Genomic DNA, 56,529 nt, shown 5'->3' on the forward strand with positions numbered 1-56,529 from the left:
CAGCCCGCCGGAGCCGTCGGTTCTCCGCCTCCAGTTCCTTGAGCCGCTTCAGTTGATCGCGGCTCATGCCGCCATACTGCCTGCGCCAGCGGTAGTAGCTCTGCTGCGTGATGCCGACCTGGCGCGCTGCATCACCGACCGATAGTCCTTGGCCTTGCAGAACTGCAACCTGCCGCAGCTTCAAGACGATGTCCTCGGGCTTCTCTCGCTTCCCAGCCATTCTCTGGTCCTCTCCATAACGGGATCATTTTATCCCTGGGGGCGGACCACTCCAGCGGGGGCACTCCATTCCCTCAGGCAGCGCCGCTTGAGAATCGAGTTGCGGAACTCGGTCACCGCCAAAAAACAATGCAGGCCGGTCCGGACAAGCGAATGCCGGAACGATCCGGACCAGAGAGAGAAGCCCTGGCCGCCCACGCCAATACTTTCACGAAGGCGGCTATGCATTGGGCGGCCCACTGCCGCCTGAGCGGCTGTCTCCTTGATGAAATCGGATCGGAGGTCCGTTGGCGCCGTGGGCCGGCAGGGTGCGACGTCGTGGTCGGAGCGGGCTTGCCCGCTCCGCCCATCGTTTACTCATGCACTCAATCATCCGGGTCCCCATGCTCTTGCTCGGCCATGCGCTGGCGGAAGAGTTCGGCGATGCTGTGCTCCGCCGGGGAGAGGTGGGAAGGCGCCGCGAGTTGCGACTTTGAGGCGATGGTGCCCATCACGTCCGACCGCGTGCCTTCGGATATCCGGCGAACCGTCAGGGTGTCATTCTCCTCGCGCGCATTCAGCAGCCGAAAGATGTCGCCGCTGCGCCGGCCCGCAGCGTCCAGACCCGCCGAGCGGCCTAGCATCTCGGCCCCGGCCGTGGCAGCGGGAGCGCGGTTGCGGTGCTCGAGGTAGTAGCGCAGTTGGTGGCGGTTATTTCGCTCTTGCGCCTCGCGGATGCGCATGAGCTCATTGCTCGAGTAGACGCCGGGCGGCACGCCGGCTGCCCGGGCGAGTTGGTCGGACTGCGCGGTGGCCGCCGAGGCGAGGCCGGCAGCGAAAGCGGCGGCGGCGGCGATACGGTGCATATGCATGGTGTGCATCCTTTTCTTCAGGGTTCGGTTTCTGCCGCGCCGATCTGCTTCGTCGCGACATGCAGAAAGGAACACCCGTGCCATCAGCGCACCGTGAAACGGTCGTGCGATCCCGCGTCGGAGGAGCGTCAAAAAGCCTGCGATAGCGGAATTCGACCAAGACAAGCCGTTCGCGGGCGGCGCGGCACCGGAAGTGTGTGCCAATGATCATCGGCATTATCCGGCAATTCTAACGCACCTTTGACGCGTATCTGGACGCGGCGCTGACCGCTCCGATCCACCGTCGGCACTGCCCTGCGAAACGGCGGAGGAGTGGAGTAGTGAGTTTTTTCGTAGCCATGCAGAACTGGCGGACGACGGCGAGCTACTGGCAGCCGGAAACGGTCGTCAGCGAGCGGAGCGAGTTCCTGATCGTCGCCCGATCAGGCGAGCGTAACCAGTTCTTAAGCATCGCCAGCGCCGGCACCTGCCTGGGATCGGAGACGGAGGCGCCGCCTCGCTTGTCGCCGGACCTTGCGATCCTTGCGACGCTCGTTTCGCGGGGCGTCAACGGCGGAGAGCTGTTCCTTGTCGAGCGGGAGTTGCCCGGGGGGGCCGCCGTTCAGGGACACCTCGTGAGCGGAGACGGCTATGTTCTCCTTCACGAGGATCGGCTCTGTCTGACCGGAGCGGTGCGACTGAGACCGGGCGCGGGAACGCGCCCGGTCGGCGACTGCGTACTGCTGGCGGCGAACGAGCCGGGTGCGACTGTCCACCTGAAGGCGCGGTACGTGCCGTGGTGCGACGAGCTCCTGCCGCCCGGTTTCATCCCTAGAGTAAACGAGGCGGACCGCCCGCGATGATCCTGCTTGGCCGCATATCGGACGACTTCGCGCTCCGCAGTTCACAGGTGGGGCCGTTTGGGCGTACTCTGGACACCGAAAGCCTCGTCCCCGCGGGGGGTGGCGACGGTTTTGGCGGAGACGGCCCGATGGGCAAGATCACCGGCCGCAGCCCGGACTGGCTGAGCTTGTCGCTGGTCGGAAACTTCCGACTCTGCGACCCCGACGGGCGTGAACTGCGCGTCTCGGAGAAGAAGGCGCGCGTGCTGTTGGCGATGCTGGCCACCGCCCGCGACAGACGCCGGTCTCGCGAATGGCTGAAGTCGCGGCTGTGGGACAGGGCGTTCGAGGTGCAGGCGTCGAACTCGCTCCGGCAGTCGCTGCACGTTCTCAGGAAATCGCTGGCGCCGTGGAGCGATGCGGTGCAGGCCGATTACGAGCACGTCTGGCTCGACCACGTGGACGTCGCGCTTGATCCCGGCGACGACACGCGGGTGGAGTTCTTCGAGGATGCGCCGCGGCTCGGCGAGGCCGGTGAGGACTGGTTGCGCGAGGAACGCCAGGCCTTCGCCGTCCGTCTGGAAGACGCGCGGCGGGCCATGATGGAAGCGGGAAACCGGTCTCCGGCCCCGGTCGTCCCGCCGGACGCGGCGACGCTGCCCTGCGTGCTGATCGGCAACCCCGTGGTCGTGGCCGACGACGTGCGCGCCGAGGTCGTGGCGGAACGGATCACCAACGCCATCGAGAACACGTTTCGCCAGAACGGCTTCGTCGACACCTACGACCTGCGCGACGTGCAGAGCAATCAGCTTGAAGGCAAGGCGCAGGACTCCGTGTCGCGCCCGCCGGTGCTGGTCGAGGTGCGCGTGTCGCTCATCGGGCAGGAACTTCAGGCGACCATCGTCGCGCGGGTTCCGGCCACCGGAAAGGTGATCTGGACGTCCTCCATCGCCAGCGACCGGGATGCCGCCTTCGCCATCGCGTCCGAGACGATGATGGAGTTCGTCATGGGCGCCGTCGACTCGATCGAGGCGCTGATCTCGCGGCAGGCGGGGCCCGAGATCCGGCCGACGCTCTACACCGCCGTCCACCAGCTCTTCGGCCTCTCGCGCGAGGGGATCCTGGACGCGCAAGACCTCCTGCGGCAGTTCACCGGCCAAGCCGCCTCGCCCAATGCCGAGGCCTGGTTGGCGTTCGGAGCCATGCTCCTGCGCAACGAGATCCGCGAGACGCGGGACGAGGCGGTCGGGCAGGCGGGCGAGCATCTGGCGCGCGCGCTCGAGTCCGACCCGTCGAACGCGGTCGTGCGGGCGATCGCCGGGCACTACGAAGGGTTCCTGCGCGGTGACCTCGCCACCGCGGCGCGGCACTTGTACGAGAGCCGCCGAGTCCTGCCGAACCTGGCGTTCGCATGGGATGCAACCGCGATGAATCACATCTATTCCGGCGACATCGAGCGGGGGGCGCAGGCGGCGGACGTCGCGCGCAACCTGGGCCGATACAGCCCCTACCGGTATTACTACGATGCCTCGGCCGTCATCGCGGCCACGTTGCAGGGCCGGCACTCCGACGCCATCCGGATCGGACGCCGTGTGCTCGCCAAGCGCCCGCGCTTCCTGCCGGTGCTGCGCCACATGTTCGTCTCGCACGCGCTGTTGGATGAGCGCGAGGCGGCGCTGGACTGCTACCGGCAGATCCGCGAACTCGACCCGCATTTCGGGACCGAGCGGATGGACCACGAGGATTTCGCTCGCGCGTCCAACAACAGTCTGACGATGATTCACGAGGGACTTCGCCACAGCGGTCTTCTGGAGTGACGGCCTGCTGTCTTGCACCCGCACGCCAACAGGGGAGGCTGCGCCATGACCAAGACGAAGACGAAGACCAAAACGAAAACCAAGACCAAGACGAAGACGAAGGCGCAGGGCGGCGCCGGCGACGTTCTCGGCCCGCTCTACCGGGCGTGGACGGTGCGCGACCAGAAGTACGTCCGCCGCTTGTACCAGCGGCTGGACGATATCGTCGCCGCGCTCGGTGACGAGGTTCCGGGGCGGCCACACTATGACGGCGATTTCGTGCGCGCCGAACTGGATGAACTCCTGCGAAAGCAGGAGTCGCGGGAGCGGAAGAAACGCCAGCCCGAGATCGACGCCGAGGTCGACGACATCATTCCGCCGTTCCTCGACATCTTTCAGAACGCGGCCGGCGCTCCCACGAGCCTGATCCGGCTGATGGTGCTGCTGCAGGACGCGGGGCTGGCGCTCGCGGCGCACTACAAGGCCAAGTTCGAGCGTCCGCGCCCGCACCTCCTGGATCACGGGATCGATCCCTCGGTTTCCGTACCCAACCACGCCGCCTATCCCAGTGGCCATGCGCTTCAGGCCGCGCTGACCGCGCATGGGCTGGCCGAGGTGTTCGGCCACGACCCCGGTGTGATGGCCGAGGCCTTCGACGTCGCCGACCGCATCCGCGAAAATCGCGAATGGGCGGGTGTGCACTACGCCTCCGACGGAGAGGCCGGCGCAGAGATCGCACGGGCCGCCTTCACCGATCTGCGCGAGGCGTACGACGAACTGTTCGTCGAGGCGATCGCCGACGTGCAGGGCATCTCTCCGCATCGCTCGCCGTACCTGGGGACCGGCCCGCTTGTCGCGCGCCTGCCCGAGGCGCGGAAACGGCCCGTACCGGTGCAGTGGTCGCTCGCCCGTATGGGCATCAGCGAAAAGCACGGCAACATCGACCGGGGGGGCAAGGGCGTCAGGATCGCGTTGATCGATGCGCCGGTGGACGTCACGCACCCGACCTTCGGCGAAGGCGACGCCCACGCCATCGACGCGCGGCTCGCGGGCTGCGGCGACCAGGAGCTGTGGGCGGAGTCGAGGGCCGCGATCAACGTCGACTATCCGCGCGCCCGGGATGCGCGGCTTGCCTTCTCGTCCAAGGGCGGGGGCCACGGCACCGCGATGGGCGGGCTCATCGTCGGCCGACACACGCCCATTTGCCCGCTCTGGGGCGCGGCGCCCGAAGCGCACCTGCTGCCCGTCCGCGTGACGACGCGGCTGGCCGATACGCACGAGAACCGGCTGGCCGTCGCCGGGTCGATCCTGCAAGTGGTCGAGCTCGGCGCAAAAGTCGTGCTCGTGGGGCCGCCTTTCGTCCGCCCGGAGGAGAGCGTATATCCGGCGGCTTGGAGTGAGCCGGTGGACATGGACGCCTTTGCCGGCCCGTGCGACCCTCTCGCGCTCGCCATCCTCCTGGCAAGCGTCGCCGTGCCGGTGATTATCCCGGCAGGCAACGACGGGACCGCCGCGATTTCCTACCCCGGCGCACCGTCCGACTTCACCGCGGCCATCGAGGCGCTGAGAAACAAAGCAGGGGCTTCTGCCGTGATGCGGATGCTCGACGGGGCCGGGCTATCCGTCCCGGAAGAACGGCTGAAGGCCGTCGCGGCGCTGGACATCGCCGACCGGGGCGACGCTTTCGCCGGGACGGGTATTATCGTCGTCGGCTCGGCCAAGCTGACGGATCCGACGGACGCGAATTCGCCGCTGGTTCCCGCCGCCTACAGCCAGTCCGGTCCCGGCCTGTGCCTCCTGTGCCCGAGCGACCGTGACGAGGACCCGTCCGCCGCACCGCCCGCCGATGGCGTGACCCGCTATAACTACGTTCCCGCCCCGGACATCCTGGGGCACGGCGGCTACGCCGAGGATCCGGCGAGCCTATATTCGGGACACGAGGGCGAGCAGGGCTTCGGCGGAACCTCGGCCGCTTCGGCGCAGGCGGCAGGCATAGTCGCCCGAATGATCGAGACGCGCGCCGGCGATGGCGTGACGGGCCCGGCAATTCGTTCGGCCATCGTCGAGGCGCTTGATGCGGAGTATGACGTGACGCGCGGCTACGGCGTGCTCACCGTCAAGGTCGTTTGACCTCCGGATCGGCCGTCAGGCGACCTCTTGCTCCGCGGCCTCCGGCGCGACGTCTGCGGCCTCGGCCTCCGGCAGGACGAAGAAAAATCGGCTGCCGCGCCCGGTCTCGCTGGTTACCCGCAGGATGCCGCCGTGCAGTTCCACCAAGTGCTTGGCGATGGCCAGGCCCAGGCCCGTGCCGCCGTGGCGGCGGGTGTCCGAGCCGTCGACCTGCTGGAATTGCTCGAAGATGGTTTCGAGATGCTCGCCGTCGATGCCGCAGCCGGTGTCCTCGACCGAGAACTCCACGCCCTCGGGCACGCGCCGCGCGGCGAGTGTCACCGCGCCGTCGTCGGTGAACTTCAGCGCGTTTCCGACGAGGTTGTAGAGCACCTGTTTCAGCCGGACCGGATCGCCCTCGATCTCGTCCACTACGCAGTCGCAGGTCAGGTCGAGGCCGCTGCGACGCGCCTGCTCCTCGAACTCGTCCGCGATCTCGCTCAGCATTCCGGCGGCGCTGAAGCGTTCGGGCCTCAGCTGCACCTTGCCCCGCTCGACATGAGCCCAGTCTAGGATCTCGTTGACCATGGCCAGCAGGTGCTTGGCCGACCCTTCAACCCGCTGCCCGTGCCGTTCGACGGCCCCCAGCATCTTGGAGACCGCGGCGCGCACCTCTGGCGTCATGGCGTCGTCGCGCGCCAGCATTTCGTTGAGCGCCTTCGCCTGCACCAGCGCCGTTGGCTTGGCCAGGAACGGCGCGTAGCCAAGGATCACGGTCAGCGGCGTGCGCAGCTCGTGGCTGATGTTGTTGAGGAATTCCGACTTTTTCCGATCCGCCCGTTCGGCCGCCTGCTGCGCGGCCTTGAGTTCGGACACGTCGACGATCGAGCTGACCGTGTAACCCTGCGGCGTCCGGCTCTCGGCGATCTTGATACAGCGACCGTCGGCCAGCGTCTGCTCGGCCACGCCCGTCGCCGCACGGTGCGCGCGCAGGCGCTCCTGGAACCACGCCTCTGCCGCCTCCGCATCCTCGACCTCGTCGAAGTGCCCGACCCGAAGCTCTTCTCGGATGATGTCCTCGAACGCGGTGCCCGGCGGCATCTCGGCCGCCGTGGGGGCATAGAAGGCCTTCGCGCGCGTGTTGCGCATGACCAGACGGTCCTCCTCGTCGTAAAGCACGAAGCCGTCGTTCATCGCCTCGATCGAGCACAGCAGCAGCTTGCGCGCCGATTCCCGCGCCTGCGCGAGATGCCCCATGAACAGCACCTTGCCGATCAGAAGCAGCGCGGCAAGCGCGGTGGCGCTGACTATCAGGGGGGCGCGGGGCGACCCCGCAGGCCAGCCGCCAGTGGGCAGCACGGCGAGCTCCCACTTGTCGCCCAGCAGCGTCAGTCGCTGGATGATGGGATCGGCATCGAAAACCTGTGCCCGGCCATAGACGACTTCGCCTGGCACGCCCGAGGGCAGCGTCCGGCGCAGCGCGACGTCGTCGAAATCAAGGCCGGTGGCCTCCAGGCCCAGAAGTCCCTCCTGCGACACGACAAGCGAGACGACCCCCCAGAGGTGGCTCCGCCCTTCTCCGGTTTCGGTGAAGACGGGGTATTGCAGGATGTACCCGCTGCCGCCCTGCACCAGGTCCACCGGCCCGTCGAGATAGGGCGCGCGCTGCCGCACCGCCTGTTTCACGGCCGCGTACTGGTCGGGCAGGCTGCGGTAGTCGAGGCCGATGGCCTCCTCGTTGCCTTCGACCGGGTAGACGTATTCCACCCGCAGGTCCGGCGCCCCGGCGACGTTGCGGATGGCGGCGTGGTAGTCCACGAGCTTGCTCACCGTCTCGGCGAATTGTTCCTGCCCGAGGTCGGGATTGCGCCCGGTCGCCTTCGCGAGCGAATCCGCCACCAGGTCCATTTCGAACATCGAGTGTTCCAGCTTCTCGCTCAGGATGCGAGCGTCCTGCATCAGAATGCTGCGCAACTGGCTGACATGGCGCTGATGGTCCTGGTCCAGCAGGACCACCCCCGCGACGACGGCCAGGATGCCGATCAGGCCCGCAAGCAGACCGTATTGCCGATCGAACCGAAAGCGGTTCCTGCCCATTCTGCACCCGTCGCTCTGCCGGTGTCCCCGGTCTTGTCGCACGCGGCCGTCCCCCCTGGAGCGGCCGAAGTCGTCCCCTGATCCGACCCTAGGCGGCGCGCGCGACAGATTTCGCGGCGCGAATGTGGCGGTGAATGGGTTTTCCGCCCTCGGCAGGGCGCTTCAGACCGTTCCCTCGGTCTTGATATTGACGGTCGTGCCGCAGTGCTTGCAGTGGATCGCGTCGGCGTCGTGCAGCAGAAGTCCGCAGGTGGGGCAGGGGTGGCGCACCTTCGTTGGGCGAAAAAGCACCTGCGCGAGGCGCAGGAACAGCGTGACGCCGAAGATCATGATGACGACCGCGATCATCCGCCCTGAAGTGCCCGGCAGGGTGATGTCGCCGAAGCCGGTCGTGGTGAGTGCGGTAACGGTGAAATAGAGCGCGTCGGCGTAATTGCCAATGTCGGGATTTATGCGGTACTGCGTGGCGTACACGATCCCCGTCATCACGAAGAGGAACACGCCGAGGTTCGCCGCGGCGCCGAGCACCTGCTCGTTCTCGCGGAAGAACCGGAAGTCGCCCCTCAGGCGCACCAGAAGCTGGTAGGTGTGCAAAAGCCGCAGCGTCCGCAGCACGCGCAGGAAGCCCAGCCCCTCGCCCGCGAGGGGCAGGACGAACGACACCGTCGCCACGATGTCGGCCCAGGTGGTCGGGTAGCTCAGGAACCGGACCTTCGACCACGCGATGGCGAACCGGGCGGCCAGGTCGGCGCAGATGAATACGCCCAGGAACAGCGCCAGCGCCTGCACCATGGGCCCGTGATCGGTGAACGAGGCTCCGATCACGAACAGGATCGTCGCGACGTCGAAGGCGATCAGCCAGTAGCGAAAGGTGTTCGCCCGGTCGCTGGTGCCTTCATAAAGTTCCCGGACCAGTTCGAGCGTCGTTTTGTCTGCCAAAGCGCCTCCGGCCGCTGCTCCTCCTCCTCGTCCTAAACCGCCACGCGCCGAAGTCCAACGCCCGGCACGTTCAGGAACTTCCGCAGGACGCGGGTTTTGGGCAGGCGATCGCCTGCCGCGAGCCGGCGGGCCGCGAAACGACGTGCAGGAGGACGAGTATGACACAGCCGCGACCCCCCCGCCGCGCAGGCCGCGCGCCCGGATGCGCCGGGGGGCCGCGATGACCCCCTCCGCCCTGCGCTCTGCCGCCGCCGTTGCCGTCGCCGGGTGCATCGCCGCCGTGCTGGCCGACATGATCTCGTGGTTTCTGGCCAACGGATACAATCCCGTCGCGCAGACCATCAGCGACCTCGCCGTGGGGCCCAGCAGTTGGTTGATGGACCTGGGCCTGTGGTGCTTCTCTGTCGCTGCGATTGCCCTTACGCTGGCCTTGTGGCCCGTTGCGGCGCGCGCCCGCTACGGCTGGTTGTCAATGCTGTGCCTTGTGCTCCTGGCGGTCGACGTCGCCGTCATCGCGCAGGTCAACGAGTACGCGGGCGAAGGCAACCCCGGCGCGGACATCCATCAGTGGGGCGTATACGCGCTGGGCGTGCTGTTCCCCGGTGCCGCGCTGGCCGCGATTCCGGCGCTGCGCGACGTGTCCGGCAAGCTCGAGCGGTTCAGCCTGGCGATGGCGGTCGCGTGGATCATCCTCGGCCCGTTCTACATGTTCGTCCCGTCGGACAGCTGGAACGGTGCGGCCGAACGGGTTCTGGCCCTGATCATGTTGGCCTGGGTGTCGCGCACGGCGCGGCACCTGCGTCGCCGCGCCGGCCCGCTCACGGCGGTGGGGTAGGCGCAGATTGCTCCGACCTGCCGCCCGGTCTAGTGTCCGGCCGACCGCAGAAGGGAGAGCGTCATGGGCCGTATCGTCATCCTCGGGGTGTTCGTCGCAGACACCACCTATCGCGCCCCGCGCCAGCCGCGGATGGGAGAGACGATCCTGGGCAGCTCTTTCGCGCTCGGCCCGGGTGGCAAGGGATCGAACCAGTCGATCGCGGCCGCCCGCGCCGGCGGCGACGTCCACTTCGTCAGCAAGCTCGGCCGCGACACCTTCGCCGACATGGCGCTGCGTGTCTGGGAAGACGCCGGCGTGACACCCGCGGTCGCGCAGGTCGAGGATGCGGCGACCGGCGCGGCCTTCATCTTCGTCCAGGAGGACACGGGCGACAACGCCATCATCGTCAGCCCCGGCGCGGCGGGCACGCTGTCGGCCGCCGATGTCGAGGCACGGGCCGATCTGATCGCTGGCGCGTCGGTCTTCATCACGCAGCTCGAACAGCCGATGGAGGCGGCAATCCGGGCGCTTCAGATCGCGCGCGAGGGCAGCGCCCGCACCATCCTGAACCCCGCCCCGGCGGCGGAACTGCCCGACGGCATGCTCGCGCTGTGCGACTACGTCACCCCGAACGAAAGCGAGGCCGAGGCGCTGACGGGCCTGAGCGTCGAGACACTGGAGGACGCGGAGCGTGCAGCCGATGCACTGATGGCGAAGGGCGTGGGCGCGGCCGTCATCACGCTGGGCGAGAACGGAGTGTTCTACAAGGACGCGGAGCGCTCGGCGCACGTGCCCGCTTTCCGCGCCGGGCCGGTGGTCGAGACCACGGGCGCCGGCGACGCCTTCAACGGCGGGTTCGCCGCCGCGCTGGCCGAGGGGCGCGACGCGGTCGAGGCCGTGCGCTTCGGCTGCGCCACCGCCGGCATCTCTGTCACGCGGGCCGGTGCCGGGCCGTCGATGCCGGCCCGCGACGAGATAGAGGCGCTGCTGGACGCCTAATCCGCCTCGGCGACCAGCGCCGCGACGTCGAGAGGGCCGTTGATCATTGCCAGCCGTCCCTCGCCGTCACGCGGCCAGTCAGCCTCTGGACGATCGCAGTAAAGTTCGACGCCGTTGCCGTCGGGGTCCGAGAGGTATACCGCCTCGCTGACCCCGTGATCCGCCGCCCCGACCAGCGCGACACCGGCGTCGAGCACCCGCTTCACCGCGGCCCCCAGGCTCCTGCGGTCAGGAAACAGGAACGCGGTGTGGTAGAGCCCCGTATGCCCGCGCGGCGGCGGCGTTCCGCCCGCGCTATCCCACGTATTCAGGCCGATGTGGTGATGGTAGCCACCGGCCGAAAGGAATGCGGCATTTGGGCCGTAGCGCTGTGTGACCTCGAAGCCGAGGATGCCGGAATAAAAGGCGATGGCGCGCTCGAGGTCGGCGACCTTCAGGTGTACGTGCCCGACGCGGGTCTCGGGCGGGACGGTTGCAGGCATGGTGGCCTCCTTTACTAGGAGAACCACCTAGAGCTTCTGCAGGCTCCGGAAAACTCGGCGCCGGCGCACGGTTGGGGTGCGCCGATGCGCGGCTCAGGCGCCGACCATTCCCACGATCCTGTACGTGTCGCGCAGGATAGGCGCCGCAATCTCTCTCGCGCGCTCGGCGCCGCGGGCGAGGATGGCGTCGATCTCGTCGGGTTGCTCCATCAGGCGCGCCATTTCGGACGAGATGGGCGAAAGCTGCTCGACGGCCAGATCGGCCAGCATCGGCTTGAACTCCGAGAACTGCTTGCCGCCGACATCCGCCAGCACCTCGGCCACCGAGCGATCGGACAGAGCGGCGAAGATGTTGACGAGGTTGCGCGCCTCGGGCCGCTCTTCAAGCGCGGCCTCGTTGTCGGGCAGGGGCTCGGGGTCGGTGCGGGCCTTGCGGATCTTCTGCGCGATGGCGTCGGGGTCGTCGGTCATGTTGATCCGCGCCATGTCCGAGGGATCGGATTTCGACATCTTCTTCGAGCCGTCCCGCAGGCTCATCACGCGCGTCGCCGCGCCTTCGATCACCGGCTCGGTCAGCGGGAAGAAGTTCGTGCCATAGTCGTGGTTGAATTTCGCCGCGATGTCGCGCGTCAGCTCAAGGTGCTGCTTCTGGTCCTCGCCCACCGGCACGTGCGTGGCGTGGTAGACAAGGATGTCCGCCGCCATCAGCGCCGGGTAGCCGAACAGCCCGAGCGAAGCGTTCTCGGCGTTCTTGCCGGCCTTGTCCTTGAACTGCGTCATCCGCTTCATCCAGCCCATTCGGGCCACGCAGTTGAAGATCCAGGCAAGTTGCGTGTGCTCGGGCACCTGGCTCTGATTGAAGAGGATCGACCGCTCGGGGTCGATCCCGGCGGCGATGAATCCGGCGCAGAGCTCGCGGGTGTTGCGGGTCAGCGCGGCGGGGTCCTGCCAGACGGTGATGGCGTGCAGGTCGACCATGCAATACACGCACTCGAACCCGTCGTCGGCGTTCTGCATCTCGACGAAGCGCTTCATCGCGCCCAGGTAGTTGCCCAGCGTCAGCCCGCCCGAGGGCTGGATGCCCGAGAACACGCGCGGGGTAAATCGGCTCTCGGCCATGACGTCGCTCCATCTGGAAATCCGTGCCCGGCTCGCTTACCCATGGGCGGAAGGCCCGTCAAGAAAGGCACGGCATGAGCAGCGACTACCGGGCAGCACCCTTCAACCCGCTTCCGCCGATGGTCACCGCCCTGGCGGCGGCGATGGTGCTGGTGGAGTTGATCTTCCAAGCCGGCGCACGCGGTTTGGCGGGCGGGCCGCAGGCGGTGGGCTGGCGCATCGACGCGCTCAACCGCTTTGCCTTTTCGCCCGACCTGTTCGAGCGGATGGCGATGACGGGGCAATGGCCGCTGGACCAGGTGGCGCGGCTGGTGACGTACCCGTTCGTGCACCTGGATTTCACGCACGTGCTGTTCGTCGTCGTGTTCCTGCTGGCGCTGGGCAAGATGGTGGCCGAGGTGTTTCACCCGGCGGCGTTCCTGGCGGTGTTCTTCGGCTCGGCCATCTCCGGGGCGCTGGTTTATACGTTGGCGCTCGATGATCCGACGGCGCTGATCGGGGGGTTCCCGGCCGTCTATGGCTTGATCGGCGCCTACACCTTCCTGCTTTGGGTGGGCCTTGGCGCGATGGGTGAGAACCGGATGCGTGCATTCACGCTGATCGGGTTCCTGCTGGGCATCCAGCTTCTGTTCGGGCTGCTGTTCGGCGCGTCGAACCAGTGGGTGGCCGAACTCGCCGGCTTCGCGACCGGCTTCGGCCTGTCCTTCGTCGTCAGCCCCGGCGGGTGGAGCCGGGCGGTGGCGAAGCTGCGTCAGCGATAGGCGCGGCGCTCATCGCTTCCTGCGGGCGCTCCTCGCTTGGAGGGACCGCAGGGACCGAGAAGCCTTACCGCCGCACCGCGCTGCGAAAGTCCGACATCGCGAATGCGCCGATGCCGGCCCCGATGCCGAAATAGCTGGCGATCCCCAGGCTCACGAGCAGGGCGAGCGCCAGGATGCGCCATGCCTCGAGCGCGAGGACCGGACCCAGCGCAACCTGCGCCGCGATCAGGCAGACCCCCATGCCGAGCGACGCGATGACGATCCGGGGCAGACGGTGGCGGAAGCGGTCGTCGAGCAGCGCCGCCTCGCCCATCTGCCGGCTGCCGCGCCACAGGAGCCACGTCATCGCCCAGCCCGCCACGGTCGTACCGATGGCTGCGGAGAGGTAGCCGATGACAGGGGCCAGTCCGATGGCGAGAAGCGCGTTCACGACCAGCGCAACCAGCGCGAAGTGGAAGGGCGAGCGCGTGTCCTCGCGGGCGAAGAACAGCGGCTGCAGCACCTTTTGCAGCACGAAGGCCGGCAGGCCGATGGCGTAGACGGCGAGCGCGGCGGCGGTGGCGGCGGTGTCGTCCGCTCCGAAGGCTCCGCGCTGGAACAGCGCCGACACCAGCGGCATCGGGATGGCGACGAAGGCGACGGCAGAGGGCACGGTCAGGGCCAGGCACATCTCGGCGGCGCGGTTGAAGGCGTGTCGCCCGCCTTCGGTGTCCTCGGCGCGCAGGCGGCGGGAGAGGTCGGGCAGAAGCACGACGCCGATCGCGATACCGACGACGCCGAGCGGAAGCTGGTACAGCCGGTCGGCGTAGCTGAGCCAGGCGATCGCGCCGTCGAAGAAGCTGGCGACCTGCCGGCCGACCAGCAGGTTCACCTGCACCACGCCGCCCGCCAGCGCGGCGGGCGCGGCGATGACGGCCAGGCGCTTGAGCTCGGGCGTCCACTTGGGCCGCACGGGCCGCAGCGGGTATCCGGCCCGGTGCGCCGCGATCCAGACCAGCGCAAGCTGCGCGATGCCCGCGATCACCGCCGCCCAGCTGAGCAGAGTGCCGACGCGCGCGCCGTCCGCGTCGCCCGCGCCGGCGAGGAACAGAACGCCGATCAGGATGATGTTCAGCAGCACCGGCGCGGCGGCGGCGGCGGCGAAGCGGCCGATGGCGTTCAGCACGCCCGAAAGCAGCGCCGCGAGCGAGATGAACAGGATGTAGACGAAGACGATCCGCCCGTACCCCACGGCGAGCGGGAAGCGCGCATCCTCGGTGAAGCCGCTGGCCATCGCCAGCACCAGCCACGGCATGAACACCTGCGCGAGCAGGGTGAACAGGATCAGGATCGTGGCGAGCCCGGTGAAGGCGTCGCGGGCGAACGCCTCGGCGTCCTCGCCCGCCTCGACCTTCTTCGAGAAGATGGGCACGAACGCCGTGTTGAACGCGCCCTCGGCGAAGAACCGGCGGAACATGTTGGGCAGGGCGAAGGCGATCAGGAACGCCTCGGCCACCGGCCCGGCGCCGAGGATGGCGGCCAGCATGATGTCGCGGGCGAAGCCGAAGACGCGGCTGGCCAGCGTCCAGACCCCGACGGTCAGGAAGCCCGAGATCAGGCGGGTGGGCTTCATCCGTCCAGCGCCCTCTCGCCACCCTTGGCGATCGCCTCGCGCAGCTTCTTCTCGAGCGCCTCGCGCTTCGGCGCGCTGTGGATTTTCAACCCGAACATGTCCTTGACGTAGAAGGTATCGACCACCTGCGCGCCGTAGGTCGCGATGACGGCGGAGGCGATCGAGACGTTGTTGTTGGCCAGCGTCCGCGTCAGGTCATACAGCAGACCCGGCCGGTCGCGGGTGTCGACCTCGATGATCGTGTAGATCTCGGAGCCCTCGTTGTCGAAGGCGATCGAGGTCGGCACGCGGAAGCCGCGCTCGCGTTTCTTGATCTTGTCCTTCGGCGCCAAGGCGTCTCGCGCCACGACTTCACCCCTGAGCGTGCGCTCGATCATCTGGCGCAGGCGCGGAAGGCGCGACTCCTCGTAGGGCGCGCCCTCGTGGTCCTGGACCCAGAACACGGCGGTCGCGTAGCCGTCCTTGGACGTATAGGTGCGCGCGTCCACCACGTTCGCCCCCACCAGCGCCAGGGCTCCGGCCAGCCGCGAGAAGATGCCGGGGTGATCCGACAGGGCGAAGCAGGCCCGGGTCGCGTCGCGTCCCTCGTCCGGCATCAGGTCGATGCGAATCTCGTCGGCGCTGATGTCGCGCAGCAGGTTGGCGAAGGTCACGTGCTCGGCAGTTCCCAGCCCCTGCCAATAGGGCGGGTAATGGCGGTTGGTCTCGTGCCGGAGGCTGGCGCGGTCCCAGCCCGCCAGCGAGTCGCGCAGCGCGCGCTTGGCCTCGGCCCCGCGGGTTTCGCGGTTGAGGTCCTCGAGCCCCGTCTCGAGCGCCGCCGCCGTCTCGTTATAGAGCGACCGGATCAGCTGCGCCTTCCAGTTGTTCCAGGTGCCCGGGCCGACGCCGCGGATGTCGCAGACGGTCAGCACGGTCAGCAGGTCGAGCCGCTTCTTGGTCTTCACCGCCTTGGCGAAATCTCGCACCGTGCGCGGGTCCGACAGGTCGCGCTTCTGCGCCATGTCGGACATCAGCAGGTGGTAGCGCACCAGCCACTCCACCGTGTCGCAGTCCGACGAACGCAAGCGCAGCCGCGGGCAGACCTTGCGGGCAATGCGGGCGCCGACGACCGAGTGATCCTCGTTCCGGCCCTTGCCGATGTCGTGCAGCAGAAGCGCAACGTAGAGCACCTTGCGGTTCACGCCCTCGGTCAGGATGCGGCTGGCGATCGGCAGTTCCTCGACCAGTTCGCCGCGCTCGATCTCGGCCAAGGTCGAGATGCACTGGATGGTGTGCTCGTCCACCGTGTAGTGGTGGTACATGTTGAACTGCATCATCGCCACGACCGGCTCGAACTCGGGCAGGAAGGCCGCGAGCACGCCGATCTCGTTCATCCGGCGCAGGGCGCGTTCGGGATTGCCGTGGCGCAGCATAAGGTCGAGGAAGATGCGCACCGCCTCGGGGTCGCGCCGCATGCCGTCGTCGATCACGTCGAGGTTCGCCGCGATCAGCCGCATCGCCTCGGGGTGGATGAAGTAGCCGGTGCGCAGCGCTTCCTCAAAGATGCGCAGCAGGTTCAGCTTGTCGTCCAGGAAGGCCTTCGGATCGGCCACGTTCAGGCGGTTCTGATCCACCTTGAAGCCCTTGCGCACGCGGCGGCGGCGCCGGAACAGGCGCTGCAGGCTGGGCGCCTGCTTCACGTGGTCGGCCTCGAGCGCGGTCAGGAAGATGCGCGTCAGCTCGCCCACCCGCGTGGCGTGGCGGAAGTAGGTCTGCATGAAATGCTCGACCCCGCGCCGGCCGCCGCGGTCCTCGAAGCCCATGCGCTCGGCCACCTCGATCTGCATGTCGAAGGTCAGCTGGTCGACGGGTCGCCCGGCGGCGAGGTGCATGTGACAGCGCGTGGCCAGCAGGAAGCTTTCGGCCTTCACGAAGGCGTCGAACTCGTCGCGGGTGAACAGGCCGCGCTCCACCAGCTCGCCCACGTCCTGGACGCGGTTGATGTACTTGGCGATCCAGAACAGCGTCTGCAGGTCGCGCAGGCCGCCCTTGCCCTCCTTCACGTTGGGCTCGACGACATACCGCTGCCCGCCCTGCTTGCGGTGCCGCTCGGCCCGTTCGGCCAGCTTCGCCTCGATGAAGTCCTGCCCGGTGCCGCTGAACAGCTCGTTCCAAAGCCGCTCGCGCAGCTCGTCCTCGAGCGCGGGGTGTCCGGCCAGAAACCGGTGCTCCAGCAGCGCGGTGCGGATCGTGTAGTCCTCGCGCCCCATCCGAAGGCATTCCTTCACCGTACGGCTGGAATGGCCGACCTTCAGGTGCAGGTCCCAGAAGATGTACAGCATCGTCTCGATGACGCTCTCGGCCCAGGGCGTCAGCTTCCAGGGCGTGAGAAACAGCAGGTCGACGTCGGAGAACGGCGCCATCTCGCCCCGGCCGTAGCCGCCGACGGCGAAGACGGCGATCTGCTCGCCCTCGGTCGGGTTCGGGTTCGGGTGCAGGTGCGTCAGCGCGATGTCGAAGACGCAGGTGACGACACTGTCGGTAAGATAGCTGTAGGCCGAGACGGTGGGCCGGGCGTCGAACGGTCGCTCGGCGAACGCCGCGGCGATGCTCTCGCGTCCCGCGGCCAGGGCGGCCTTGAGGTGGCGCACGACTGCCGCCCGTTGCTCGGCCGCGCCCTCGGTCTCGGCGAGGTCGCGTTCGATGTCGCGGCGGACGGCGGTGCGGTCGAAGATCTCGCGGACCGGGCGGATCAGGTCGCCCGGCACGCGGTGGGTGTCGTCGGACGGGGCCGGTTCAGAAACCGGCGCCGCCGAAACTGCGTCGGGCGGGGTCAATCACTACCACCTGGTTGTTCTGGACTTGAGCGACCGCCAGGCCGCGCTGGATGGTGCCGCCGGGCAGCAGCCGGAACACGCCGTTGGCGCCCGCGAAGCCCTGGCCCTGGGTCAGCGCGCTCGAGGTCAGCGCGCCCCGGTCGCCCCGGGCCGCCAGCGCGCCGATGGCGGCGATGCCGTCATAGGCGGGGGCCGACACGATCGGGTGCGGGTCCATGCCGTAGGCGGCGCGGTAGCGCGCGGCGAACCGGTCGCTCATCCCCTGGTCGGGCAGGGCGAACCACGCCCCCTGCAGGCCGCGCAGCGACAGGGCGCTGGTGGGGATGTCGAGCCGCTGAAGCCCGATATACTGCGTCACGTCCGGATCGAGCCCCGCCTCGGGCAGCAGGTCGGCCAGGAACGGCAGCGCACCCGAGGTGCCCGACGTCAGGAACACGGCGTCGGCGCCCGCGGCGTTCGCCTCGCGCGCCAGACGCGGCGCGGCCGAGGTCACGCCCTCCTGGCTCAGCTCGAAGCTGCCCACCCCGGCGAGCGAGGCCGGGCTGCGCGAGATGGCCGAGAGGATGGCGTCGCGCCCCTGCTGCTCGGCCAGGTCGGTGCCGTGGATGACGAAGATGTTCCGCTTGCCCTGGCTGACCGCGTACTCGACGAGCCGCTGCGCCGTGTTCTCGAACGTGTTGCCCAGGACGAAGACGTTTCCCCCGGCGATCGAGGTGTTGTTCGACAGCGACAGCAGGTTCACGTTCTGGCCGGCCACCGCGACACCCGCGGCGTTCGCGGTCTGCGAATAGACGGGGCCGAGGATGATCTTGGCGCCGTCGGCCACGGCCTGCCGGGCTACCTCGGCGGCCTGCCCGGGCTGGCCCGCGGTGTCGTAGACGCGCAGGTCGACCTCGGCCCCCTGGAGATCGGCGATGGCAAGCCGCGCGGCGTTCTCGGCGCTTCGCGCCAGGATTGCGCCACCCTCGGGATCGCTTGTCGGCACCAGCAGCGCCACCGGCACGGCCGCGCCCGGATCGATGCGCTGGCCGACATCGGCCCCAGGGGCGAGCGGGGCGACGGGCGCGCAGGCGGCCGCGGCGATGAGAAGAAGGCCGGCCATCAATCGGGCGATCGGCTTGCGGGCAGCGCGGACGTGGGCGTACATCGTGGGGATCCCTCGTGGTGTCGCTCGGACAAGGCATCGAGACCCTATGCGCAAGACGACAGAGTGTAAATCGCGGGCGGCATGGCGATGAGCGGCATCGCGCGGACCGTCCCGCTGGAGCCGGGGCTCTACCTCCTCGCCACGCCCATCGGGACCGCACGCGACATCACGCTGCGGGCGCTCGACACGCTGGCCTCGGCCGACGTCATCGCGGCCGAGGACACCCGCACGGCGCGCAAGCTGATGGAAATCCACGGCATCCATCTCGGCGACCGGCCGCTGATCGCGTACCACGACCACAACGGCCCGCAGGTGCGCCCCCGCCTCCTGCGGATGATCGAGGAAGGCCGCTCGGTCGCCTACGCCTCCGAGGCCGGCACGCCGCTGGTCGCCGATCCCGGCTTCGTCCTGGCGCGCGAGGCGATCGCGCGCGGGCTGCCGGTCACCGGCGCACCGGGCCCCTCGGCGGTGCTGGCCGCGCTGACGGTGGCGGGGCTTCCGAGCGACCGATTCCTCTTCGCGGGTTTCCTGCCGCCGGCCGGCGCGGCGCGGCGGCGGGCGCTGGCAGAGGTGGCGCAGGTGCCGGCGACGCTGATCTTTTTCGAGTCGCCCAGGCGGCTTTCAGGAAGTCTTAGGGACTTTGTGGAAGTGTTGGGAGCGGACCGGGGGGCGGCGGTGTGCCGGGAGCTGACCAAGCGCTTCGAAGAGGCGCGCAGGGGCACGCTCGCGGAGCTTGCTGACGCCTACGCCGGGACGCCGCCGAAAGGCGAGATCGTGATCGTGGTGGATCGCGACCGCGCCGGCGCTTCGGCGGAAGACATGGAAATGGCGCTGGAGGCGGCGATGGAGACGATGAGCGTGAAGGATGCGGCGGCGCACGTGGCGAAGGCGCTGGGACTGCCGAAGCGTGACGTGTACCAGGCAGCGCTGGCGCGGGGCCGGAAATGAGCGGGGGCACGTCCTACTGGGCCGGTGCGGCCGCCGAGGAACGGGTGGCCGAGCATTACGCCCGCTGCGGTGCCGCCATCGCCGAACGCCGCTGGCGCGGGCGCGGCGGCGAGATCGATGTCATCGCGCGGGACGGCGACCGCCTGATCTTCGTCGAGGTGAAGGCGTCGCGCACCCACGCACGCGCCGCCGAGCGTGTTTCGCCGCGACAGATCGCGCGGCTGCACGCGGCGGCGGGTGAGTTCATGGCGGGCGAGCCCCGCGGTGCTGACACCGAGGCGCGGTTCGACGTGGCACTGGTTGACGGGACGGGGCGCGTCGAGGTCCGGGAGAACGTCTTCCTCTGAGCCGCCCATTGTCAGCACGTGCGGGCTGCGCCATGTAAGGGCGATTCCAGATTTCGGAGAGCCCATGTCGCTTACCGTCGCCTTCCAGATGGACCCGATCGAGAGCGTCGACATCGACGCCGACAGCACCTTCCGCCTAGCGGAGGCGGCGCAGGCGCGGGGGCACCGCCTGTTCGTCTACACACCGGACCGGCTGTGCTGGAGCGACGGCCGCCTGACGGCGCGGGGCTGGCCGGTGGAGGTTCGCCGCGTGCGCGGCGATCACGTGACGAAGGGCGACGAGGTTGAGCTCGACCTCGCCACCATGGACGTCATCTGGCTTCGGCAGGACCCGCCGTTCGACATGGGATACATAACGACGACCCACCTGCTTGAGGCGATCCACCCCTCGACGCTCGTGGTCAACGATCCCTTCTGGGTGCGCAATTCGCCGGAAAAGCTGCTGGTGCTCCAGTTCCCCGAACTGATTCCACCGACGATGATCGCGCGCGACCTCGCCGACCTGCGGGCGTTCAAGAAGGCGCACGGAGACATGATCCTCAAGCCGCTATACGGCAACGGCGGGGCAGGCGTGTTCCGGCTGGGGCACGAGGACCGAAATCTCGCCAGCCTGCACGAGCTGTTCACCGGCTTCAGCCGGGAGCCTCTCATTGCGCAGAAATTCCTGCCGGCGGTGGAGAAGGGCGACAAGCGCGTGATCCTGGTGGACGGTGAGCCGGTCGGCGCGATCAACCGCATCCCGGCCGAGGGCGAGACCCGGTCGAACATGCATGTCGGCGGGCGCGCCGTGAAGGCCGAACTGACGGACCGCGACCGCGAGATCTGCGCCGCCATCGGGCCGGTCCTTCGTGAGAAGGGCCAGGTCTTCGTCGGCATCGATGTGATCGGGGACCGGCTGACCGAAATCAACGTTACCTCGCCCACCGGCATCCAGGAGCTCGAGCGCTTCGACGACACCGACATCGCCGGGCGCATCTGGGACGCGATTGAGACGCGGCGCGCTCAGGACGGGAAGCGGTAGCTCAGCGCCTCGGCCACGTGTGGGCTGCGAACTTCGCCCTCCGCCTCCAGGTCGGCGATGGTGCGTGCGACGCGTAGCACCCTGTGATAGCCGCGGGCGGTCAGGCCGAACCGCTCTGCCGCCCGCGTCAAAAGCACTTTTCCTTCCGCGTCGGCCGACGCTATGTCTTCCAGGACAGCCCCGGCCGCATCCGCGTTGACGCGCGTGTCGGCATGGGTTGCGTATCGCTCTGCTTGCACGTCGCGCGCCGCCGCGACCCGGGACGCCACCTCCGCCGAACCATCGCCCGAGCGCGGCAGGTCGAGGTCCGTGAAGGCCACGGGCGGGACGTCCACCCGCAGGTCGAACCGGTCCATCAGCGGCCCGGAGATCCGGCCCATGTAATCGTCGCCGCAGGCTGGAACCCGGGCGCAGGCGCGCGCCGGGTCCGTCATGTAGCCGCATCTGCAAGGATTGGCCGCGGCCACCAGCATGAACCGGCACGGGTAGCGGACATGGGCGTTGGCCCGGCCGATGACGACGTCGCCCGTCTCGATCGGCTGGCGCAGGGTTTCCAGCACCTGTCGCGGGAATTCCGGAAATTCATCCATGAACAGCACGCCGTTATGGGCGAGACTGATCTCGCCCGGCTTCGCGCCCTTTCCGCCGCCGACGATGGCAGGCATCGAGGCGGTGTGGTGCGGCTCGCGGAACGGGCGCTGGCGCGAGATGCCGCCTTCGTCCAGCAGGCCGGCAAGGGAGTGAATCATCGACGTCTCCAGCGCCTCGGCCGCCGAGAGGGGCGGCAGAATCCCGGGCAGGCGCTGGGCCAGCATCGACTTGCCCGATCCGGGCGTGCCGACCATCAGCAGGTGATGCCGCCCCGCCGCCGCTATTTCGAGCGCGCGCTTGGCGCGTTCCTGCCCGCGCACCTCGCGCAGGTCGCGGCGGCGCACCTCGTCCACAACTTCGCCCGGATCGGCGGGCGCGAGCGGCGACTGGCCGGTATAGTGCTGCACGGCGGCGGCGAGCGAGGGCGGTGCGATCACCTCGGCCGCGCCGACCCAGGCGGCCTCGGCCCCGCAGGCGCGGGGGCAGAGCAGCGTTCGTTCCTCCTCGGCCGCGGCCATGGCGGCGGGAAGCGCCCCGATGACCTGGACCAGCGAGCCATCCAGCGACAATTCCCCGAGGGCGAGGGTCGCCTCCACGGCATCGGTCGGGATGACGTCTATGGCGGCGAGCAGTGCGAGCGCGATGGGCAGGTCGAAATGCGAGCCCTCTTTCGGCAGGTCGGCGGGCGACAGGTTCACCGTGATCCGCTTGGACGGCAACGCGATGGACATGGCGCTGAACGCGGCGCGCACGCGCTCTTTCGCCTCGGACACCGCCTTGTCCGGCAGGCCGACGATGCTGAAGGCGGGAAGCCCCGCCGCCACGGCGCACTGCACCTCGACGATCCGCGCCTCGATCCCTTCAAAGGCTACCGTATAGGCGCGTGCGACCAAACATGCTCTCCGCCCGAGTTCGAGATCTTGCTACAGGCACAGCCTTTCGAAACCGTTAATCCGTCAGGGCCGGTGGTTCACCTCCTCCAGTCGCCACGTCCCGTCGAAGGTCAGGCGCGTTACCGACAGGGTGTCGATGGGCTGGGCGAAAGCCTCGCGCGCCGGAATGCCGAGAGCGCGCTGAACCTGGCTCAGGATCGCCCCGAAATGGGCGACGACGATCAGGTCGCCGCCCGGGACCGCGAGCCGGTCGGCCGCGGCCGACACGCGAGCCGAGAGTGCGTTCCAGCTTTCGCCGTCCGGGGGGCGCACGTCGCCGGGGGCGTCCCAGAAGGCTCGGATATGCTCGGGCGCTTCGGCCTCGATCTCGTCGTGGCGGCGCATCTCCCAGGTGCCGAAATGGATCTCGCGCAGGCCCGGGTCGTGCGGCAGGCGGCGGCGCGGCCCGCAGATTGCGTCGGCGGTCGTGACGGCGCGTGCGAGGTCGGAGGAGACGACGGCCGCGTCCGGCGGCAGGTGCGCGGCCAACCGGTCGAGCGCCGGAGTGTCGGAGAGGTCGGCCGGAAGGTCAGTCCAGCCGACCATGCCTTTGGCGTGCGTAGGACCGTGGCGCACCCACCAGAGGGTCGCGATCATGCCGGCACCGGGGGCAGCGGACCCTTCAGCGCCAGCGGCAGGCCGGCCATCACGGTCACCACGCTGTCGGCGCGTCCGGCCACCAGACGGTTGAGCCGGCCCTGCGCCGTGCGGAAGCGGCGGGCGAGCGCGTTGTCGGGCACGACGCCCGCGCCGACCTCGTTCGAGACGACGACCAAGGGACAGCGGACGCTGTCGATCGCAGCCAGAAGGCGCTGCGTCTCGGCCTCGATGTCGCTGTTCGTCAGCAAGTGGTTGCTCAGCCACAGCGTCAGGCAGTCGAGCAGGGCGATTTCGTCCGCCGCCAGCGCCTCGAGCGGGGTGACCAGGTCGAGCGGTGCCTCGACCGTGCGCCAGTGCGGGCCGCGGGCCGTGCGGTGCGCCGCGATCTTCGCCTCCATCTCGTCGTCAAAGGCCTGCGCGGTGGCCAAGTAGACCCGTTTTCCGTCCGCCAGGCCGACACACTTCTCGGCGAAATCGGACTTTCCGGAGGAGGCACCGCCTAGGACAAAAGTAACCTTTGGCAACATACGCTCGAACTTTCTTTGATCCGGTGGCGTTTGCACCGCGTAGACGTGGCGAAACATTCACGAAGGCCTGCCGCGGTAGGCAACAGCCTTGGGGGTTGTCATATGGCACTAGATGGATTTTCCGACCAGACCTTGTCTCGCCGCGCTATGCAGGCCGAACTGCTGGATGCCGAGACGGAACTGAAGCTCGCTTACGCGTGGCGCGACCATCGCGACGAGCAGGCGCTGCACCGGCTGGTGACCGCCTATATGCGTCTGGCGATCTCGATGGCCGCGAAGTTCCGGCGATACGGCGCCCCGATGAACGACCTGATCCAGGAAGCGGGCCTGGGCCTGATGAAGGCGGCGGACAAGTTCGACCCCGATCGCGGGGTGCGCTTCTCGACCTACGCGGTGTGGTGGATCAAGGCGTCCATTCAGGACTACGTGATGCGCAACTGGTCGATGGTGCGCACCGGCTCGACCTCGTCGCAGAAGTCGCTGTTCTTCAACATGCGCCGGGTGCAGGCGCGGCTAGAGCGTGAAGCCGCCGCTCGCGGCGAAACCCTGGACAGCCACCAGCTCCGCCACCTCATTTCGCGCGAGGTCGGCGTGCCGCTGCACGACGTCGAGATGATGGAGGGGCGCCTGGCCGGGTCGGACTACTCCCTCAATGCGACGCAATCGACCGAGGATGAGGGGCGCGAGTGGATTGACGCGCTCGAGGACGACGGAGAGCAGGCGTCTGAGACGGTCGCGCACCAGAAGGACCTCGGCACTCTGCGCGAGTGGCTGGTCTCGGCGATGTCGCAGCTCAACGACCGGGAACGCTTCATCGTGCGCGAGCGGAAGCTGCGGGACGATCCGCGGACGCTGGAATCCCTCGGCACGGAACTGGGCCTGTCGAAGGAACGGGTGCGCCAGCTCGAGGCCGCGGCCTTCGGGAAGATGCGCAAGAGCCTGGAGAACCAGTCGCGGGAAGTGCACAACTTCCTCGTCTGATGCGGGTGATCTCGGCGCTCGTTCTTCTCGCTTCGGCGGCTGACGCTGGTTATGCGGAGAAAGTAGTCCCTGGCGACGTCGGCTTTGGGAGCGCCGATGTCGTCCTGATGGGTGAGCTTCACGACAACCCGTATCACCATGGGGCTCAGGCCGAATGGGTGGCCCGGATGAAGCCGGAAGCCATAGTGTTCGAGATGCTGACGCCGGAGCTTGCCCTGAGGGCGGGGCAACATCTTGGCAATCCGGCCGTTCTGGGCGCGATGCTCGAATGGGAAGAGCGTGGGTGGCCGGACTTCGCGATGTACGCGCCGATCTTTGGTGCAGCGCCTGACGCTGCGATCTTCGGCGGTGGCGTCCCGCAGGGTGAAGCCCGTGCCGCGGTGGCAGAGGGCGCGGCGGCTGTGATGGGCGGTGCGGCCGACGTCTTTGGTCTGTCCGCGACATTGCCCGAGGCGGAGCTCGAGGCGCGCGTCGAGGAGCAGGCCCAGGCGCATTGCGGTGCGCTGCCCGAGGACCTTCTTCCCGGCATGGTCGAGGCACAGAGACTGCGCGATGCCGCGCTGGCGCGCGCCGTGCTCGCCGCGATGGCCGAAACCGGCGGGCCGGTGGCGGTCATCACCGGCAACGGCCACGCCCGGCGTGACCGCGGAATCCCGCAGGCGCTGGAGGCGGCGGGGGCGGGGCTCGACATCCTCTCGATCGGGCAGTTCGAGGACGCGCCGGAGGACGAGCCGCCCTTCGACCTGTGGACGGTAACGCCCGCGGTGGATCGTGGCGATCCGTGCGCGCCGCTGCGCTGAGGCTTGTGCCGGGCCGCCGCGCTTTCTAAACCTGCCGGAGCGGCGAGGGGGCGAGTATGCTGGCGGGCAAGCACATCCTGTTGATCATCGGCGGCGGTATCGCCGCGTTCAAGTCGCTCGACCTGATCCGCCGCCTGCGCGAACGTGGGGCGCAGGTGACGCCGGTTCTGACCGAGGGCGGCGCGCAGTTCGTCACGCCTCTCTCGGTCTCGGCCCTGGCGGGGCGCAAGGTGTTCCGGGACCTCTGGGACCTGACCGACGAGGCCGAGATGGGCCATATCGAGCTGTCGCGGGCGGCCGACGTGGTGGTCGTGGCCCCGGCCACGGCCGACCTGATGGCGAAGATGGCGGGCGGGCATGCGGACGACCTGGCCTCGACCCTGCTGATGGCGACGGACAAGCGCGTGCTGATCGCCCCGGCCATGAACGTCCGGATGTGGGAACATCCGGCGACGCAGCGCAACCTGTCCACGCTGACCGGCGACGGCATCCTGAAGGTCGGGCCGAAAGAAGGCGACATGGCCTGCGGCGAATTCGGCCCGGGCCGCATGGCCGAACCGCTCGAGATCGTGGCCGCCGTTGAAGGTGCGCTGGGCGGCGGGCCACTCAGGGGCCGGCGGGTGATCGTCACCTCGGGTCCGACGCACGAGCCGATCGATCCCGTACGCTACATCGCAAATCGTTCGTCCGGGGCGCAGGGCACGGCCATCGCGCAGGCTCTGGCGGCGCTGGGCGCCGAGGTCGTGTTCGTCACCGGTCCGGCGCAGGTGCCACCGCCGCGGAACGTGCAGCTGGTGCCGGTCGAGACGGCGCAGGAGATGCTGGAGGCGGTGCAGACGGCACTGCCCGCCGACGCCGCCGTGTTTGCCGCTGCCGTGGCCGACTGGCGCGTGGCCGAGGCGGCAGACCGGAAGATCAAGAAGACGCCGGACACGCTGCCCTCGCTCGAGTTCGTGGAGAACCCGGACATCCTCGCCACGGTCTCGGGTCTCTCCGAGGGCCGGCCGCCTCTGGTCGTGGGGTTCGCGGCCGAGACCAACGACGTGGTCGAAAATGCCACCGCGAAGCGCGCGCGCAAGGGATGCGACTGGATCGTGGCGAACGACGTCTCGCCCGGCACCGGCATCATGGGCGGACGCGAAAACGCGGTGACGCTGATCACCCCGGACGGGGCCGAGGCGTGGGAGCGCGCCGGAAAGGACGTGGTGGCGGCGCGGCTGGCCCGCCGGATCGCGGAGGCGCTGACATGATGGTTTGCGCGTTCGCGGAGCGGCAGGCCTCTTGCGTGGAGGTGTCAACGAGGCGCGGTCCGGAGGTTCTGTCATGACCCCCGAGGTGCTCGTGCTGGTCGAGGACTGGGCCGACCCAGCGGTGGCGCTGCCGTCCTACGCCACGGCGGGCGCGGCCGGGGCAGACCTGCGCGCCAACTTTCCGCCGGATCAACGTGCGGGCGTCACCCTCGCCCCCGGCGAGCGGCGGCTGGTGCCCACGGGCCTGCGGGTGGAGATCCCCAAGGGGTTCGAGATGCAGGTGCGTCCGCGCTCGGGGCTCGCGCTGAAGCACGGCGTGACGCTGCTCAACACGCCGGGCACCATTGATGCCGATTACCGGGGGCCGCTGGGCGTGATCCTGGTCAACCTCGGCGCCGAGCCGTTCCAAGTCGTCCACGGCGAGCGCATCGCGCAGGCGGTGATCGCGCCCGTCGTGACCGCACGCTTCGTGACCACGCAGAACCTGGGCGAGACGGCGCGCGGAACGGGCGGCTTCGGGTCGACGGGGCGCGGCTGATGGCGCTGGTCCTCGTCCTCGCGGCGGCGATATGGGGGCTCGGGCACTTGCTGCGCGTCCCGGGCCAGGCGCGCTGGACCATGATCGCGCTGCTCTACGTCGCGGTGCTGGCGCTGAACGTCGCATTGCCCGACGGCCATCCGGCGCGCGAGGCGCTGGGCGGGTCTGCTGGCGAGTGGTTGGTGCTGGGCGGGCTGGGTGTGCTGGTCTGGCTCTATAGCCGCGGGCTGAAGCGGCTGAAGGAAAGGGTCCGGCCCGAGAACCGCAAGCCCGAGCCGGTGCCGGGCGCGTTCGCGGAAGGCGAGCTTGATCGCTACGCCCGCCACATCGTCCTGCGCGAGATCGGCGGGCTCGGCCAGAAGCGGCTGAAGGACGCGAAGGTGCTGGTCGTCGGGGCGGGTGGATTGGGTTCGCCGGCGCTTCTGTATCTCGCCGCGGCGGGGGTAGGCACGGTCGGCGTGATCGACGACGACGAGGTCGAGGCGACGAACCTGCAGCGGCAGGTGGCACACGGCGACAGCCGCATCGGCATGCCCAAGGTCTTTTCGGCCGAGAAGGCCATGCGCGAGGTGAACCCTTACGTCGTGGTCCGCCCCTATCACCGGCGTCTGAGCCAGGAGATCGCGGCCGACCTGATCGGGGACTACGACATCGTGCTGGATGGCACCGACAGCTTCGAAACGCGATACCTGGTCAACCGGGTCTGTGCCGAGAAGGGCGTGCCGCTGATCGGCGCCGCGCTCAGCCAGTGGGAAGGGCAGATCGCCACATGGGCGCCGCGGGACGGGGCGCCCTGCTACCAATGCGTTTTCCCCGAGCCGCCGGCGCCCGGCCTTGCGCCCAGCTGCGCCGAGGCGGGCGTGCTGGGGCCACTGCCGGGCGTGGTGGGCGCGATGATGGCCGTCGAGGCAGTCAAGGAGATCACAGGCGCGGGCGAGGGGCTGCGCGGGCGGATGCTGATCTATGACGCGCTTTTCGGCGAGACGCGGATGATCTTGACAAAGCGGCGGGCGGACTGCCCGGTCTGCGGAGGCTGAACCGGGAAACGCCTCAGCAGCGCGCCGCGCCTTCGACGCTTCTTGCCGGGACAGCGGGCGCAACGGTGGCACGAACCCGCCTTAGCCTCTACGTATCTGGGCAAAGGAGACGTGCATGACCAACCCCCTTCTGGCCGAGTGGACCGGCCCCTTCGCGATGCCCCCGTTCAACAAGGTCTCGGACGACGACTTCGCCCCGGCAGTCGAGACGGCGCTGGCCCAGGCGCGCGAGACGATCGCAAAGATCGCCGACAGCCCCGACGCGCCGACCTTCGAGAACACGATCGAGGCGATGGAGAAGGCCGACGCGCCGCTCAACCGCGTGCTCGGCGTGTTCTTCAACCTCGCGGGGTCCGACAGCAACGCCAAGCGGCAGGAGCTCCAGCGCGAGTTCTCTCCCATGCTGTCTGCCTATGCCTCGGAAATCTTCATGAACGAGGCGCTGTTCAAGCGGATCGAGACGCTGTGGGAGACGCGCGACAGCCTGGGCCTCGACGACGAGCAACAGAGGCTCCTGTTCCTCACCCGCCGCGGCTTCGTTCGGCAGGGGGCGCAGCTTGAAGGCTTCGCGCGGGAGCGGTTGACCGAGGTGAAGTCGCAGCTTGCCGTGCTGGGCACCCAGTTCACTCAGAACCTGCTGAAGGACGAGGCCGACTGGCACATGGCGCTGTCCGAGGAGGACCTCGAGGGTCTGCCGGATTTCGTCGTCGCCTCGGCCCGTGCTGCCGGGAAGGAGAAGGGGCTCGACGGCCCCGCGATCACGCTCAGCCGCTCGCTGATCGTGCCGTTCCTGCAGTTCTCTCCCCGCCGCGACCTGCGCGAGAGGGCCTACGAAGCCTGGACCTCGCGTGGGGCGAACGGGAGCGAGACCGACAACCGCGGGATCGCCGCCGAGGTGCTCAAGCTGCGGGAAGAGCGGGCGATGCTGCTGGGTTACGACAGCTTCGCCGACTACAAGCTTGAAACCGAGATGGCGAAGACGCCGGGTGCGGTGCGCGAGCTTCTGATGAAGGTCTGGCAGCCCGCGAAGGCCGCCGCCGACGCCGACGCCACGCGCCTGACGGCGATGATGCACGCCGACGGCGTGAACGGCGATCTGGAGCCGTGGGACTGGCGCTACTACGCCGAGAAGCGCCGGAAGGAGGAGCACGACCTCGACGAGACCGAGCTCAAGCCGTACCTGCAGCTCGACCGGATGATCGAGGCGGCGTTCTCCTGCGCGAACCGCCTGTTCGGGCTGCAGTTCGAGCGCATCGACGTGCCGCTCTACCACCCCGATGTCCGGGCGTGGGAGGTCAAGCGCGACGGCCGGCACATGGCGGTGTTCCTGGGCGACTACTTCGCGCGCGGCTCGAAACGGTCCGGCGCGTGGTGCTCGGCCATGCGCAGCCAGCAGAAGCTGGACGGCGAGATCCGGCCCATCGTCGTCAACGTCTGCAACTTCGCGAAGCCGCCCGAGGGTGAGCCGGCGCTGTTGTCCTACGACGACGCGCGCACGCTGTTTCACGAGTTCGGGCACGCGCTGCACCAGATGCTGTCCGACGTGACCTACGAATCGCTTTCGGGCACCTCGGTGGCGCGCGACTTCGTGGAACTGCCCAGCCAGCTTTACGAGCACTGGCTGGAGGTGCCGGAGGTGCTGACCAAATTCGCCACGCACGCGAAGACGGGTGAGCCGATGCCCGAGGTCCTGCGCGACCGGCTGCTGGCGGCGACGACCTACGACATGGGTTTTCAGACGGTGGAATACCTTGCCTCGGCACTGGTGGATCTGTCGTTCCACGACGACGAGTCGCCCGACGACCCGATGGAGAAGCAGGCCGAGGTGCTGGAAGAGCTCGGCATGCCGAGCGCCATCCGCATGCGCCACGCCACGCCGCACTTTGCCCACGTCTTTGCCGGCGACGGCTATTCCAGCGGCTACTACAGCTACATGTGGTCCGAGGTCATGGACGCCGACGCGTTCGAGGCGTTTCAGGAGGCCGGCGGCCCGTTCGACCCGGAACTAGCCAAGAAGCTCGAGGCGCATGTCCTGTCGCAGGGCGGTACGCGGGAGGCTCAGGACCTCTACGTTGCCTTCCGTGGCCGGATGCCGGGGGTCGAGGCGCTACTGAAGGGGCGCGGGCTGCTCGACGCCGCCTGAGCCCGTCACGTCATCGTGTCTGAGCCTGACCCTGCGTGTGCGTCATGTGACGTATGGTCAGCGCGGGCGCTTGCCGCCCGGGACCAGAGGAGGAGACACGATGAAAGCCGCAGCCATCATCACCGCCGGCGGGCTAGCGCTTGCCGGCGCCGCGCTCGCGCAGGACGCCGCGCCGTTCGGGCAGGAAGAAGACGTGACTTACGCCGCCCAGCTTTGGGACGACATGGTCGAGGCCGACCTGGCGGGGGAGGGTGCGGTGCAGTCGTTTCCGTATCCCGGGACCGATCCGCACGGCATGATGCTCGAGACCTTCTATGCCAGTGCGACCGTGGAGGGGCACACGGGCGCTCTGATCGTCAAGCGCAACTATGGGCCCGAGGGCGTGACCGTGGACCAGGTGCTGGGTGCGCCGTCCGAGCACCTTGGCGCGGTAACGGTCATGTTCCAGCGCGAGGACGGCTACGACCCCGAGACGAACAACTGGTTCTGGGCGAAGTACCTGCCGGACGGCACCCTGGACCGGAACCCGAACGACATGGCGCTGGCCGGGCTCGTCGGTAAGGGCGCGGATGCGGGCTGCATCGCCTGCCACCAAGGGGCGGGGGGCGAAGACTACCTGTTCACCACCGACGCCGATCTCGCCGTGGCGGAGTAGCGCCTACGCCTCGCGCTGGGCCAGTTCCAGGATCAGCCGGATTTCGTCGGACAATGCGCCCTCGATGGACATGCCGTCGTCGGGCAGCACGCCGGGATCCTCTTCGTGGTCCTGGAACTGGCTGCGCTCGCGCAGGAACTCCATCACTTCTTCTCCGCCGCCGCCGGCGGCCATCACCGACACCAACTTCGCCAGAACCTTCCGCTGGGCCAGCAGGCGGCCTTCCAGCGTCTCGACGCTTACGCTCATTTCGTCCCCTCCTGTCGACATCTCCAGCCGAACGCGGCGCATGCGCGGGCGTTCCGCAGGAACGGCGCGCGCGGGTCGGGCGTTCGGTCAGCAAACCACGAAGGGACGAATTGATGAGATACGGACGAAACCAGACCAAGACGCTTCTGCCCATCGCGCTCCTGCTCGGCGCGACGGCTCTGCTGGTCTATGCAGGGCGCGAACAGCGCCGCGCCGCTCGGGATCACGTGCCGCGCCCACGAATGCTGCGCGCCCCGGCGCGGCGCCCCGACGGTGTCGCCATTCGTGGCGACGGCCCCGTGCGCCAGGCGGGCCCCGAAGAAATGCGCGACCCGCCGCGCCACTGGGACCGGCAGGACGAGGCGGTGGACGAAAGCTTCCCCGCCAGCGACCCGCCGGCCAACTACTGACAGATCAGGCGAAGAGCCACAGCAAGAGCAGCAGCGCCACGACGACCACGCCGATACTGATGGCGCTGCGCTTCGTTTTCGTGTCCTTCGCCCCGCGTCCCTGCAGGTCGCTGATCGTGCCGCCGGGGCGGTGGCGTCCGGTGTCGTCGGAATGCGCCGCGATCTCGGCCGCGCGCGCACGCTCGACCTCTTCGCGCGTTGGCGGGTTGCCCGAGGCCTCGGCGTCGGTGCCCAGGGGGGCGGTCGCGGGGTCCTGGAACGGCGTCTTGTCGCCGGCCTTGCCGCTGTCGATCTCCTTGCGCAGGCGATCCGCTGTTCCCGGGGGCTCGTGATTCTTGTTCTCGTCGGCCATGGATGCTCCTCCTTCTGAAGGTCCTGTTCCCATGGCAAACCCCGTGAGGGCGCGATGTTCCGTGGCGGCGCTACACCGGGTCCTTGTGGATGATGACGTCGGCCTGCGGATAGGCGTCGAGGATCGCGCGCCTGAGCCCCGCGCCGATGGCGTGCGCCTCTTCCAGCGTCTGGCCACCGTCGAGCTCGATGTGGATGTTCACGAATATGCGGCTGCCGGCGGTCCGGGTCTTGAGGTCGTGAAAGCCCCGCACGCCCGGCCAGTCGCGGGCAAGCTCCTCGATCCCCTCGACCATCTCGGGCTCGGCGGCCCGGTCCATCAGCGCATTGAACGCCCCTATGCCGATACGGATCGCGCCGACCGCCAGCATTGCCGCCGCACCGAGCGCCACGACGCTGTCGATCGCTGTCAGACCGAAGGCGGCCGAGGCCCAGAGCGACAGGATCGCGCCGATATTGGGCACGAGGTCGCCGAGATAGTGCAGCCGGTCGGCCAGCACCACGCGCGAGCCCGTGCGCCGCGAGACACGGGTCTGCCACAGGACCAGCCCCAGCGTCAGCACGATCGAGAAGATCATGACGGCAATGCCGCGTCCCTCGGCCGCCAGAGTCGCCGGCGCGTCCGAGCCCAGGCGCATCACGGCGGCCACGGCAATGGCGATGCCGGATACGAGGATGAACACGGATTGCCCCAGTGCGGCGAGATCCTCGGCGGAGCTGTGGCCGAAGGCATGATCCTCGTCCGGCGGGCGTGCGGCGTAGACGACGGCGGCCAGCCCCGCCAGCGACACCATCAGGTCCAAGCCGGAATCGGCCAGGCTCGCCGCCACCGACAGCGACCCCGTCGCGCCGAGTGCCCAAAGTTTCGCCACGACAAGCGCCAGCGCCACCGTGGCGGAGGCGCCAAGGGCGGAGACGTTCAGTCCTGTGTGATCCGGCTGGCTCATGCGCGCTGTGCTAGCGGCAGGCGGCGCATCGGGCAAGCCGCGGGATCAGTCGCGGATCTCGTCCGGCGCCACGCCCCACAGCATCGACTTCTTTGTCCAGCCCCAGTAGCCGCCGGCGCGAATGCTGCACCAGTCCGGGATGCAGTTGTCCAGCCGCGCCACCACGCCGCGCTGTGCCACGGCGTTCACCGGGGCATCGGGCAGGGGTTTCATGCGCATCGGCACGTCGTCGCCTTCGATTAGCACCGTGCGGACCCCGGACAGGAGCGAATAGTGCATCCAGCCGCCTGCGCCGTCGCGATCGCGCACGCGGCGCCAGTGGCCGTATTCGGCGGTGATCTCCAGCGGCAGGTCGCGGCGCTTGTAGACCCAGTCGATCCGGTGCGTCAGCGACGGGCCGCGCCGCACGTTGCCCTCGCTCGCCTTCAGCGACACGAAACGCGGGATGGGAAGGTTGGTGACCGGGCCGCGTTCCTGGGCGGTCAAGGGGGCGGAGGTCAGGAGACTCGCCAGAAACACGGCGGAAAGCGCCGCGCGAAGAACCCGTTTCACTGTCATCTGCCCGCATCCGTCACGTGTGTCACGCGGCCGCCCGGGTTCGTCCCGGATCGGCGTAGGGTCCGCAGGCTTGTGCCGCGCCCCGTTCCTTGTCACCTTGCCGCAAGACCAGCGAATGGAAAAGCGGGGGGAGCGGGAACATGCCATCGGAGCGGTTGAGTGTTGTCGTCACGCGACGGTTGCCCGAGCCGGTGGAGACCCGGATGAAAGAGCTCTTCGACGTCGAACTGCGCGACGACGACGCCCCGATGCGCCGCGAGGACCTGGCCGCGGCGATGCGGCGTGCCGACGTGCTGGTGCCCACCATCACCGACACCATCGACGCTGCGCTACTGGGGCAGGCGGGCGACAAGCTGAAGCTGATCGCGAATTTCGGCGCAGGGGTGGACAAGATCGACGTCGCCACCGCCCGCCAGCGCGGCATCCTGGTGTCGAACACGCCGGGGGTGGTCACCGACGACACCGCCGACATGACGATGGCGCTGATCCTCGCCGTGACCCGCCGCATTCCCGAGGGGCTGGCGGTGATGCAGTCCGGGAACTGGACGGGCTGGGCGCCGACCGCGTTCCTCGGCGGGCGCATCGCCGGCCGGCGACTGGGCATCCTGGGCATGGGCCGGATCGGGCAGGCGGTGGCGCGGCGGGCGCGGGCATTCGGCATGCAGATCCACTATCACAACCGGCGCCGCCTTCGTCCCGAGGTGGAGGAACCGCTCGAGGCGACCTATTGGGAAAGCCTCGACCAGATGGTGAGCCGCATGGACATCATCAGCGTCAACTGCCCGCACACGCCCTCGACCTTCCACCTGATGAACGCGCGGCGGCTGAAGCTGATGAAGCCCTCCGCCGTCATCGTGAACACTTCGCGCGGAGAGGTGATCGACGAGAACGCCCTGACCCGCGGCCTGCGCTCGGGCGAAATCGCGGGCGCAGGCCTTGACGTCTACGAGCGCGGGCAGGAGATCAACCCGCGCCTGCGCGAGCTGCCCAACGTCGTCCTGCTGCCGCACATGGGTTCGGCCACGGTCGAGGGCCGGATGGAGATGGGCGAGAAGGTGATCATCAACATCAAGACCTTCGCCGACGGCCACCGGCCGCCGGATCTTGTGGTCCCGTCGATGCTCTGACCGGTCAGCCGTCCGCGCGGATGGCGCGGTTCTCGGGGTCGTAGGGGCTGTCCTCGATCACCTCGGCGTCCCACAGCCGGTCGAACATCTTCACCTGCAGCTTCGTCCCGGGGGCGGCACGGTCGGGGGCGACATATCCCATCCCGATGGACTTGCCGAAGGCGACCGAGAAGCCGCCCGAGGTCAGCCGCCCCACGCGCGTGGCGCCGTCATAGAGCGCCTCGCGGCCCCACGGGTCGGCGTCCTCAGGGCCGTCGACCAGCAGCGTCACGCACTTGAAGCGGATGCCGGTGTCGAGCATCGCTTGTTTCCCGTGGAACTCCTTCGAGGTGTCCACGAAGCGGTCCAGCCCGGCCTCCAGCGGGGTCGCGTCGCGGCCCAGCTCATTGCCGAAGGCGCGATAGGATTTCTCTTGCCGCAGCCAGTTCTGCGCCCGCGCCCCCACCAGCTTCAGCCCGTGCTTTCCGCCCGCCGCCATCAGTTGGTCCCACAGATAGTTCTGCATCTCGATCGGGTGGTGCAGCTCCCATCCGAGCTCGCCGGTATAGGCGACGCGCACCGCGCGGACCGGGCACATGCCGAGCTCGATGTTGCGCATCGACAGCCACGGGAAGCGCTTGTTGCCGAGCACGGTGTCGGGGTCGGCATCCTTCACGATCTCTTTCAGGATATCGCGCGACTTCGGCCCGGCGATGGCGAAGACGCCCCACTGGGTGGTGACGTCGTGGATGTCGATCCAGCCGAACGCGTCCCGCTTGTCCTCGGCCGCCTTGCGCAGATAGTCGCCGTCATAGGCCGTCAGCGCGCCCGAACTGATCAGGTAGTACTCGTCCTCGGCCAGCCGGACGATGGTGTATTCGGTCCGCACCGTGCCGGCGACGGTCAGGGCATAGGTCAGGTTGATCCGGCCCACCTTCGGTAGGCGGTTGCAGGTGAACCAATCGAGAAAGGCTGTCGCGCCCGGCCCGCGGACAAGGTGCTTGGTGAAGGCCGAGGCGTCGATCAGCCCCGCGGCCTCGCGGATCGCCCGGGCTTCGTCGGCGGCGTACTGCCACCAGCCGCCACGCCGGAACGAGCGGGCGGCGTGGTCGTCGAAGCCTGCGGGCGCGTAATAGTTCGGCCGCTCCCATCCGTTCACATGCCCGAACTGCGCGCCCTCCGCCTTCTGTCGGTCATAGGCGGGCGAGGTGCGCAGCGGGCGACAGGCCGGGCGTTCCTCGTCGGGGTGGTGGAGGATGTAGACGTGCTCGTACGCTTCCTCGTTCTTGCGGGCGGCGTATTCGGTCGTCATCCAGTCGCCATAGCGGCGCGGGTCGAGCGCGCCCATGTCGATCTCGGCCTCGCCCTCGACCATCAGGTCGGCCAGGTACTTGCCCGCCCCGCCCGCGGCGGTGATCCCGAACGAGAAACCCTCGGCCAGCCACATGTTGCGCAGGCCCGGGGCGGGGCCGAGCAGCGGGTTGCCATCGGGGGTGTAGCAGATCGGACCGTTGTAATCGTCCTTCAGCCCCACCTCCTCGGACGAGGGGATGCGGTGGATCATGCTCATGTATTCCTCTTCGATCCGCTCGAGGTCGAGCGGGAAGAGGTCGGCACGGAAGCTGTCGGGCACGCCGTACTCGAAGCGGGCGGGGGCGTTGCGCTCGTAAGGCCCCAAGATCCAGCCGCCGCGCTCCTCGCGCACGTACCACTTGGCATCGGCGTCGCGCAGCACGGGGTGCTGCGGGTTGCCCTCGTTCCTCCAGGCGACGAGCGCGGGGTCGGGCTCTGTCACGATGTACTGATGTTCCACGGGAATCGCCGGGATCTTGATGCCCAGCAGCTTCGCCGTGCGCTGCGCGTGGTTGCCGGTTGCGGTGACGACGTGCTCGGCAGTGATGACCTGCCGTTCCTCGGTCGGCACGAGGTTGCCGCCCTTCTCGGCCATCTTCGTCACCGTGACGCGCCACTCCGAACCAGTCCAGTCGTAGGCGTCAACTTGCCAGCGCCGCTCGACCGTCACGCCGTGCTGCCGCGCGCCCTTGGCCATCGCCATCGTCACGTCGGCCGGGTTGATATAGCCGTCCGTAGGGTGGAAGATCGCGCCCTTCAGGTCCTCGGTCCGCAGCAGCGGCCAGCGCTCGGCGATCTGCGAAGGGCTCAGCCATTCGTAGGGCACGCCGCAGGTCTCGGCGGTCGAGGCGTAGAGCATGTACTCGTCCATCCGCTCCTGCGTCTGGGCCATCCGCAGGTTGCCGACGACGAAGAAGCCGGGGTTCAGGCCCGTCTCCTCCTCCAGCGTCTTGTAGAACTTGATCGAGTAGTCGTGGATGTGGGTCGTGGCGTACGACATGTTGAAGTACGGCAGCAGCCCGGCCGCGTGCCAGGTCGAGCCGCTGGTCAGCTCGTCGCGCTCCAGCAGCATGGTGTCCCAGCCGGCCTTGCCCAGGTGGTACGCGATCGCGGTCCCGACGGCGCCGCCGCCGACGACCAGGGCTTTGACGTGAATTTTCATGGCGCGACTCCCTCGGCTTGCTGCCCCGCACTGTGTCGAACTCAGCAGGGCGCGGGGGAAGGCAGCCGACATCCTGCCGCCCGAAACCGACAGCGGGTCATTGTGAAGCGGGGGACGCCGCATTATCACATCGCAAACCGTCGAAGCCGGGGCGAACATGCAGGTCTGCCGCACCATTTCCGACATCCGCGCCGCCGTCGCGGCCTTCCGTGGCGCGGGCGAAAGCGTCGGGCTCGTCACCACGATGGGCGCGCTTCACGCCGGGCACATGACGCTCGTGGCCAATGCCCGGGCCGCCCATGACCGCGTGGTGGCCACGATCTTCGTGAACCCGACACAGTTCGGCGACCCAGCGGACCTCGAGAACTATCCCCGGACCGAGGAAGAGGACCTCGCCGCACTTGAGGCCGCCGGCATCGATGCCGTGCTGATCCCGAGCGTCGACGAGATCTATCCCGACGGCGACGAAACCATTGTCGAGACCACGCACCTTGCCAACACGCTGCACGGGCAGGTGCGGCCGGGCCACTTCCGGGGCGTGGCGACGGTGGTGACGAAGCTCTTCAACATCGTCCGGCCCGACGCCGCGTACTTCGGGGAGAAGGACTACCAGCAGCTGCAGGTCATCAAGCGCATGGTGTGCGATCTGCACATGGACCTGCGTGTGGTGGGCGTGCCGACCGTGCGCGAGCCCGACGGCCTGGCCATGTCCTCGCGCAACGTGCGCCTGTCGCCCGAGGACCGGGCGGCTGCGGTGGTCCTGAGCCGCAGCCTCGACGCCGCCGCGCAGCACGCGAAGGAGGGGGCGACCGTGGCCGAACTCGACCGCGTGATCCGCGACACGATCAACGCCGAGCGGCGCGCCGAGCTCACGGCGGTGGACATCGTCGCCCCCGGTACGCTTGCGCGCGTGGAAGGCCCCGTGACCGCTCCCGTCGCCATCATGATCTCGGCCCGCTTCGGCGACGTCCTTCTCATCGACCAACGCGAGGTTACTCCATGAGCACCGAACCCCAGAAGCCCGTCCGCCGGATCACCGTGCCGCAGATCGCGGCGCGGAAGGGGGGCGAGCCGATCGTGTCGCTCACCTCGTACCACGCGCACACCGCCGCCATCGTCGACCGCTACGCCGACTTCATCCTGGTGGGCGACAGCCTCGGGATGGTGATGCACGGGATGGAGACGACCATCGGCGTGCCGCTCGACCTGATGATCATGCACGGGCGCGCCGTGGTGCGGGGCACGAAGCGGGCTCTGGTGGTCGTGGACATGCCCTTCGGCACCTACGAGGAAAGCCCGCAGGTGGCGTTCCGCAACGCCGCGCAGATCATGAAGGAAACCCAGTGCGGCGCTGTGAAGCTGGAAGGCGGCGCGCGCATGGCCGAGACCATCCGCTTCCTGACCGAGCGCGGCATCCCGGTCATGGCCCATATCGGCCTGACCCCGCAGTCGAGCCACACCATGGGCGGGTTCAAGACCCAGGGCCGCGAAGAAGACAGCTGGCCCGCGCACGAGGCCGACGCCAAGGCCGTGGCCGAGGCGGGGGCCTTCGCGCTGGTGCTCGAAGGGATGGTCGAGCCGCTGGCGGCCAAGATCACGAAGCAGGTGGCGATTCCCACCATCGGCATCGGCGCCTCGGCCGAATGCGACGGGCAAATCCTGGTGCTCGAGGACATGCTGGGCCTGAACCCGAAGCCGCCGAAATTCGTGAAGGTCTATGGCCGGCTCGGCGAAGAGATCGAGAATGCCGTGCGCGGCTATGCCGAGGACGTGCGCGCGCGCAGCTTCCCGACCGACGACCAGACCTACCGCTGAGGAACGCGGCGGCGGCGCAACGGTTGTTTCCCGACGCGATGCACACCGCGAAAGGGAAGGAGACGTCATGCTGCACCGCCGCCATTTCCTGCTGCTCTCGGCCGCCGTTCCGCTGGCCGCCTGCGCGCCCACGCCACGCACGAACCCGCTCAGCCGGTCGCTGGCCAGCAACCTTCAACTCGGCTCGATCAACGTGTCGACGGCCGGGGCGGCGTACGAGAACGCGCGGGCAGGCGAGTACGCCACCCGGCTGGGGCCGGACCTGGAGGCCGCGCTGCGGCAGGAGCTGTCGGGCCGTCTTTCGCCCGGCGCGCCCGCCCGGATGGAGGTCGAAGTGTCGCGCCTGAACCTGGCGAGCAGCGCACGTACCGCGTTCGGCAGCGACCAGTCGGCGCTCGTCGGTTCGGTGCGGCTGGTGAGCCCGGACCAGGGCGTTCTGGCAAGCTACGTCGTCGACGCACGTGCGGGCGAGGCGGCCGAGACACGGGCCGGGGCGCTGCTGGACACGGCACTGAACCTCGGAGACCGGTATTACCGCAGGCTTCTGACGACCTTCGCGGACGACACCGAGCAGCAGATCAGCGCGTGAAGCCGGCGGATCGCGTGGCCAGAGCCGTCGTGATCATCCGTCATTCCTTCAGATACGAGAAGAGCGGGCCGCGGCCCGCTCTTCCGTTCCAGGATATCGCTGACGCCGCTCAGGTGGTCCGTTGCTCGGCCATCCACTGATCGACCTCGCGCTGGGCCTCTTCCTTCGAGCGGCCATAGCGCTCCTGGATCAGGCCCTCGAGCTGTTCCCGGTTGCCCTGCGCCTGATCCAGCTCGTCACCGGTGATTTCGCCCCAGCGCTCCTGCGCGCGGCCCTTCATCTGCTTCCAGTTTCCCTTGATCTCGTCCCAGTTCATGGCGTCCTCCTTCCATTTTAGCAGGAAAACGCGGCCGGAGGCTCTGCGGGTCCGCCGTCAGCTTCGAAACCGCGCGGGGGAGAGAGCGGCCACCACACCGGTCTCCAGCTCAGGCTGACGCCCCGCCACCAGGTCGGCCAGAAGCGCGCTTGCCGCCGGCGCGGTCTGGAAGCCATAGCCGCCCTGACCGGCCAGCCACCAGAAGCCCGGCGCCGCCGGGTCCTCGCCGATCACCAGCGCGTTGTCGGGCGCAAAGGTACGCAGCCCGGCCCACGATCGTTCCACGCGGGCCACCGGTTCGGTCACCATCTCCTCGTACCGCGCCAGCCCCTCGGCCAGCACCATGTCGTCGGCCCAAGCGTCATGCGGATCCACCGGATCGGCCTCGGACGGCGAGACGGCCCACTTGCCGCTCTCGGGCTTGCCGTACCAGCGCTCTCCTGCGGCCACGACGAAGGGCCAGCGGCTCGTGTCCCGTCCGCCCGGCGAAGGCAGAAGCGCCATCGATCGGCGATAGGGCTGAAGCCCGAACGGCGCCACGTCCGCCAGCCTGGCCACCGGGTCTGCCCAGGCACCGGCGGCGTTGACCAGGATGTCGGCCTCGGCCTCGCCCGTCCGCCAGTGCACGCGCCAGCGCTTGCCCGAGCGGGCGATCTGCGTGATCTGCGCATTCGTCTCGAACCGCGCGCCCGCGGCGCGGGCCGCCCGTGCAAAGTTCTGCAGGCAGAGGTCGGTGTCGAGGTCGTAGACGTCCTCGCGCAGCGCCGCATGAGCCACTGTTTCGGCGTTCAGGATCGGGAAGCGCTCTGCCGCCTCTTGCGGGCTCAGGCGCTCCATCTCCATGCCGCCCCGCTCGGCCTCGAAGGCCTCGGCATCCGCCGCCCGGCCCAGCAGCATGACCCCGCGCGGCGACAGCACCCCACCGTCGGCGTGGTGGTGATGCTCCGCGCTCGCGTGGTTGAGCGCGCGCACCACGTGGTTGCCGTACTCGGACAGGAACATCGCGGCCGACCTGCCCGAGGCGTGGAACCCGAGGCTGTCCTCGCCCTCCAGCAGCAGCACGTCGCCCAGCGGCGCGAGCCGCGCGGCGACCGAGACGCCCGCGATGCCGCCGCCGATCACGACGATGTCGGTCATGCCTCCTCCAGACGGTCCGTCGCCGGGGCCGGGGCAGGGGAGAGCGCCGTCAGCCGGTCGTAGAGTGCGTCATCCATCGCGAAATTCACCGCGGCGAGCGACGGCTCGAGCTGCTCGACCGAGCGCGCCGAGATGATCGGCGCCGTTACGCCCGGATGCCGCGCGGCCCAGGCGACAGCGAGCGTGGCGGGGGCGACGCCGATTTCCGACGCGATCTCGGCCAGTGCGCTGGCGGCTTGGTGCATCCATGCCGGGCCATAGCGCTTGGCATAACGCTCGTCTTCAATCAGCCGGCCGGCATCGCCGCCGGCGTACTTGCCGGTGAGAAGCCCTCCGCCGAGGGGCGAGTAGGGCGCCACAGCGATGCCTTCGGACAGCGCCATAGGCAGGATCTCGACCTCGGCCTGACGTTTCACGAGGTTGTACATCGGCTGCAGGATGTCGATCCGCGTGCCCATCGACTGCGCCACCGCCTGCACCTTCATCACCTGCCACGCGGCGAAGTTCGACACGCCCAGGTAACGCACGGTGCCGTCCTGCTGGAGCTTGGCGAGTGTCTCGATCGACTCCTCGACGGGCGTGTCCGGGTCCCAGCGGTGCAGGTACAGCACGTCGATCACGTCCATGCCCAGCCGCTGCCGCGACTCGTCGAGCGAGGACAGGATGTTCTGCCGCGAGCATCCACCAGGGAAATTGGCCTTGGTGGCGATCACCACCTTGTCGCGCTCGTCCTTGGCAAACCGGCCGAGGAACGTCTCGGACGCGCCGTCGGTATAGACGTGGGCGGTATCGAAGAAATTCAGGCCCGCCGCCCGGCACGCGTCGTACATCCCGCGGCTGGCGGCTTCGTCCGCCTTGCCGCCGAACTGCATGGTGCCGAAGCAGAAGCTCGAGATCGGGGCGCCGTCGAGGCTGGTCAGGATGTGTGTCATGGGCAAATTGGTGCCACGAGCGCGCCGGGAAGTGAAGTGGCGGGACAGAACGACTGTCATGCCCGCAAAAGCGGGCACCTCCCGCCGTGTGCGCTGCGTCGGGTGCGGCAAGCCTGATCCGCGAACCTCGCTTGCCTGACTTGGAAAGGAATGGGCCGAACGCGAACGAAAAGGGCCCGCCCCGAAGGGCAGGCCCGACATCTCGCGATCCGCTTCGGATCAGTTGGGAATCTCGCCCTCGAGCCCCTCGACGTAGAAGTCCATGCCCAGAAGCGTCTCGTCCGTAGCGGTCTCGCCCTCGGCCAGCCACTGCGAGCCATCCTGGCGGTTAATGGGCCCGGTGAAGGGGTGGTACTCGCCGCTTCCGATGCGCTCCTTCAGCGCCAGCGCCCCTTCCTTCACGTCGGCGGGCACGGCGTCGGTGATTTCGCCGATGCCGACCATGCCGGTACCGATACCGCCCCAGGTGTCCGTGCTCTCCCACGTGCCGTCCATCACGGCCTGCACGCGGTCGATGTAGTACGGCGCCCAGTTGTCGATGATCGAGCTGATGCGCGGCGCGGGCTTGTACTCGGCCATGTCCGAGGCCTGGCCGAAGGTGTAGACGTCGCCCGCCTTCTCGGCGGCGGCCTGCGGCGCGGTGGAATCGGTGTGCTGCAGGATCACGTCAGCACCCTGCTCGATCAGCGCCTGCGCGGCGTCGGCTTCCTTGGCCGGATCGAACCAGGTGTAGGCCCAGACCACGTTGAACTCGACGTCCGGGTTCACTTCCTTGGCCGCAAGGTACGCGGAGTTGATGCCGCGGATGACCTCGGGGATCGGGAACGAGCCGATATAGCCGATCTTGTTCGTCTCGGTCATCTGCCCGGCGATGTAGCCCTGAACGGCGCGGCCTTCATAGAAGCGGGCCGAGTAGGTCGAGACATTGTCGGCGCGCTTGTAGCCGGTGGCATGCTCGAACTTCACGTCCGGGAACTTCTGGGCGACGTTGATCGTCGGGTCCATGTAGCCGAACGAGGTGGTGAAGATCAGGTCCGCGCCCTGGAGCGCCATCTGCGTGATCGCGCGCTCGGCGTCCGCGCCCTCGGGCACGCTTTCCTGGTACACCGTCTCGACCTGGTCGCCGAAGTGCTCCTCGACGGCGAGCCGGCCCTCGTTGTGCTCGTAGGTCCAGCCGCCGTCGCCGATGGGCCCCACGTAGATGAAGCCGACCTTGAGCGGGTCGTCCTGGGCCGTCGCGGCCGAGGCGAGGCCCACGGCCAGTGCGGCGGTGCCGAGGATGGATTTTACAGACATTAACGGTCTCCCTGTTCGGAGGTGGTTGTTGGCCTCAGGACGAGGCATGAAACACGCGGCCGAGCGAGGCCGGGGCGCCCATCGCGGCGCGCCGGCGGTCGGCCGACATGATGACGAGCACCAGAATCGTTATCAGATACGGGGACATGGACAAGACCTCGACCGGGATGGCCATGCCCGCCGCCTGCAGATTCAGTTGCAGCACGGTGACCCCGCCGAAGAGGTAGGCACCCAGCAGAACCCCCCAGGCGCGCCAGCCGGCGAAGACCACGATCGCCAGCGCGATCCAGCCCGCGCCCGCGGTCATCCCTTCGGTCCATTGCGGCACGCGGACAAGGCTCAGATATGCGCCGCCCAGCCCGGCGCAGGCCCCGCCGAAGGCGATGGCGGCCAGCCGGATGAGGATCACCTTGTAGCCCAACGCATGCGCCGCATCGTGGCTCTCGCCCACCGCACGCAGGATCAGGCCGCCACGGGTATAGCGCAGGAAGGCCCAGACCCCGGCGACCAGCGCGAGGCTCACGTAGACCATCAGGTCGTGCGAGAACAGGATGCGCCCCACCACCGGCAGGTCGCTTAGCGGCCCGAGATCGATCCGCGGCGTCGCCGGCGGCTTGATCCCGATATAGCCCTGTCCCAGCAGCGCGGATATCCCGAGACCGAAGAGCGTCAGGGCGAGGCCCGTCGCCACCTGGTTCGACAACAGGACCTGCGTCAGCACGCCGAAGATCAGGCTCAGCAGCGCGCCGCCCAGGGCGGCGGCGATGAAGCCCAGCGTCGGCGAGCCGGTCTCGACCGCGATAGCGAAGCCGCAGATGGCGCCGGTGATCATCATCCCCTCGACGCCCAGGTTCAGCACGCCCGACTTCTCGACCACCAGTTCGCCGATAGCGGCGAGAAGGATCGGCGTCGAGGCCACCATGAGAGAGGCCACGAGGATGACGGGATTGATCGCGGACAGGTCCATCAGGCCACCCCCTCGCGGCCCAGCCGCACACGGTAATTGGTCAGAAGATCAACGGCCAGGAGGAAGAACAGCAGCATCCCCTGGAACGCCTGGATCGCGGCGGCCGGCAGGCCCAGCGTGGATTGCGCGGCCTCGCCCCCGATATAGGTCAGCGCCATCAGCAGCCCGGCCAGCAGGATGCCGATCGGATGCAGCCGTCCGAGGAAGGCCACGATGATGGCGGTAAAGCCGTAGAACACGTTGAAGTCGATGCTGATCTGCCCCGCCGGCCCGCTCACCTCGAACAGGCCCGCCAGCCCCGCCAGGGCTCCGGACAGCCCGAGGCAGAAGATCACCAGCATGTTCGGGTTCACGCCCGCGAAGCGGGCTGCCCGCGGGCTCTGCCCGGTCAGGCGGATGTGAAATCCCATCATGTGCCGCTTGAGCAGGACATACGCGAAGATCACCGCGATCAGCGCCGCGATGACGCCCCAGTGAATGCCCGTGCCCTCGATCAGCTCCAGGTTCGCCGCCGCCTCGTACTGGCGCAGGTTGCGCGAGCCCGGGAAGCCCGCCCCCTCGGGGTTCCTCAGCGGCCCCAGCGCCATCCACGCCAGGATCGCCTCGGCGACATAGACCAGCAGCAGCGACACCAGGATCTCGTTGGTGTTGAAGCGCGTCTTCAGGATCGCCGGGATCATCGCCCAGAGGAAGCCGCCGATGGCCCCTGCGATCACCATCAGGGGAAACACGATCCACAGGTTGGCCGGATAGAACGCCAGCCCCACCGCCGCGCCGCAGATCGCGCCGATGATGTACTGCCCCTCGGCGCCGATGTTCCAGATGCCGGCCCGGAAGCCCAGCGACAGCCCGATGGCGATCAGGATCAGCGGCGCTGCCTTCACCAGCAGCTGCCCGCGGTAATAGAACGCGAATTCGCCGAAGATCGGGTCCCAGAAGATCGTGCGGATCGCGATCACCGGCTCGTTGCCGAGCGCGGCGAACAGGATGCCGCCCGCGATCATGGTCAGCACCACCGCCAGCACCGGCGTCACCGCCGTCCAGAGCGACGACGGCTCGGGTCTCTTCTCAAGCCGGATCAAACCGTCCACTCCATCTTCGGTCTCGAAATATCCTCGGGGGGGCTCGGCGCAGCCGAGCGGGGGGCAGACAGCCCCCCTCCCACGTCCGCCGCCTCAGGCCGCGCCATGATGGGCCACCTCCATGTCGTGGGCGCCGCCCATCATCAGTCCGATCTCGTCCACCGTCAGCCCCTTCGCGGGCCGAGGCGGCGACAGCCGTCCTTCGTTCAGCGCGGCGAACCGGTCCGAGATTTCCATCAGTTCGTCCAGATCCTGGCTGATCACGATCACCGCCGCGCCCTCGGCGGCGAGGTCGAGCAGCGCCTGCCGGATGGCGGCGGCCGCCGAGGCATCCACGCCCCAGGTCGGCTGGTTCACCACCAGCACTTCGGGGCGTTGCAGGATCTCCCGCCCGATGACGAACTTCTGGAGGTTGCCGCCCGACAGCGACCGTGCCGCGTGCTCCGGCCCCGGCGTGCGCACGTCGAAACGCTCGATCACGATCTCGGCGAAGGACCTGGCCGATCCCCATTTCAGGAAGCCGTTGGACACCAGGTTCTCACGGATCGCGCCGGTCAACAGCGCGTTCTCGGTCAGGCTCATGTCCGGCGCGGCGGCGTGGCCCAGCCGCTCCTCAGGCGCGGCCAGAAGGCCCAGTCGGCGCCGCGCGTTCGGGCCCAGCTGCCCGACGGACCGGCCCTTCAGCTTCACCGCGTCCGGCGCGGCAAGGCACTCGCCCGACAGCGCTGCCAGCAGCTCGTCCTGCCCGTTGCCCGCGACGCCGCCCACGCCGAGGACCTCGCCCGCACGCACGCTGACCGAGACATCCTTGAGCGACGTCCCGAACGGGTTGGACGAGGCGACCGAAAGCCCGCTCAGCTCCAGCGCCACATCGCCTTCGGCGGTGCTTTCGCGGGTCGGCGTGTGCAGCGTCTGCCCCACCATCAGCTCGGCCAATTCGCGCGCCGATTTCTCGCGCGGGTCGCAATTGGCGACCACCTTGCCCAGCCGCAGGATCGTCGCGCTTTCGCAAAGCGCGCGGATCTCCTCGAGCTTGTGTGAGATGTAGAGGATCGCCGTGCCCTCCTCGGACAGCTTCCTCAGCGTCTCGAACAGGATGTCGACCTCCTGCGGCGTCAGCACGCTGGTCGGCTCGTCCATGATCAGAAGCTTGGGGTCCTGCAGCAGGCAGCGGATGATTTCGACCCGCTGCCGCTCGCCCGCCGACAGCTCGCCCACCCGGCGCGTGGGGTCCAGCGGCAGGCCGTATTCCTCGCTCACTTCGCGGATACGACGCGAAAGCTGGCGCTGCGAAGGAGGGTTCTCCATCCCCAGCGCGACGTTCTCGGCCACGTCCAGCGCCTCGAACAGCGAAAAGTGCTGAAAGACCATCGCCACGCCCGCATTGCGCGCGTCGTGCGGCGTGTGCGGCTCGTAGGGTGCGCCTCGCAGCAGCATCCGGCCCCGGTCGGGCCGCACCAGCCCGTAGATCATCTTGACCAGCGTTGATTTCCCGGCGCCGTTCTCGCCCAGCAGCGCGTGAACGCGGCCCGGCGCGATGGAAAACGACACGTCGTCGTTCGCCACGACCCCCGGATACGCCTTGGTCAGGCCCTCGAGAGCCAGCAGTTTCTCCGTCCCTGTCACCCGGTGTCCTTTACGGTAACACTCTTGTTGTCGGGCATGAGTAGCCCGGCCGCGACTCCGACCGCAATGGCCTGAGGATGCTTTCCCAGCTCCGGTTGCCCGATCGGACAGCAGATGCGGTCGATCTGTGCATCGGCGTGTCCCAACTGCCGCAGCCGCGACCGGAACCGCGCCCATTTCGTCGCCGAGCCGATCAGCCCGGCGAAGCGGAAGCCGTGGCGCAGCAGGCGGTGGCAGAGCTCAAGGTCCAGCGCGTGCGAAAATGTCAGGATCAGGTGCTCGGCCTCGTTCGGCGCATGGGCAACGAGGTCGGCGGGATTGGCGGCGACGAGCTGCGTCACGCCCTCCGGAACCGTCGCGGGAAACCGCTCCGCCGCCGTGTCCACCCACGTTATCGAAAGGTCGGGCAGGGGGGACAGAACGGCGACAAGCGCCCGCCCCACGTGACCGGCGCCCCAGATCCACAGCTCCCGCACGGGCTTTGTTACCGGTTCGACCATCCAGCCCGCGACCAGGGCCGGGGCAGGCGCCCGCCCCTCGGCCCGCGCAGCGTTCAGCACCCGGCGGACGGCCAGCGGCATCTCGCCGGGCCCCCGCGCCACGACGTCGTCCGTGACGCGCTCCAGCCGCGTCGCATCCCAAACCTCGGTCAGAAGCGTGACGGCCCCGCCGCAGCACTGCCCCAGCCCGGGCCCGAGCGGCCGCCGGTCGACCCGGTCCGCGCCCGTCTCCAGCACGTCCAGCGCCGTCTTCGCCGCCTCGAACTCCAGCGCCCCGCCGCCGATGGTGCCGGACTGCCCGCCCGGCCATACCAGCATCGACGCCCCGACCTCGCGCGGGACCGATCCCGCCGTCTCGGCCACGACGACGCGCGCGACCCTCCCGTGCCCGGCCAAGGCCCGCGCCATCTCCTCCCTGTCGAAACTCACGACGCCCGGACCCGCCGAACGGCCGCCAGCACCCGCTCCGGCGTCGCCGGGGCGTCGAGCGCAGGATAACCGGGTCCGCAAGCCGCCACGGCATCCGAAAGCGCCATCAGCACCGAAATGCCCAGCATGAACGGGGGCTCGCCCACCGCTTTCGAGCGATAGATCGTGTCCTCGCGGTTCCGCCCGTCCCAGAGCGCGACGTTGAACGTCCGCGGCCGGTCCGAGCAGGCGGGGATCTTGTAGGTCGAGGGCGCGTGCGTCCGCAGCCGTCCCTCGTCGTCCCACACCAGTTCCTCGGTCGTCAGCCACCCCGCGCCCTGCACGAAGCCGCCCTCGATCTGGCCGATGTCGATCGCCGGGTTCAGCGACGCGCCGCAGTCATGCAGGATGTCGGTGCGCAGGATGCGGTATTCGCCGGTCAGCGTATCGACGACCACCTCGCTCACCGCCGCGCCGTGGGCGAAGTAGAAGAACGGCCGTCCGCGCCCCTCGATCCGGTCCCACTCCAGCTTTGGGGTCTTGTAATAGCCGGTCGCCGACAGGCTCACCCGCGCCACGTAGGTCCGCTTCACGGCCTCGTCGAACGGCATCGCCGCGCCGTTCGCCCGCACCTCGCCGCCGGCGAAGACCACCTCCGTCGGGTCCGCCTGCAACTCCGGCGCCACGACCTGCGCGATCCGGTCGCGGATCTCGTCGCAGGCCGCCTTGACCGCCATGCCGTTCAGGTCCGACCCCGACGAGGCCGCTGTGGCCGAGGTATTCGGCACCTTGCCCGTATCCGTCGCGGTGATCTTCACCCGGTCCACCTCGACACCGAAGCGGTCGGCCGCCACCTGCGCCACCTTCTGGAACAGGCCCTGCCCCATCTCGGTGCCGCCATGGTTCATGTGGATCGACCCGTCCTGATAGACGTGGACGAGCGCCCCGGCCTGGTTCAGGTGCGTCAGCGTGAACGAAATCCCGAACTTCACCGGCGTCAGCGCGAGACCCTTCTTGAGCACTTCGTTCGAAGCGTTCCACTCGGCGACCGCCGCCCGACGCCGCTCGTACTCCGCCGTTTCGGCCAGCCTCGCCGTCATCCCGTGCAGGATGAAGTCCTCGACAGCCATGTGATACGGTGTCGTCTGCACGCCCTCCGGCTCGCCATGCACCGCGCCGACCTGCGGCACCGAGGCCCCCTCGGCCCCGCGCGACGACAGGTCCTCGTGCGTCCCCGCCTCGATCTTTGTTCCGGAAATATCCTCGGGGGGGCTCGGCGGAGCCGAGCGGGGGGCAGACGCCCCCCCTGCATCGCCACCACCCTCGCACTCGGCGTAGTAGTTCGCCCGCCGCACCTCCAGCGGATCGCGGCCCAGCGCATGGGCCACGTGGTCCATCACCCGCTCGATCCCCACCATGCCTTGCGGCCCGCCGAAGCCCCGGAAGGCGGTGGCGGACTGGGTGTTGGTCTTCAGCCGGTGGCTCTCGATCCGCACGTCGCGCAGGTTGTAGGCGTTGTCCGAGTGCAGCATCGCCCGGTCGGCCACCGGCAAAGAGAGGTCCTGCGCCCAACCGCAGCGGCAGTACTGCACGAACTCGACGCCCCGCAGCACGCCATCGTCGCCGTAGCCCGCGCGATAGGTGATGCGGAAGTCGTGGCGCTTGCCGGTGATCACGAAATCATCGTCCCGGTCATAGCGCATCTTGCACGGCCGCCCGGTCTTCGCCGCGGCGACCGCGCAGGCGACGGCCAGCGCGTTGCCCTGGCTTTCCTTGCCGCCGAAGCCGCCGCCCATGCGGCGCACCTCGACCCGGACGCCGTGCATGGGGATGCCGAGCGCCTCGGCCACCTTGTGCTGGATCTCGGTCGGATGCTGGGACGAGGAGTGGACGACCATGTCGCCGCCTTCCTGCGGCAGCGCCAGCGCGGCCTGTCCCTCAAGGTAGAAGTGCTCCTGTCCGCCGATCTCGATGCTGCCCTCGACGGTGTGCGGCGCGGTCTCGATGGCCGAGGCGGCGTCGCCCTTGGCGTAGACGCGGGGGCCCTCCTCGAACCGGCTGTCGGCGGCGATGGCGTCGTCGATGCTCAGGATCGCCGGCAACTCCTCGATCCCGACCTTGCCCAGCCGCGCCGCCTTGCGCGCGGCGAGGTGGCTGGTGGCGACGACAAGGAACAGGGGCTGGCCGGTGTAGTAGACGTCATCCTCGGCCAGCAGCGGCTCGTCGTGGGCCGAGGGCGAAACGTCGTTGTCGTGCTCGAGGTCGGCGGCCGTCAGCACGGCGACGACACCAGGCGCGGCGCGCACGGCGTCGAGGTCCATCGACGTGATCCGCCCGCGGGCGACGTTGCTCAGCCCGAAGGCCAGGCTAAGCGCGTTCGCGGGCACCGGCACGTCGTCGACGTAGCGGGCGGCACCAGTGACGTGAAGCTTGGCGGCGTCGTGGGGAAGAGGCTTGGCGACGCTCATTCCGACACCTCCAGCACGCGGGTTCGCGCCCCGGTGGCTTCGCGGACATAGCGCATCAGCATCCCCCGCGCGGCCTCGAGCCGGTAGTCGGCCGAGGCGCGCATGTCGCTGAGCGGCTGGAAATCCTCGGCGAAAGCCGGAAGCGCGGCCTCTGCCGTCTCGATCGTGAAGGGCTTGCCGGTGATGGCGGCCTCGACGGCGGAGGCACGCTTGGGGATGCCGGCCATGCCGCCGAAGGCGATGCGCGCCCCGGTCACCATGCCGTCCTCGACCGTGACGTTGAAGCAGCCGCAGACGGCCGAGATGTCCTGGTCGAAGCGCTTGGACAGCTTGTAGCAGCGCAGCCGGTCGGGCTGGCGCGGGAAGCTGACCGCCTCGACGAACTCGCCCGGCTGCCGGTCCTGCTTGCCATAGTCGATGAAGAAGTCCTCGAGCGGCAGGTCGCGCCGCACATCTCCCTTGCGCAGGTGGAGCGTCGCGCCGAGCGCGATCAGCGCGGGCGGGCTGTCGCCGATGGGAGAGCCGTTGGCGATGTTGCCGCCCACGGTCGCGGCGTTGCGCACCTGCACCGATCCGTAGCGCCGGATCAACTCGGCGAGGTCGGGATGCAGGTCGCGGACCGCGTCGCCGAAATCCGTCACGGTCACGCCCGCGCCGATGCGGATGGTGTCGGCGCCGATCTCGAGCGTCTTGAGGTCGGCCACCTGGTTAAGGAACGCGACCTCCCCCAGGTCGCGCAGGCCCTTGGTGACCCACAGCCCCACGTCGGTCGCGCCCGCCACCAGCGTGGCGTCGGGATTGGCCTCGTACCACGCGGCCAGTTCGTCGGCGCTGCGCGGATGGAAGAAGGCGTCGGCGCCCGCGCCCGGGCCGCCGCGGCCCGAGGCGCCGGTGCCGGCGGTGGCGTCGCGGTGGCCCCAGGCGGCGGCCGTCTCGCTGTAGTCGGGCGAGGCAGGGGGGCTGTCCGCCCCCCGCGGCTGCGCCGCTCCCCCCGAGGATATTTCCGGACCAGAGATGTCATCACGCAGGGAGGGGCGCGTTTCGCGCATCCACTTGGGGACGGGCGCGCCGGCCGCGGCCTCGGCGGCGCGGACGATCGGAGCGTAGCCGGTGCAGCGGCAGAGGTTGCCGGCGAGCTGGTCGTCGTGATCGGTTCGGCCGTTCAGGTGCGCCGTGGCCATTGAGACGATGAAGCCTGGCGTGCAGAAGCCGCATTGCGATCCGTGGTGGTCGATCATCGCCTGCTGCACGGGGTGGAGGTCGCCTTCGGGTCCGGCAATGCCTTCAACGGTGCGCACGGCCTTGCCGGCGACCTGGGGCAGGAACAGGATGCAGGCGTTCAGCGCGCGGGCGCCGTCCTCGTCGGTGACCATCACCGTGCAGGCGCCGCAGTCGCCTTCGTTGCAGCCTTCCTTGGTCCCCGTGAGGCCGCGCGCCTCGCGCAGCCAGTCCAACAGGGTGCGCGTCGGGGGCTCGCCCTCGATCCGCACGGTCTCTCCGTTCAGAAGAAACGTGAATGACATCTGAAAACCTGCCGCTTTCTCCAGCACGGGGCTTTCGCGCTGCCGCCCGATGCGGCGTAAAGCGGACAGCGCAGCCCATCTCTTGGCGTGACAGGAAAGCGGCAAAGGGCCTTCACTGCAAGCGTCGAGTTGGTTTCGCCGCGTCAGAGCGTCGCGGCGACCTGCTCAAGTTGGTCCGCCGCCGCACCCCAGCCTTGCGCGAAGCCCATGTCCTCGTGCTTCTCACGCGCCGCCCTGTCGGCGTGCAGGACCACGGCGCGGTAGGCGGTGCCGTCGCCATCGGGCTCCATGGTGACGATGGCCGTCATGAAGGGCGCGGCGGCAGGCCGCCAGCCGGGGCCGAGCGCGTCGGTGAAGACCAGGCGGCGGTCGGGCTCGGCGGCGAGGATGCAGCCGTCGCCCGCGATCTCCTGCCCGTCGGGCATCACCATCCGGGTGTAGAAGCGGCCGCCCGGGCGTGGTTCGATGGTTGCCTCCTCGGTCCGGACCGGCTTCGGCGCGAACCAGCGCATGAGCAGGTCCGCCTCGGTCCAGGCGCGCCAGACGGCGTGGGGCGGGGCGCTCAGGTGGCGTTCGAGCCTGAGGTCGAGGTCGGCGTCGAGATGCATGGCCATCACTCCGCTGTTGCCGTGCCGATGATACACCTTTTGCGGGCTTCCGTCGCGTGCCGCGTCATCGGCCTCTTCCGGCGGCAGGCCACCAGATATAGTCTTTGCGCATGAGCGACTCCCCACGATTCATCCACCTGCGCCTGCACACCGAATACTCGCTGCTCGAGGGGGCGGTGCGGCTGAAGAAGCTGCCCGGCATGGCCGCGGCGGCCGGCATGCCAGCGGTGGCGGTGACCGACACCAACAACCTGTTCTCGGCGCTCGAGTTCTCGGTCGCGGCGAGCGGGGCCGGCATCCAGCCGATCGTGGGCTGCCAGGTCGACGTGGCCTATGACCCGCCCGCTCCGGGCGAGAAGCCGCGCGCGCCAGCGCCGGTGGTTCTGCTGGCGCAGGACGAGACCGGCTATGGCAACCTGATGAAGCTCAACTCGGCGCTCTATCTCGACAAGCACGGCGAGTTGCCGCAGGTCACGGTCGAGGAGTTGGCCGCGCACGCCGAGGGGCTGATCTGCCTCTCCGGTGGCCCGGACGGGCCGGTGGGGCGGCTGTTGCAGGCCGGGCAGCGGCCGAAGGCCGAGGCCCTGATGACGCGGCTCGCCGCAATCTATCCCAACCGGCTATATGTCGAGCTTCAGCGCCATCCCGGCGAGGGCGGGGCGCTGCCGCCGAACGAACAGGCGACCGAGCGCGGGCATGTCGAGATGGCCTATGCCATGGATCTGCCGCTGGTGGCGACGAACGACGTCTATTTCCCGAAGGCGGACATGTACGAGGCGCACGACGCGCTGATCTGCATCGCGGAAGGCGCCTATGTCGATCAGCAGGCCCCCCGCCGAAGGCTGACGCCGCAGCACTACTTCAAGTCGCAGGCCGAGATGGCGACGCTCTTCGCCGACCTGCCCGAAGCGGTGGAGAACACGGTCGAGATCGCCAAGCGCTGCGCCTTCAAGGCGGAGAAGCGCGCGCCGATCCTGCCGCGCTTCGCGGACGACGAGGTCGAGGAACTGCGACGCCAGGCAAAGGAGGGGCTGGAGGCGCGCCTCGCCGTCATCCCGCACGCGGCCTCGGTCGATGAGTACCAGAAGCGGCTCGACTTCGAGCTGGGGATCATCGAGTCGATGGGCTTCCCCGGCTACTTCCTGATCGTCGCCGACTTCATCAAGTGGGCGAAGGAACACGACATCCCGGTCGGTCCGGGCCGGGGCTCGGGCGCGGGCTCGCTGGTGGCCTATGCGCTGACGATCACAGACCTCGACCCGCTGCGTTACTCCCTGCTGTTCGAGCGCTTCCTGAATCCCGAGCGGGTTTCGATGCCGGACTTCGACATCGATTTCTGCATGGACCGCCGGGAAGAGGTGATCCGCTACGTCCAGGAGAAATACGGCCGCGACAAGGTGGGCCAGATCATCACCTTCGGCGCGCTGTTGTCCAAGGCCGCCGTGCGCGACGTGGGCCGCGTGCTGCAGTTGCCGTTCGGGCAGGTGGACAAGCTGTCGAAGATGATCCCGGTCGAGGGGGTGAAGCCCGTCTCGATCGAGAAGGCGCTGTCGGACGAGCCGCGCCTGCGCGAGGCCGCGCGCAACGAAGAGGTCGTGGACCGCCTGCTGACTTATGGGCAGCAGGTCGAGGGGCTGCTGAGGAACGCCTCCACCCACGCCGCCGGTGTGGTGATCGGCGACCGGCCGCTGGACGAGCTGGTGCCGCTCTACCAGGACCCGCGCTCGGACATGCCCGCGACGCAGTTCAACATGAAGTGGGTCGAGCAGGCGGGGCTGGTGAAATTCGACTTCCTGGGCCTCAAGACGCTGACGGTAATCCAGAACGCCATCGACCTGATCCACGGCACGGGGCGGCAGCTGCACGAATCCGCCGACGGCACGACGATCTACGAGCCGTTCGAGGGGGCCGAGAACGACATCGGGCAAATCCCGCTCGACGACCCGAAGACCTATGACCTTTACGCCAGCGCGAAGACGGTCGCGGTCTTCCAGGTGGAAAGCTCGGGCATGATGGACGCGCTTCGGCGCATGAAGCCCACCTGCATCGAGGACATCGTGGCGCTCGTGGCGCTCTACCGCCCCGGCCCGATGGAGAACATCCCGGTCTATTGCGAGGTGAAGAACGGCCAGCGCGAGCGCGCGTCCGTCCACCCCCTGATCGACCACATCCTGGAAGAAACGCAGGGCATCATCGTCTACCAGGAGCAGGTGATGCAGATCGCGCAGGTCATGGCGGGCTACAGCCTGGGCGGCGCCGACCTGCTGCGCCGCGCGATGGGCAAGAAGATCAAGGAGGCGATGGACGCCGAGCGCCCGAAGTTCGTCGAAGGCTCGAAAAAGAACGGAGTCGACGACAAGAAGGCGACCGAGGTCTTCGACCTGCTCGAGAAGTTCGCCAACTACGGGTTCAACAAGTCCCACGCCGCCGCCTATGCCGTGGTCAGCTACCAGACCGCGTGGCTCAAGGCGAACCACCCGGTCGAGTTCATGGCCGGCGTCATGAACTGCGATATCCACCTGACCGAAAAGCTCGCGGTCTACGCCGAGGAAGTGCGCCGGGGGCTGAAGATCGAGATCGTGCCGCCCTGCGTGAACCGCTCGAAGGCGATGTTCTCCGTCAAGGACGGCTGCGTGGTCTACGGGCTCGGCGCGCTCAAGAACGTCGGCACCGACGCTATGCGGCTGATCGAGGAGGCGCGGAAGACCGACGTGGGCGAGAAGCCGTTCGCCACGCTCTACGACTTCGCCCGTCGCGTGGACCTCAAGCGGATCGGCAAGCGGCCGATGGAGATGCTGGCCCGCGCCGGCGCCTTCGACCAGCTCGACCGCAACCGGCGGCGGGTGTTCGAGTCCCTCGATGCGCTGGTGGCGTATTCCGCCGCCATTCACGAACAGAAGGCGTCCAACCAGGTGTCGCTGTTCGGCGAGGCGGGCGAGGACCTGCCCGAGCCGCGGCTCGCCCCGGTGTCCGACTGGCTGCCATCCGAGAAGCTGGCCGAAGAGTTCAAGGCCATCGGCTTCTACCTCTCGGGCCACCCTCTCGACGACTACCTGCCCGCGCTCAAGCGGCAGAAGGTGCTCACGCTCGCCGCCCTGCGCGAAACGGCGATGGCCAAGGGCGCCTGCGTCGCCAAGCTCGCCGGCACCATCGCCGGGCGGCAGGAGCGCAAGTCGGCCAAGGGCAACCGCTTCGCCTTCGTGCAGATGTCGGACCCGACCGGGGCCTGCGAGTTCATGGTGTTCTCGGACACGCTCGAAGCCTCGCGCGAGCATCTGGAACCAGGCTCGAACGTGGTGGTGCAGGTCGAGGCGACGGTGGAGGCCGAGCAGCTGAAGCTTCTGGGCCGCTCGGTCGCGCCCATCGACACGGCCATCGCCAGCGCGGCGGGGCTGGGCCTGCGGGTGTTTGTCGAGCAAGAGGAGGCCATCGCGGCCGTCGCCAGCCTGCTGGAACGGGCCATGGCGGATCAGAAGACGTCGCGCACCCGCGGTCCGGTGAACCTGTGCCTGATGCACCCTGACCTGCCGGGCGAAGTCGAGCTGGAACTGGGCGACGGCTTCCCCGTCTCGCCCCAGATCAAGGGCGCGATCAAGTCGCTCGGCGGCGTGGTAATGGTCGAGGACATTTAAGACCGGGGGCAATAGTTCTCCGAAGAGTTGCCCCTGCGATCTTTCGGCGAAGGATCGTCAGCGCGCGATCATTTCCAGTCGAAGAAACCTTCGCCGGCGCGGGCCAGCAGCCCCTCGGCCATGACGCGGCCCATCTCGGCGCCGTCCTCGACCGCGCCGCTTGCCTCGTCCGACAGCGCCTCGGACCCGTCGGTGCGCAGGATCTCGCCCCGTAGCCGCAGCGTCCCGCCGTCGATCTCGGCCAGTCCCGCGATGGGCGTCTCGCACGAGCCGTCGAGCGCGGCGAGGAACGCGCGCTCGGCCGCCAGGCGCTCGGCCGTGCGCAGGTCGTGGATCGCCTCCAACATCTCGCCGGTGCCGTGGTCGTCGGCGCGCCGCTCGATCCCGATGGCGCCCTGCGCCACCGCCGGCAACATCTCGTCCGGCGGGATTGCGGTGTGCGGCACCTCGTCCAGCATGTTCAGCCGGGTAAGCCCCGCCATCGCCAGGAACGTCGCCGCCGCCACGTTGTCCTTAAGCTTCTTCAGCCGGGTCTGCAC

At 68.8% G+C, this 56,529-nt stretch carries 51 protein-coding genes (1 of these 51 only partly in view); 22 read left to right on the forward strand and 29 right to left on the reverse strand.

The window, feature by feature from the left end; genetic code table 11:
- Together BM162_RS16235 and BM162_RS16240 are read right to left on the reverse strand one after the other, a co-directional pair.
- Positions 1–220 (reverse strand): transposase (locus BM162_RS16235; RefSeq protein ID WP_143096180.1); only part of this gene is annotated, 220 nt, incomplete at its 3' end.
- 364 nt (positions 221–584) lie between these two features.
- Entirely contained in the window at positions 585–1,154 is a 570-nt protein-coding gene (locus tag BM162_RS16240; protein ID WP_143096181.1) for a hypothetical protein, read from the reverse strand.
- Positions 1,155–1,390: 236 nt separating this feature from the next.
- Between BM162_RS16240 and BM162_RS16245 the strand changes: the two genes are divergently transcribed.
- The 3 genes from BM162_RS16245 (at position 1,391) to BM162_RS16255 (ending at position 5,817) form a co-directional block, all read left to right on the forward strand.
- On the forward strand, positions 1,391–1,912 hold the full coding sequence (locus tag BM162_RS16245) for a hypothetical protein (protein WP_093424283.1): 522 nt from the start codon (positions 1,391–1,393) through the stop codon (positions 1,910–1,912).
- Positions 1,913–2,040: 128 nt separating this feature from the next.
- Positions 2,041–3,708 carry an AfsR/SARP family transcriptional regulator gene (locus tag BM162_RS16250; RefSeq protein WP_143096182.1) on the forward strand — a complete coding sequence of 556 codons (1,668 nt, stop codon included), beginning with the start codon at positions 2,041–2,043 and terminating at the stop codon, positions 3,706–3,708.
- A gap of 45 nt (positions 3,709–3,753) precedes the next feature.
- Positions 3,754–5,817: a S8 family serine peptidase gene (locus BM162_RS16255; RefSeq protein ID WP_093424289.1), complete on the forward strand. Its 2,064-nt coding sequence runs from the start codon at positions 3,754–3,756 to the stop codon at positions 5,815–5,817.
- Between the two features lie 15 nt (positions 5,818–5,832).
- Here BM162_RS16255 and BM162_RS16260 read toward each other — a convergent pair whose 3' ends face one another.
- Entirely contained in the window at positions 5,833–7,893 is a 2,061-nt protein-coding gene (locus BM162_RS16260) for an ATP-binding protein (protein ID WP_093424291.1), read from the reverse strand.
- A gap of 162 nt (positions 7,894–8,055) precedes the next feature.
- Complete coding sequence (locus BM162_RS16265; RefSeq protein ID WP_245759301.1) at positions 8,056–8,832, reverse strand: ion channel; 777 nt, start codon at positions 8,830–8,832, stop codon at positions 8,056–8,058.
- A gap of 220 nt (positions 8,833–9,052) precedes the next feature.
- Here BM162_RS16265 and BM162_RS16270 point away from each other — a divergent pair, with 220 nt between their 5' ends.
- The gene (locus BM162_RS16270; protein WP_245759302.1) at positions 9,053–9,667 is read left to right on the forward strand and encodes a DUF998 domain-containing protein; all 615 of its coding nucleotides are present in this window, start codon (positions 9,053–9,055) and stop codon (positions 9,665–9,667) included.
- 63 nt (positions 9,668–9,730) lie between these two features.
- On the forward strand, positions 9,731–10,648 hold the full coding sequence (gene rbsK / locus BM162_RS16275; protein WP_093424299.1) for a ribokinase: 918 nt from the start codon (positions 9,731–9,733) through the stop codon (positions 10,646–10,648).
- Here the strand turns inward: rbsK and BM162_RS16280 are convergent.
- Together BM162_RS16280 and trpS are read right to left on the reverse strand one after the other, a co-directional pair.
- Positions 10,645–11,130, reverse strand: coding sequence for a VOC family protein (locus BM162_RS16280; protein WP_093424302.1), 486 nt, complete (start codon positions 11,128–11,130; stop codon positions 10,645–10,647). The two genes, rbsK and BM162_RS16280, sit on opposite strands and share 4 nt — an antisense overlap.
- Before the next feature lie 93 nt (positions 11,131–11,223).
- A complete protein-coding gene (trpS, locus tag BM162_RS16285; RefSeq protein WP_093424304.1) occupies positions 11,224–12,249 on the reverse strand; it encodes a tryptophan--tRNA ligase in 1,026 nt (341 codons plus the stop codon).
- Positions 12,250–12,323: 74 nt separating this feature from the next.
- Between trpS and BM162_RS16290 the strand changes: the two genes are divergently transcribed.
- Positions 12,324–13,010 (forward strand): rhomboid family intramembrane serine protease, encoded by a 687-nt coding sequence (locus tag BM162_RS16290; protein ID WP_093424307.1) that lies wholly within the window; start codon positions 12,324–12,326, stop codon positions 13,008–13,010.
- A gap of 64 nt (positions 13,011–13,074) precedes the next feature.
- On the opposite strand, the gene murJ is transcribed toward BM162_RS16290, so the two are convergent.
- From murJ to BM162_RS16305, 3 genes are read right to left on the reverse strand one after another with little or no spacing between them, the layout of a single operon-like run.
- Positions 13,075–14,622 carry a murein biosynthesis integral membrane protein MurJ gene (gene murJ / locus BM162_RS16295; protein ID WP_093424309.1) on the reverse strand — a complete coding sequence of 516 codons (1,548 nt, stop codon included), beginning with the start codon at positions 14,620–14,622 and terminating at the stop codon, positions 13,075–13,077.
- Entirely contained in the window at positions 14,619–17,438 is a 2,820-nt protein-coding gene (locus tag BM162_RS16300; RefSeq protein WP_093424312.1) for a [protein-PII] uridylyltransferase, read from the reverse strand. The genes murJ and BM162_RS16300 overlap by 4 nt, the downstream gene beginning before the upstream one ends.
- A complete protein-coding gene (locus tag BM162_RS16305) occupies positions 17,398–18,585 on the reverse strand; it encodes a penicillin-binding protein activator (protein WP_093424314.1) in 1,188 nt (395 codons plus the stop codon). The genes BM162_RS16300 and BM162_RS16305 overlap by 41 nt, the downstream gene beginning before the upstream one ends.
- 87 nt (positions 18,586–18,672) lie before the next feature.
- On the opposite strand from BM162_RS16305, the gene rsmI reads away from it, so the two are divergent.
- The 3 genes from rsmI to gshB all read left to right on the forward strand — a co-directional run bounded on the left by rsmI (position 18,673) and on the right by gshB (position 20,901).
- Positions 18,673–19,533 (forward strand): 16S rRNA (cytidine(1402)-2'-O)-methyltransferase, encoded by an 861-nt coding sequence (gene rsmI / locus BM162_RS16310; protein ID WP_342741174.1) that lies wholly within the window; start codon positions 18,673–18,675, stop codon positions 19,531–19,533.
- Positions 19,530–19,880, forward strand: coding sequence for a YraN family protein (locus BM162_RS16315; RefSeq protein WP_093424319.1), 351 nt, complete (start codon positions 19,530–19,532; stop codon positions 19,878–19,880). The genes rsmI and BM162_RS16315 overlap by 4 nt, the downstream gene beginning before the upstream one ends.
- A 64-nt stretch (positions 19,881–19,944) precedes the next feature.
- Positions 19,945–20,901: a glutathione synthase gene (gshB, locus tag BM162_RS16320; protein WP_093424322.1), complete on the forward strand. Its 957-nt coding sequence runs from the start codon at positions 19,945–19,947 to the stop codon at positions 20,899–20,901.
- Here the strand turns inward: gshB and BM162_RS16325 are convergent.
- The 3 genes from BM162_RS16325 to cobU form a co-directional block, all read right to left on the reverse strand.
- Complete coding sequence (locus BM162_RS16325; protein ID WP_093424324.1) at positions 20,883–22,385, reverse strand: YifB family Mg chelatase-like AAA ATPase; 1,503 nt, start codon at positions 22,383–22,385, stop codon at positions 20,883–20,885. The two genes, gshB and BM162_RS16325, sit on opposite strands and share 19 nt — an antisense overlap.
- Before the next feature lie 63 nt (positions 22,386–22,448).
- Positions 22,449–23,018, reverse strand: coding sequence for a histidine phosphatase family protein (locus tag BM162_RS16330; RefSeq protein WP_439332839.1), 570 nt, complete (start codon positions 23,016–23,018; stop codon positions 22,449–22,451).
- Positions 23,018–23,608, reverse strand: a complete 591-nt coding sequence (cobU, locus tag BM162_RS16335) for a bifunctional adenosylcobinamide kinase/adenosylcobinamide-phosphate guanylyltransferase (RefSeq protein ID WP_342741176.1) — start codon at positions 23,606–23,608, stop codon at positions 23,018–23,020. The genes BM162_RS16330 and cobU overlap by 1 nt, the downstream gene beginning before the upstream one ends.
- 45 nt (positions 23,609–23,653) lie before the next feature.
- On the opposite strand from cobU, the gene BM162_RS16340 reads away from it, so the two are divergent.
- From BM162_RS16340 to BM162_RS16370, 7 genes are all read left to right on the forward strand, one after another.
- Positions 23,654–24,532: an RNA polymerase factor sigma-32 gene (locus BM162_RS16340; protein WP_093424333.1), complete on the forward strand. Its 879-nt coding sequence runs from the start codon at positions 23,654–23,656 to the stop codon at positions 24,530–24,532.
- Positions 24,532–25,332 carry a ChaN family lipoprotein gene (locus BM162_RS16345; protein ID WP_093424335.1) on the forward strand — a complete coding sequence of 267 codons (801 nt, stop codon included), beginning with the start codon at positions 24,532–24,534 and terminating at the stop codon, positions 25,330–25,332. Before BM162_RS16340 ends, BM162_RS16345 begins: the two co-directional genes overlap by 1 nt.
- Before the next feature lie 56 nt (positions 25,333–25,388).
- The gene (gene coaBC, locus BM162_RS16350; protein WP_093424338.1) at positions 25,389–26,582 is read left to right on the forward strand and encodes a bifunctional phosphopantothenoylcysteine decarboxylase/phosphopantothenate--cysteine ligase CoaBC; all 1,194 of its coding nucleotides are present in this window, start codon (positions 25,389–25,391) and stop codon (positions 26,580–26,582) included.
- 73 nt (positions 26,583–26,655) lie between these two features.
- Positions 26,656–27,120 (forward strand): dUTP diphosphatase, encoded by a 465-nt coding sequence (dut, locus tag BM162_RS16355; RefSeq protein ID WP_093424341.1) that lies wholly within the window; start codon positions 26,656–26,658, stop codon positions 27,118–27,120.
- Positions 27,120–28,157, forward strand: coding sequence for a HesA/MoeB/ThiF family protein (locus BM162_RS16360; protein ID WP_093424343.1), 1,038 nt, complete (start codon positions 27,120–27,122; stop codon positions 28,155–28,157). Before dut ends, BM162_RS16360 begins: the two co-directional genes overlap by 1 nt.
- Positions 28,158–28,272: 115 nt before the next feature.
- A complete protein-coding gene (locus BM162_RS16365; protein WP_093424346.1) occupies positions 28,273–30,300 on the forward strand; it encodes a M3 family metallopeptidase in 2,028 nt (675 codons plus the stop codon).
- A 100-nt stretch (positions 30,301–30,400) separates the two neighbouring features.
- Complete coding sequence (locus BM162_RS16370; RefSeq protein WP_093424348.1) at positions 30,401–30,955, forward strand: cytochrome P460 family protein; 555 nt, start codon at positions 30,401–30,403, stop codon at positions 30,953–30,955.
- A 3-nt stretch (positions 30,956–30,958) separates the two neighbouring features.
- Here the strand turns inward: BM162_RS16370 and BM162_RS16375 are convergent, their stop codons facing one another.
- On the reverse strand, positions 30,959–31,204 hold the full coding sequence (locus tag BM162_RS16375; protein ID WP_093424351.1) for a hypothetical protein: 246 nt from the start codon (positions 31,202–31,204) through the stop codon (positions 30,959–30,961).
- 113 nt (positions 31,205–31,317) lie between these two features.
- Between BM162_RS16375 and BM162_RS16380 the strand changes: the two genes are divergently transcribed.
- A complete protein-coding gene (locus BM162_RS16380) occupies positions 31,318–31,614 on the forward strand; it encodes a hypothetical protein (protein WP_093424353.1) in 297 nt (98 codons plus the stop codon).
- 4 nt (positions 31,615–31,618) lie between these two features.
- Here the strand turns inward: BM162_RS16380 and BM162_RS16385 are convergent, their stop codons facing one another.
- The 3 genes from BM162_RS16385 to BM162_RS16395 all read right to left on the reverse strand — a co-directional run bounded on the left by BM162_RS16385 (position 31,619) and on the right by BM162_RS16395 (position 33,470).
- Complete coding sequence (locus BM162_RS16385) at positions 31,619–31,966, reverse strand: hypothetical protein (protein WP_093424356.1); 348 nt, start codon at positions 31,964–31,966, stop codon at positions 31,619–31,621.
- A 70-nt stretch (positions 31,967–32,036) separates the two neighbouring features.
- A complete protein-coding gene (locus tag BM162_RS16390; RefSeq protein ID WP_093424359.1) occupies positions 32,037–32,912 on the reverse strand; it encodes a cation diffusion facilitator family transporter in 876 nt (291 codons plus the stop codon).
- A gap of 45 nt (positions 32,913–32,957) precedes the next feature.
- Complete coding sequence (locus BM162_RS16395; RefSeq protein WP_093424361.1) at positions 32,958–33,470, reverse strand: SH3 domain-containing protein; 513 nt, start codon at positions 33,468–33,470, stop codon at positions 32,958–32,960.
- A 140-nt stretch (positions 33,471–33,610) separates the two neighbouring features.
- Here BM162_RS16395 and BM162_RS16400 point away from each other — a divergent pair, with 140 nt between their 5' ends.
- Positions 33,611–34,597: a 2-hydroxyacid dehydrogenase gene (locus BM162_RS16400; RefSeq protein ID WP_093424364.1), complete on the forward strand. Its 987-nt coding sequence runs from the start codon at positions 33,611–33,613 to the stop codon at positions 34,595–34,597.
- Positions 34,598–34,601: 4 nt separating this feature from the next.
- On the opposite strand, the gene BM162_RS16405 is transcribed toward BM162_RS16400, so the two are convergent.
- Positions 34,602–37,091 (reverse strand): GcvT family protein, encoded by a 2,490-nt coding sequence (locus BM162_RS16405; RefSeq protein ID WP_093424366.1) that lies wholly within the window; start codon positions 37,089–37,091, stop codon positions 34,602–34,604.
- Positions 37,092–37,248: 157 nt separating this feature from the next.
- On the opposite strand from BM162_RS16405, the gene panC reads away from it, so the two are divergent.
- The 3 genes from panC to BM162_RS16420 all read left to right on the forward strand — a co-directional run bounded on the left by panC (position 37,249) and on the right by BM162_RS16420 (position 39,495).
- Positions 37,249–38,094 carry a pantoate--beta-alanine ligase gene (gene panC, locus BM162_RS16410; protein WP_093424369.1) on the forward strand — a complete coding sequence of 282 codons (846 nt, stop codon included), beginning with the start codon at positions 37,249–37,251 and terminating at the stop codon, positions 38,092–38,094.
- Entirely contained in the window at positions 38,091–38,906 is an 816-nt protein-coding gene (gene panB / locus BM162_RS16415) for a 3-methyl-2-oxobutanoate hydroxymethyltransferase (RefSeq protein WP_093424371.1), read from the forward strand. Before panC ends, panB begins: the two co-directional genes overlap by 4 nt.
- Positions 38,907–38,973: 67 nt before the next feature.
- Positions 38,974–39,495: a hypothetical protein gene (locus tag BM162_RS16420; RefSeq protein WP_093424375.1), complete on the forward strand. Its 522-nt coding sequence runs from the start codon at positions 38,974–38,976 to the stop codon at positions 39,493–39,495.
- A 109-nt stretch (positions 39,496–39,604) separates the two neighbouring features.
- Here the strand turns inward: BM162_RS16420 and BM162_RS16425 are convergent, their stop codons facing one another.
- The 11 genes from BM162_RS16425 to BM162_RS16475 all read right to left on the reverse strand — a co-directional run bounded on the left by BM162_RS16425 (position 39,605) and on the right by BM162_RS16475 (position 52,358).
- The gene (locus BM162_RS16425) at positions 39,605–39,811 is read right to left on the reverse strand and encodes a CsbD family protein (RefSeq protein WP_093424378.1); all 207 of its coding nucleotides are present in this window, start codon (positions 39,809–39,811) and stop codon (positions 39,605–39,607) included.
- A gap of 57 nt (positions 39,812–39,868) precedes the next feature.
- Positions 39,869–40,948: an NAD(P)/FAD-dependent oxidoreductase gene (locus BM162_RS16430; protein WP_143096183.1), complete on the reverse strand. Its 1,080-nt coding sequence runs from the start codon at positions 40,946–40,948 to the stop codon at positions 39,869–39,871.
- Positions 40,945–41,880, reverse strand: a complete 936-nt coding sequence (locus BM162_RS16435) for an aldo/keto reductase (RefSeq protein ID WP_093424380.1) — start codon at positions 41,878–41,880, stop codon at positions 40,945–40,947. The genes BM162_RS16430 and BM162_RS16435 overlap by 4 nt, the downstream gene beginning before the upstream one ends.
- A 219-nt stretch (positions 41,881–42,099) precedes the next feature.
- A complete protein-coding gene (locus BM162_RS16440; protein WP_093424383.1) occupies positions 42,100–43,176 on the reverse strand; it encodes a BMP family ABC transporter substrate-binding protein in 1,077 nt (358 codons plus the stop codon).
- A gap of 34 nt (positions 43,177–43,210) precedes the next feature.
- The gene (locus BM162_RS16445; RefSeq protein WP_093424385.1) at positions 43,211–44,143 is read right to left on the reverse strand and encodes an ABC transporter permease; all 933 of its coding nucleotides are present in this window, start codon (positions 44,141–44,143) and stop codon (positions 43,211–43,213) included.
- Positions 44,143–45,225 (reverse strand): ABC transporter permease, encoded by a 1,083-nt coding sequence (locus tag BM162_RS16450; protein WP_093424407.1) that lies wholly within the window; start codon positions 45,223–45,225, stop codon positions 44,143–44,145. The genes BM162_RS16445 and BM162_RS16450 overlap by 1 nt, the downstream gene beginning before the upstream one ends.
- 93 nt (positions 45,226–45,318) lie before the next feature.
- Positions 45,319–46,851: an ABC transporter ATP-binding protein gene (locus BM162_RS16455; RefSeq protein ID WP_245759304.1), complete on the reverse strand. Its 1,533-nt coding sequence runs from the start codon at positions 46,849–46,851 to the stop codon at positions 45,319–45,321.
- Positions 46,848–47,780, reverse strand: coding sequence for a xanthine dehydrogenase accessory protein XdhC (gene xdhC, locus BM162_RS16460; protein ID WP_093424388.1), 933 nt, complete (start codon positions 47,778–47,780; stop codon positions 46,848–46,850). Before xdhC ends, BM162_RS16455 begins: the two co-directional genes overlap by 4 nt.
- The gene (gene xdhB, locus BM162_RS16465) at positions 47,777–50,227 is read right to left on the reverse strand and encodes a xanthine dehydrogenase molybdopterin binding subunit (RefSeq protein ID WP_093424390.1); all 2,451 of its coding nucleotides are present in this window, start codon (positions 50,225–50,227) and stop codon (positions 47,777–47,779) included. Before xdhB ends, xdhC begins: the two co-directional genes overlap by 4 nt.
- Positions 50,224–51,750, reverse strand: a complete 1,527-nt coding sequence (gene xdhA / locus BM162_RS16470; RefSeq protein ID WP_093424393.1) for a xanthine dehydrogenase small subunit — start codon at positions 51,748–51,750, stop codon at positions 50,224–50,226. Before xdhA ends, xdhB begins: the two co-directional genes overlap by 4 nt.
- Positions 51,751–51,893: 143 nt before the next feature.
- Positions 51,894–52,358, reverse strand: a complete 465-nt coding sequence (locus BM162_RS16475; RefSeq protein ID WP_218153110.1) for an SRPBCC family protein — start codon at positions 52,356–52,358, stop codon at positions 51,894–51,896.
- Between the two features lie 110 nt (positions 52,359–52,468).
- Between BM162_RS16475 and dnaE the strand changes: the two genes are divergently transcribed.
- On the forward strand, positions 52,469–55,990 hold the full coding sequence (dnaE, locus tag BM162_RS16480; protein WP_093424398.1) for a DNA polymerase III subunit alpha: 3,522 nt from the start codon (positions 52,469–52,471) through the stop codon (positions 55,988–55,990).
- Between the two features lie 68 nt (positions 55,991–56,058).
- On the opposite strand, the gene hemC is transcribed toward dnaE, so the two are convergent.
- On the reverse strand, positions 56,059–56,529 hold the final stretch of the coding sequence (gene hemC, locus BM162_RS16485; RefSeq protein ID WP_245759305.1) for a hydroxymethylbilane synthase. It continues 489 nt past the right edge of the window; 471 of the gene's 960 nt are visible here — the last part of the coding sequence; its start codon lies beyond the right edge, outside the window — the gene reads right to left on this strand; it ends in the stop codon at positions 56,059–56,061.

The organism is Tranquillimonas alkanivorans (assembly GCF_900115595.1).
Lineage (GTDB): Bacteria > Pseudomonadota > Alphaproteobacteria > Rhodobacterales > Rhodobacteraceae > Tranquillimonas > Tranquillimonas alkanivorans.

Excerpts from the sequence above, each read along its gene's own strand:
- dut (WP_093424341.1), top strand. The coding sequence starts at position 26,656 with ATGACCCCCGAGGTGCTCGTGCTGGTCGAGGACTGGGCCGACCCAGCG.
- BM162_RS16425 (WP_093424378.1), bottom strand. The coding sequence starts at position 39,811 with ATGAACTGGGACGAGATCAAGGGAAACTGGAAGCAGATGAAGGGCCGC.
- BM162_RS16405 (WP_093424366.1), bottom strand. The coding sequence starts at position 37,091 with ATGAAAATTCACGTCAAAGCCCTGGTCGTCGGCGGCGGCGCCGTCGGG.
- murJ (WP_093424309.1), bottom strand. The coding sequence starts at position 14,622 with ATGAAGCCCACCCGCCTGATCTCGGGCTTCCTGACCGTCGGGGTCTGG.
- BM162_RS16475 (WP_218153110.1), bottom strand. The coding sequence starts at position 52,358 with ATGCATCTCGACGCCGACCTCGACCTCAGGCTCGAACGCCACCTGAGC.
- xdhA (WP_093424393.1), bottom strand. The coding sequence starts at position 51,750 with ATGTCATTCACGTTTCTTCTGAACGGAGAGACCGTGCGGATCGAGGGC.
- BM162_RS16400 (WP_093424364.1), top strand. The coding sequence starts at position 33,611 with ATGCCATCGGAGCGGTTGAGTGTTGTCGTCACGCGACGGTTGCCCGAG.
- cobU (WP_342741176.1), bottom strand. The coding sequence starts at position 23,608 with ATGTTTCGCCACGTCTACGCGGTGCAAACGCCACCGGATCAAAGAAAG.
- BM162_RS16305 (WP_093424314.1), bottom strand. The coding sequence starts at position 18,585 with ATGTACGCCCACGTCCGCGCTGCCCGCAAGCCGATCGCCCGATTGATG.
- BM162_RS16240 (WP_143096181.1), bottom strand. The coding sequence starts at position 1,154 with ATGGCACGGGTGTTCCTTTCTGCATGTCGCGACGAAGCAGATCGGCGC.
- BM162_RS16315 (WP_093424319.1), top strand. The coding sequence starts at position 19,530 with ATGAGCGGGGGCACGTCCTACTGGGCCGGTGCGGCCGCCGAGGAACGG.
- BM162_RS16260 (WP_093424291.1), bottom strand. The coding sequence starts at position 7,893 with ATGGGCAGGAACCGCTTTCGGTTCGATCGGCAATACGGTCTGCTTGCG.
- BM162_RS16270 (WP_245759302.1), top strand. The coding sequence starts at position 9,053 with ATGACCCCCTCCGCCCTGCGCTCTGCCGCCGCCGTTGCCGTCGCCGGG.
- BM162_RS16360 (WP_093424343.1), top strand. The coding sequence starts at position 27,120 with ATGGCGCTGGTCCTCGTCCTCGCGGCGGCGATATGGGGGCTCGGGCAC.
- trpS (WP_093424304.1), bottom strand. The coding sequence starts at position 12,249 with ATGGCCGAGAGCCGATTTACCCCGCGCGTGTTCTCGGGCATCCAGCCC.
- BM162_RS16435 (WP_093424380.1), bottom strand. The coding sequence starts at position 41,880 with ATGACACACATCCTGACCAGCCTCGACGGCGCCCCGATCTCGAGCTTC.
- dnaE (WP_093424398.1), top strand. The coding sequence starts at position 52,469 with ATGAGCGACTCCCCACGATTCATCCACCTGCGCCTGCACACCGAATAC.
- BM162_RS16370 (WP_093424348.1), top strand. The coding sequence starts at position 30,401 with ATGAAAGCCGCAGCCATCATCACCGCCGGCGGGCTAGCGCTTGCCGGC.
- BM162_RS16345 (WP_093424335.1), top strand. The coding sequence starts at position 24,532 with ATGCGGGTGATCTCGGCGCTCGTTCTTCTCGCTTCGGCGGCTGACGCT.
- BM162_RS16375 (WP_093424351.1), bottom strand. The coding sequence starts at position 31,204 with ATGAGCGTAAGCGTCGAGACGCTGGAAGGCCGCCTGCTGGCCCAGCGG.
- BM162_RS16430 (WP_143096183.1), bottom strand. The coding sequence starts at position 40,948 with ATGACCGACATCGTCGTGATCGGCGGCGGCATCGCGGGCGTCTCGGTC.
- BM162_RS16250 (WP_143096182.1), top strand. The coding sequence starts at position 2,041 with ATGGGCAAGATCACCGGCCGCAGCCCGGACTGGCTGAGCTTGTCGCTG.
- rbsK (WP_093424299.1), top strand. The coding sequence starts at position 9,731 with ATGGGCCGTATCGTCATCCTCGGGGTGTTCGTCGCAGACACCACCTAT.
- gshB (WP_093424322.1), top strand. The coding sequence starts at position 19,945 with ATGTCGCTTACCGTCGCCTTCCAGATGGACCCGATCGAGAGCGTCGAC.
- BM162_RS16255 (WP_093424289.1), top strand. The coding sequence starts at position 3,754 with ATGACCAAGACGAAGACGAAGACCAAAACGAAAACCAAGACCAAGACG.
- rsmI (WP_342741174.1), top strand. The coding sequence starts at position 18,673 with ATGAGCGGCATCGCGCGGACCGTCCCGCTGGAGCCGGGGCTCTACCTC.
- BM162_RS16440 (WP_093424383.1), bottom strand. The coding sequence starts at position 43,176 with ATGTCTGTAAAATCCATCCTCGGCACCGCCGCACTGGCCGTGGGCCTC.
- BM162_RS16380 (WP_093424353.1), top strand. The coding sequence starts at position 31,318 with ATGAGATACGGACGAAACCAGACCAAGACGCTTCTGCCCATCGCGCTC.
- xdhB (WP_093424390.1), bottom strand. The coding sequence starts at position 50,227 with ATGAGCGTCGCCAAGCCTCTTCCCCACGACGCCGCCAAGCTTCACGTC.
- BM162_RS16445 (WP_093424385.1), bottom strand. The coding sequence starts at position 44,143 with ATGGACCTGTCCGCGATCAATCCCGTCATCCTCGTGGCCTCTCTCATG.
- BM162_RS16365 (WP_093424346.1), top strand. The coding sequence starts at position 28,273 with ATGACCAACCCCCTTCTGGCCGAGTGGACCGGCCCCTTCGCGATGCCC.
- BM162_RS16395 (WP_093424361.1), bottom strand. The coding sequence starts at position 33,470 with ATGACAGTGAAACGGGTTCTTCGCGCGGCGCTTTCCGCCGTGTTTCTG.
- BM162_RS16420 (WP_093424375.1), top strand. The coding sequence starts at position 38,974 with ATGCTGCACCGCCGCCATTTCCTGCTGCTCTCGGCCGCCGTTCCGCTG.
- panB (WP_093424371.1), top strand. The coding sequence starts at position 38,091 with ATGAGCACCGAACCCCAGAAGCCCGTCCGCCGGATCACCGTGCCGCAG.
- BM162_RS16340 (WP_093424333.1), top strand. The coding sequence starts at position 23,654 with ATGGCACTAGATGGATTTTCCGACCAGACCTTGTCTCGCCGCGCTATG.
- BM162_RS16390 (WP_093424359.1), bottom strand. The coding sequence starts at position 32,912 with ATGAGCCAGCCGGATCACACAGGACTGAACGTCTCCGCCCTTGGCGCC.
- BM162_RS16290 (WP_093424307.1), top strand. The coding sequence starts at position 12,324 with ATGAGCAGCGACTACCGGGCAGCACCCTTCAACCCGCTTCCGCCGATG.
- BM162_RS16385 (WP_093424356.1), bottom strand. The coding sequence starts at position 31,966 with ATGGCCGACGAGAACAAGAATCACGAGCCCCCGGGAACAGCGGATCGC.
- panC (WP_093424369.1), top strand. The coding sequence starts at position 37,249 with ATGCAGGTCTGCCGCACCATTTCCGACATCCGCGCCGCCGTCGCGGCC.
- coaBC (WP_093424338.1), top strand. The coding sequence starts at position 25,389 with ATGCTGGCGGGCAAGCACATCCTGTTGATCATCGGCGGCGGTATCGCC.
- BM162_RS16280 (WP_093424302.1), bottom strand. The coding sequence starts at position 11,130 with ATGCCTGCAACCGTCCCGCCCGAGACCCGCGTCGGGCACGTACACCTG.